Here is a 53103-nt window from a genome sequence, read left to right on the forward strand (position 1 = left end):
ACACTTCCGTGCGATCAACTCTGACGGTTTCAAAACTCTTGATGAAGGCCAAAAAGTGTCTTTCACTGTGACTCAAGGTCAAAAAGGTCCACAAGCTGAAAACGTAACTATCATTGGTTAATTTTCAGTGCTGTTAGCCTGGAGCTGATAGCAATGGATTAAAGGGCTATGGTTAATTCCGTGGCTCTTTTTATTTGTGCGAAAATAAAATTTCATTTAGTTTAGATTGTTGAATCCAGTATAAGCGACGAGATCCACTTAACATGTCGCATTAATTTAATGCTTAAATCTGAAGTTAATCCTCTAATCTTTCTCTGTTAGAATCCAATTCTGATATCTCCAAGATTTTCAATAAAACCATTTGATACACTCTCCTTATTTTTACCCCTGTAACATTCAATTCCATTATATGTTAACTCTTAACTCTTAACGCTTACTCTTATCGAGTTTATTTTTTGCGTAATCTTATATTCAATGTCGAACGCGAATGCGTCTAATCATTCATTTGTTGTAAATCAGTGACTTCAGATATTGCCGAATATGATTGGTGCATTTACATTTCTTGCACTTAGTTATCCTACATATACTAAGCTGCACCTAAGGCTGAAAGCCTTGTAGTAAAGAGTTGAGGTTGGCAAAGCATTTAGTGCTTGATATTAAAGAACACTAGCTTATTTATGATGTAGTTTGGAGCCGACCAAAAAATGAATATTGCTATTGAGATGCCTTGCATTTCGTACATTTAAGTATTTCCGACAGAAGCTTTAGGCTGCTAATCCAACTTAATTATCGGCTACTTTATAGCGGAATAATGCTCTCCCTCGACTAGTTTTCCTAACTTATAAAGGAGGGGTCTACAGTTAGCTCTAAATGGATTAAGAGCCCTTTCTACTGGCGGGTATTGGCCTGATATTTTGTTAGCATGTTTATTGCTTCTAATGTGACGTTAGTGACAATACAAGAATACTTAAAGTTGATAACTATATACTGAGGATCTTTTAATGGGTTATGTTATTCAAGGAGACTACGATTAAGCCGAAAAATGGATTGAGCTAAATTTAAATATTGTGGAGTATTACAGTGTAAATAAAAAAGCCATGCAATTGCATGGCTTTTCTGGTTTAGCTTAAGTGATTATGGACGTGCCATATCCGACTCTGCACCATTAGCGAGTTTGATTTTGGCAGTAGACTCTTCGTTCGCAGTATTCTCATACTCTCGTCCTTTAGGGACAGCCACTTGTTCTCTCACCTCAACGACAGGCTTGGTCATATCCGAAGACACCATAGAGCCAAAGCGGCTGGCGGCTTTCGGCTTGCTGACAATAACTGCATCCGTGATTTGCGGTGTTGTTGGAGCCGTTTGTATCGTGGCTTGAGGCTTAGCTATAGCTGCCGGTCTGGCCATTGGCGCAGAGGCTGTTGCTTTCACGGCTTCTTTTACTTCAGCGCTCGGTGCAACACTTGGCTCGACAAGTGTTTCGGTTTTAGCTGCTTCAGCTTTGGGTACTGCTACTGATTTAGTCACTGAGCTTTCAACTGATGGGACTGCAACGACTACGGCTTCAGCAGTAACGCTGGTCACCTGAGTTTCAACGATTGACGCAAGGTCAACTTTTGCGTCAGCAGCCTTTGGCTCTTCCACTTTCGTTTCAGTGGTTTTAGTCACAACAGGTTTAGTTTCAACTTGCTGAGTTTCAACTGCTGCAACGTCATTTGCTTGAGGCTGAGGCTCAACTTTTGCTTCTACTTTAACAACAGCAGGAGCTTCAACAGTTGGAGTTGCACTTGTTTCAGCTATTTCGACGTCATCAGTTTTAACGGCCGGTTCAGTTACCGCTGTTGTTTGAGTTGCAACAACAGGAGTTTCCACTCGAACACTGACGATTTCGCTTGGGTACTCTTGGTCAGCACCTAATTCGTCATTAGGAACGAATTGCGCTGGCGTTGATGTACCTTGGTCATCTTCGTCGCGACGACGACGTTGACCCGCTGCACGAAGGTGGCGAGGGCTACGACGGCTACGACGTTGACCATCTCTTTGCTCGCGTTTTGATTGATCATCAGCATTAGCATTTTCGTTGTCTGCATCAACTTCGCTATCTTGCGATACAGCATCCGCTGCTACAGTATGAGCTGCTGTGTCAACCAAGGTGTTTTCAGCTACGTTAACAGCATCAACAGCAGGTGTTTCTACTACAGTAGAAATTACAGTTGTCTCTTCTAGCACAATATTTTCTTGCGCTTCTTGAGCAGGTGCAGCTTCCTTACGAGGCTGGCGACGTGTTCTTGGCGCTTTAGTTTCTACTGGCGTTTGGGCAATGACTTCAGCTTTGACATTAACACTGATTGTACTTGCCGCTGCGGCGTTAAGGGCTGCAATTTCCGCTAACACTTCTGCTGCATCTTCAGGTGCAATTGGGATCGCATTATCTGGCGTATTATGGCCATTATCGATACGCACCTTACGACGCATGTTACGGCGCTGACGACGCTCGCGGGCGACTTCTTGCTTAGGGGCATCATCTGCTTCAATGTCGGCAACAACATCTTTTGGCGCTTGTACGCGTGGCTTCGGTTCAGCTTTAGCTGGACGTTTAGCCGTTTCTTCTTTTTCGCGTACTGGACGTTCTTGTGTGCTGACTACTGCATCAGTCGGCTTTTTTGGATTGCGGCTACGCGGCTCACGAGTGCCTTCTTTTGCTTTGTCGGCATCTTGGGCATTGCGTGGGCGGCGAGTGTCATTACGACGGTTACGGCGATTTGCGTTAGCCGCACTGGTATCAGTTGCTTTAGTTTCAACAACTTTTACGGGTTCAGCTTTTTCACTTGGCGCAAACATGGCACTGATTGCACTCACAAGCTTGCTGAAGAAGCCTGGTTGTGGCGCTTCAACTTTCACCGTTGGTGATGGGGCTTGTTCTACTTTTTGTGGCGCTGCAAAACCTTTTAATGCCGGAATAGGCGCCGCAGTACGTTCCAGTTTGCGTGGCTCATACAATTTGGCTTCAGGATGCTCTATACGCTTATAGCTTGATTCACTGATTTCATCATCACTACGGTGACGGATCACGCGGTAATCAGGCGTCATCATGTGTGCGTCAGGTATCACATACACTTCGACATCGTGACGCTGTTCTGTGATGCGAATGGCTTTGCGTTTCTCGTTTAACAAGAAAGCTGCAACATCCACAGGCACAATCGCTTCGATCTGTGAGGTGTTTTCTTTGATGGCTTCTTCTTCCATCAAACGTAAAATTGACAGTGCTAAAGACTCGGTACTGCGAATCGTGCCTTGGCCATGACAGCGAGGGCAGATATGCGCTGCAGATTCTTCTAAAGAGGGGCGTAGACGTTGACGCGACATTTCCATCAAACCGAAACGAGAAATGCGACCTAATTGCACACGGGCGCGGTCGTGGTGAACAGCATCACGTAAGCGGTTTTCAACTTCACGCTGATGGCGCACAGGCGTCATATCAATAAAGTCGATAACCACTAAGCCACCTAAGTCGCGGAGGCGCAATTGGCGGGCAATTTCATCGGCGGCTTCGAGGTTAGTGTTCAGTGCTGTTTCTTCAATATCGCCGCCTTTAGTGGCACGGGCAGAGTTGATATCGATTGAGGTTAAGGCTTCAGTTGGGTCGATAACAATCGAACCGCCAGATGGCAGACGCACTTCGCGTTGGAAGGCGGATTCAATTTGTGATTCGATTTGGAAGTGAGTGAATAATGGCACTTCAGCTTCGTACAGTTTTACGCGCTCAACGAAATCAGGGCGAACTAAGGCGATATGTTGCTTCGCTTCTTCAAAAATACGTGGATGATCGATGAGGATTTCGCCCACGTCACGGCGTAAATAGTCACGAATAGCGCGAACTATCACATTGCTTTCTTGGTGAATTAAGAAAGGTGCGCCTTTAACTTGTGAAGCTTCGGTGATCGCCGCCCAGTGGTGTTGTAGAACTTTTAAGTCCCACTTTAACTCGGCAGATTCTTTGCCTACACCCGCAGTACGCACGATAAGACCCATGCCAGCAGGCACTTCTAAGTCAGCCATCGCTTCTTTTAGCTCAGTGCGCTCATCACCTTCGATACGACGAGAAATCCCGCCTGCACGTGGGTTGTTTGGCATTAATACTAAGTAAGAGCCTGCAAGGCTGATGAAGGTCGTTAAGGCTGCGCCTTTATTGCCGCGTTCTTCTTTGTCAATTTGGACAATAACTTCCTGTCCTTCACTGACCACTTCTTTGATATTGGGGCGACCTTGGAACGAATATCCCTTCGGGAAATATTCTCTAGCGATTTCTTTCAGTGGCAAAAAGCCGTGACGATCGGCACCGTAGTCGACGAAAGCGGCTTCTAAAGACGGTTCTACGCGGGTAATTTTACCTTTGTAAATGTTTGATTTTTTTTGCTCATGACCTGGGCTTTCAATGTCTAGATCATACAGTTGTTGCCCATCAACAAGGGCTACACGCAACTCTTCTGATTGAGTTGCATTGATTAACATACGTTTCATGATGACGTCATTCTTCTTTAAATAGAGGTCATCAAACATCGCGCTTCGCTGCATTACGGGCCTAGCAGTAGGTCAACTGAGCCTCACGGCTGGTGGCTAGGCAAGAGGTGCGCATTACTGTTAGACGCAGTCGCTGCGTGTCGCATCCTATTTATGGCTTATTTTTTAATGATTACAAAAACAAGGAATTCGTTGTAAAACATCAACCAACCCCATAAATTCTTTAGTTTCGTTCCAGTAATGCCCAAGTCGAATCGGTTTGTCTGACAACAAGTTAAAATATCCTTCGAAATCGGGGAGGAAAACCTAGGGTAAACCTTATTAAAGTAAGGTGACTTTCTCGATTTAATCGTAAAAAACGCATTTGTGGTATTTTTACTCTGTATACGATTTGCAAATCAATGATTTGCTATCAAGAAAATCTTTTTTTATCCGTTAAATTTTCCGCTTGGGATCAGGGCGTTGTGAACACTTTATTCACGGCTTATCCCTAATCGCTGGTGAAATATAGCAATAATCAAAAAATTCAGCAATGGAAAGGCACAATTCTTCTCAGTTGTTGTACAATGGCGACCGTTATAATTAGATGGCGCATCATGAATATAGAATCCACCCCACAACAGGTTCAGTTGATCACGATTGATGAAGATCACTTCGAACAGCGTATCGATAACTACTTAATGACCAAGCTGAAGGGCGTGCCGAAAAGCATGATCTATCGCATTGTCCGCAAGGGCGAGGTTCGAGTGAATAAGAAACGCATCAAACCCGAGTACAAGTTGCAGATTGGCGACATAGTACGTATTCCGCCAGTCCGCGTGGCAGAGCCGGATAACCGTACCGCACCATCGGCGAACTTAAGCAAAGTCTCGCAACTCGAAGACCGTATTTTGCATGAAGACAATCATTTGATCGTGCTGAATAAACCTGCTGGCATTGCCGTGCATGGTGGTAGTGGAGTCGATTACGGTGTGATTGAAGCATTGCGTTCACTGCGTCCTCAACAAAAGTTTTTAGAGCTAGTACATCGCCTCGATAAAGACACTTCGGGTGTGTTGTTGGTGGCGAAAAAGCGTAGCGCGCTTAAACATCTGCATGATCAGCTTCGGTATAAAAAAATGCAGAAAGACTATTTGGCCTTAGTTAAAGGTGAATGGTCTGCTCAAGATAAAGCCGTTAAACAGCCTTTATTGAAGATCACCCTCAAATCCGGTGAGCGCATAGTGCGCGTTAATGCGGAAGGTAAACCTTCAGAAACGCGCTTTAAAATTATGCAGCGTTACCAAGGTTGTACTTTAGTGAAGGCAAGCCCTGTCACTGGACGTACTCATCAAATTCGGGTGCATTGCCAATTTGCTGGCCATCCTATCGCCTGTGATGATAAGTACAGCGAGCAAGGGTTTGACGATAGCATGCGTGCATTAGGCTTAACTCGACTCTTTTTACATGCCGCTGAATTGATGTTCATTCATCCAGAAAATGATGAAGTGATGCGGGTTTCTGCGCCTTTAGATGAAAATTTGTCGCAATTACTCGATAAGTTAAAGCGTGCGTAATCGACGGGGATAGGTTTCAAGGATGAAGATAAAGCAATACGATTTAGTGATTTTCGATTGGGATGGCACTCTGATGGATTCCATCGGTAAAATTATCACTTGTATTGAAAATATGGCTAAGGCATTGCAGTTACCTATCCCAACTGAAAGTGACATTCGCGATATTATTGGTCTTTCTATGACAGAAGCGCTGCGAGTCCTGTTCCCTGAGGGGCTTAATTGCAGCGCTTCTTCTGTATATTCTCAGCCTCTACATTCTAATAATGCATTCAGCCAAGGCGAAAATGATCAATATCAGCAGATGCGCGCTGAGTTTAAAGCACAATATTTGCATTTAGACACCACGCCAACGCCCTTGTTTGTGCAAACTCCAGCGTTAATTGATGACTTGCATAGCCAAGGCTATAAGTTAGCCGTCGCAACTGGTAAAGCCCGTGCGGGACTTGATCGCGTCTTTGAGCAAACAGGCTTAGGTCGATACTTTGTTGCGTCACGCTGCGCTGATGAAGTGCACAGCAAACCCCATCCTGAAATGATCTCAAGCTTGCTGAAAGAATTGAATATTGCCCCGAACCGAGCCTTAATGGTGGGTGATTCTCTGCTGGATTTAACCATGGCGGCCAATGCAGGGATTGATAGCGTTGGTGTGACCTATGGCGCTCACAGTGCTGAAAAGTTGCTGCGGGCAAAACCTATCGCCTTGATAGATTCACCAAAGCAATTACTGCAATACCTTTAACACTGCTATTTAATGCTGGAGCGGCAATACATGCCGCTGCGCATGAGACTTCCTTATCACTTTTATTTACGTCTCATCTTCTCGTCGATGAAACGACTCAGTAGCCCAGTATTTTTGATGCGCGTCATCGATTCAATAAACTGAGCAAATAGAGCAAAGCCTTGGCAAACGTTTAAGCGAGAACGTCTACACCTTGGGCTAACAGCATTTCCGTCAGTAATATCAGTGGTAAGCCAACTAAGGTATTGGGATCGCGACCTTCGAGCTCTGTAAATAACGCGATACCTAAACCTTCGCTCTTAAAACTCCCCGCGCAATAATAAGGCTCTTCTTTTTCAATGTAAGCCACAATCTGCGCATGGCTAAGGTGCCTAAAATGAACCGTAAAGGGTTCAACCTCGGCGGCCATGGCTCCCGTTTCGGCGTTGTAAAGTGCAAGACCAGTATAAAAGGTGATGGCCTTGCCTGAGGCTTGAGTGAGCTGCGCGACGGCATTATTAAAATGATGGGGTTTACCGATAATCTTGCCATCAATGACGGCAACTTGATCGGAGCCAATAATCAGACCATCGGGGAATTGTTCTGCTCCCGCGACGGCTTTTGCTTTGGCTAATCGCAGCACTAAAGCATGGGCCGATTCTTCGAGATACGCCGTTTCGTCAATATTAGGATTGCAGCATTCGAAGGGTAACCCGAGTTTTTGCAGTAAAGATTGTCGGTATACAGACGTCGAAGCTAAGATTAATGGGGTTGGCATAATGAGATATCCGCAAAAGAGTGACTCATATTGTGACCAATCAATGCGCGAGAGTGCAAGAGTTTCGTCTTTTACGGTTTCTTTTCAATGAATGCGACTATTTTAGGCGGCTTGCGCTTGTATGCGGCCCCATGCTTGGGTACTATTTCGCTTCCGTCAATTTCAATGTTGGGGCAGGGGAAAGGCTTAAGTCGCAAACTGGGACTTAAGTTAGTATTTTTTCTTTGACTCTAGCGTTTTCAAACTATAATATGCGCGCCTTATGCAAACAGTAAAGATACCGGTTTCAATTGATCCATTTCGCGCCGCCTCGAGTCGCCTAGTTTATCAGGGCGTTGTTCCTGGTGTGCAACTGAAAAGATTAACTGAGTTATGTGCCGGCGACTGTTCCGATGTGGCAGTGTCGCTTGAATGTGGCGTAGATTTACAGGGGATAGTCTACCTGAAAGGGAAGGCTGTGACGGAGCTCACTCTGATATGTCAACGTTGCATGACACTATTTACCACTGAGGTTACGGTCGAGTTTTGTTTTGGTCCATGTCGGACTAAGGCAGAAATCGATGAGCTCCCGGATGCGTATGACCCAATTGAGTGCAATGAAATTGGCGAAGTGCGTCTACATCAATTGATCGAAGATGAATTGATAGTCGCTATGCCGATAATCCCAATGCATCAAGAAATTGATTGCAGTGCAGGATCTAAAGACATGGTTGTAGGCGAGATAGAACCCGCTCAAGAGGAGCGTCCAAATCCGTTTGCAGTGTTAGAAAAACTGAAGAGCAAGTAATCGAGGAGACAGGCCAATGGCTGTACAACAGAACAAAAAATCACGTTCAAAGCGCGGAATGCGCCGTTCACATGACGCACTGAGCACTGCTCAGCTGTCTGTAGACGCTACCAGCGGTGAAATCCATATGCGTCACAATGTGACTGCAGATGGCTTCTATCGCGGTAAAAAGGTAATCAACAAGTAATTTGTTGGTTTCCTAATGACGAATCTGACGCTTGCGTTAGATGCAATGGGTGGTGATCATGGCCCCCACGTCACGGTGCCTGCAGCCTTGCGGGCACTACAATTACATTCTTTTCTTAAAATCATTTTAGTCGGTGACAAGACTGAAATTGATGTCTATCTACGTCAAGCAGAAGCGAGTTTACTTTCGCGCATAGAAATCATTCATACCGATGAAGTCGTTAGTATGTCCGATAGGCCTGTGCATGCCTTGCGTACACGTAAAAACAGTTCCATGCGATTGGCTATTGAGTTAGTGCGCGACGACCGCGCACAAGCGTGTGTGAGTGCCGGTAACACAGGGGCGCTGATGGCAATGGCGAAAGTATTGTTGAAGACCTTGCCTGGTGTTGATCGACCCGCATTAGTCAGTTGTTTACCTGCGGTGACTCAAAAACCGGTTTATTTGTTGGATTTGGGCGCGAATATTTCCTGTGACTCGGAAACCTTATTTCAATTTGCCGTGATGGGCTCAGTCCTGTGCGAAGCGGTAGATAAGAAATCTCGGCCAAAAGTCGCCTTGCTCAATGTGGGCGTTGAAGAAATTAAAGGTAATGACCAAGTTCAGCAAGCCGCGCAGTTGCTGCAACACACAGAACAAATCAATTACACAGGTTTTATCGAAGGGGATGAAATCTATTCCGGTAATGTGGATGTGATTGTTTGTGATGGGTTTGTGGGTAACATCACGCTCAAGACCTCTGAAGGTATTGCCAAGTTATTAGTACATCAGTTAAAACGGGGACTAACCCAAGGTTTATTCGTTCGTTTTCTGGCTAAACTTATCGCCCCTCGTATCCAGGCGGTCCTTAGTCAGATGAACCCCGACCACTATAACGGTGCAAGTCTGATAGGATTGCGCGGAATAGTTGTAAAAAGCCATGGAAACGCGGATGAAACTGCCTATTTACAAGCAATTAGTTTGGCAGTAACGGAAGCTCAACGTCGACTCCCTGAAATGATAAAAGATCGTTTGGAGTCGATTCTTTTAGATATCAATCACTGATACCGCGACAAACAAAGATTTATCACGACATTCGCTAGTATAAAACCCTTTAAAATCCTCGTTATGCGTCAAATCACTGCGACAAACTAAGACATTCAAACTCGACATAAGACAAGCAAAACTTGTACAAATTTGTGTGCAAATTTACACTATGTACACCGATAGCCGCTGAGGCTAAAAAAATTTGTACACAAAGAGGGTTTATGGCGCTGTCAGATTCATGGCTAAAAGCTAACTCCGGTAAGGAGATCGACAAGGCTTATGAGAAGGCCGATCGTGATGGCTTAAGTGTGAGAGTGTCACCCAAAGGCAAACTTACATTTCAATTGCGCTATCGATATATTGGCAAAGCATCACGGCTTGATCTCGGATCTTACCCTGCGACTTCATTAAAGTCCGCTCGGACGGAATGCTTACGTTTAAAAGGTGAGCTAGAGAAAGGTTATGATCCTAAATTAGTTAAAATTAACGATCGGATTGAAATTGAAAATGCACCAACGATCAGCGACTTGTTTTATCGTTGGCATAGTGCGAAAAAAATCAGAAATGAAAAGTGCCACAAGCAGGTATTACGTAGCTTTGAAATTCACTTATTACCTCGAATTGGCATGATGTTAGTGCAGGACACTAAATTACATACATGGCTTACTGTGCTTGATGACATCGCGAAGGGAACGCCAGCAGTGGCCGCAAGTATATTGGCCAATGCCAAAAAAATGCTTGGCTGGGGTGTTAGAATGCGGCTAATCAGCGATAACACTTTATCTGACATTAGTGCGAGAGAAGATCTTCATGTCGTTAAGCGTGTTGGCAAGCGTTCGCTGAGTAATGATGAAATCGTCTTGCTTTGGGATGCGCTTAGACGCTCAAGAGTTGCACCTAAAAACAAAGTCTTTATCAAGCTCCACCTGTTCTTCGCTTGTCGAACAGGTGAACTACGCCTAGCTGAAAAGTCACATTTTGATTTTGATAAAATGGTCTGGACTGTTCCGGCTGAAAACCATAAAACTGGTTATAGTGGCAACCAAATTGTCAGGCCTATCGTGCCTGAAATTGTGCCTCTACTGAAAGAGGCTTTTCTATTAAGCTCTGGTAAATTTTTATTTGGGTCGGCAGATTCTTTCAGCGAAAATCCTGATAGTGAAGTCAAGCCGTTAGCGTCGACATCGCATTTATCTATAGTGAACGTCATCAATAATTGGATAAATAAGCATCATGAATGCGGCATCACGCATTGGTCTATCCATGATTTACGTAAAACCGCGCGCACTAACTTTTCAGATTTGACAGATGAAAGGACTGCAGAGGTGATGCTCGGGCATAAGTTGCCAGGCATTCAAGGCGTGTATGACCACAATTTATATTTAAAAACCCAAGCGGCAGCATATACCGCTTGGCATCATAGATTGTGCGACATTATTGGAAGTGAGTTGTAACGATATACAGAACGATAGGGGGGGGTTAAGCGGCTTGGCTGTTATTTGTTTGGTGGTTTGCTGCTTGAGTCTCCCACGCTTCTACATCATCGATGGCCCACAAGTTTTGACTGCCTGCTGCTAGCATCCGTGGTTTTGGAAATGGATGTTGTGGTTTTTGCATCCAGCGGTAAATGGTGCGGCTAGTGCATCTAAACCGCTCGGTGATGTCTTTTGTACACCAGTAACCTTTAATCATCATGCACCTGCCTTATTTAATATGCATTCGTCTAATGCCATTAGATCGGTTTTCATCCCCATCCTATCTAATCGAGCAATCACGGCTTGTTCACAGCCTTGAACAGTTGATAGATCAAACTCAGGGCGCTTGCTCAGTATTACCACTTGTTTCTCAAGCTCGGTAATTTTGGCTTTAAGCTCGGCGTTCTCTGCGATAGCTAGGTTAAGTCTGTCATTCATCTTCATGCTTCACCTACCTGAAGTTCAACTTGCTCGTCTCTAAACTCCATGCAAACAAATTTTAAAATTTTCTTCTGCAGATCAACTCGTTTAAGCATTGCATCGTTCAGCACTGCTTGGGCAAATGTTTTTTGAAGGTTGCAACAGTATTGATCGAAGTAAGGCTCTGAATTACCATTCATTTTAAATGGTGAGCTATTTTTGTTTTTGAATGACATTTGAACGAAACACATCAGTAATGCCAATTCATTTTCAGTGAATATCATATCGTTAAGTTTTTTAAGTTCATCTGATGTCAGCATCATGCACCGTCCTTATTTTTCCCAACTGGTTTGACTTTGGCATCAGGTTTAACGTCGATGTACCACGCTTCACCTTCTGCGTTAATAACGATAAATCTCCATCCGAAAAGCCACTTCATCGCTATTTTTTTGCCAATCCATGAGAATAAAACCCAGATGATCGGAAGCAGCACAATACATATAAAAAATGTGGTCATTAGCAATCCTCTTCATCTTCAGGTTTTGGTGGATTTAAGCGGTTAGCAAGATTTCTAAGACGCTCGACTTCACGTGTAAGTGCCATTTCAACACTTCCGTAGTGATCATCTTTTCTTCTGTAGTCATCGCTAAAACCCGCAATTTCATTTGCCCTGCGCTTAAGGATTTCTGATATTTGCTTTTGCTCGCTGGCGGTTAATTTTATTGTTGCCATCAATTACCACCTTGTTCAAAACATCTTTTATATCTATTCCTGTACTTTTCATCGCTAAGCTTTGATAAAAAGCTCGATTCTATTAAAGGCCAATCAGCAGAACTGTTAAAAATTGCCGCTTGCCTTTTATCGCATGACCACCCTGTATTACTATCAGTTTCACCTTCAACCCATTCAAGGTGCTTGCATTGATGGCACGACTTACTTAGGTTGCCCATCACTCACCACCCTTATTGCTTATAGCCTCATGTTCAAGCATTAAGGCAATTGCTGAATCAAGTTTCTTGTTTAATTCAATTGCCGCCTTTTTAGTGAACCAAAGCGCTTCACCTTTCAATTCAATTTCTATAGGGAAGTTTTTGTTTTCTTCCACGAAATTAACTTGTGCCGCCATCACTCACCACCTTCATTAGATGCGTCTGCCGCGAGTGCCGCGCTGTTCGTTAATCGCCATTTTATTGGCAATGGTTTTCGCGAGGTCTATACCTTGCCAATGTGCCAGATCAGTAACTCTTAAAATGATGTCGGCTAGTTCAGTCCCAAAACAGTCTGAAGGTGCTTCACCGCGACATTCGTTCACGGCTTCGCCAACTTCTGAGGCTATAAGTGCTAGAGCCTCTAAAACTGTTTTGTTATGCCAGCCCATTCGCTCAACCCAATCAAATTGTTTCGCGGCAATTCTATTAATTGGCATCCCATGATCTAAAATTTCTATATCAACTTTCATCGCGTTTACTTGGTCTTTCAATTGCTGAATCTCGGTACCCAGTTTTTGTTTAACATCGAGTAGATCGGTGGCAGGAACATAAGCACCAAGACCTTCAACATTGATTTGTCTTGAACCGTTGCCGTCTAAAAACACTCTGCGTTTAGTTGTCATCACTTACCTTCCTTTGCCAATTCCTCGGCGAGTCGTTTTAAAAACTGTTGGGAGCGCCAATCTTGTTCGCGTGGCATGGCGTACCACTTCTTAAGCGCTTCGCGAATTGCGGTTGATTGCTTCATGCCGCTTCCTTGGTGCGTTCTACAGCCCACCAAGCAACAGGGCCATCTTCGGTATCGTGAATTGATAAAAGAATGGCATCGGCACTAGGCGCTTCTGGATTCCACTCACCAAAACCAGCATCACCATTTTCAAAATAATGAATCCATGCCGGATGATCTTCAGTGATTTCAGAATCCATGCGGTTAATAACTAACTGAAAATCCATTTCAGCTTGCCACTGCTCAATCGCATCCTTAGAAATGCATTCGGCACCGTCAAAATTTGGAAGTTGTGAGTGCTGATAATCACCATACCCATCACGAACAACTGTTTCTGTATTGAATTTCATACTGACTCCTTAATGGCTTTTTCAGCTTTCTTTTTGAGAGTGACAGCCGTTTTGTGCAGCGTTTTTTTATTACTGAGTGAGGCTGTGGCGGCAATTATTTGATTTGCCATTGAAAGGGCTTCTTGTGGATCGCGCTTGAGTAAATATTGAAGTGACATTTTTGCATCATCAGCGCTGGTATTAAGGTATCCCTGCAGCTTAGACATGATGGTCACCTTTAAGCCGTTTAGTGGACGCCATTTTTATACGCGCTAATAGCAAAACCGTTTCTTTAGCGTCGGCATGAGCGCGGCCTAAACCCATCTTGTTGACAACGGCATGCTCTGCGGTGGTGACAAGCATTAAATTGCTAATATCACAGTTGGTGCGGTCGTTATCGATGAACCAAATTTTATGGCTTTCGGGCACTTTACCGTGGTGTTTTTCCCACTCGATAATGTGTTTTAGTCGCCATGTTCTAGGCTCAGATACTTTTACCATCACAAAGCCGTCTTTATTATCGATACGCTCTGATCCAACAGGTTTGTGGTTCAGTGGCATATCGCCTTTTTTAAACTGGGTTGCTGCAGAATTTCCGCCAGCTTGCCAACCTTTCATCCCAGCATTCCACGTTTTACAACCAGGATTAAATCGGCCAGTACGTCCCGATTTCATTTTATGGTTGCGGGTGAAAGCACGGATCTGATTAATCGTTTTTTCAGTACCAAAGGTATGGTTAAATGCCGTGGTAATTTGCTCGATGGTGAGGCGTTTATATTGCAGCTTTACCCACTCATATTGTTCGTCGGTAAAACTGCGTAATTTGCCTTTCGTTATTTCACCTTGTTTGCGTCCACAGGTGATACCGTGGTTCGAACATGCGGCTTTAATCTGCGATAGCGTCTTGGTGTAACCAAAGGCACAATTGAAAAGTGCTGTGGTTTCAGCAAGTGACTTTTCAGGATACGTTGCACGCAAAAAATCAAGCATGGCAACAGTGAAGAAGAATCTAGCCATTCTTAGCCTCCAACATTTCAGGGAGTTTTCTACCTACGCCCATGTCATTTGCTGCTATTTGCGCATCGAGTGCTAAACGTGCGTTAGCCACAATTTGTGTCGAAATTTGAGTGACTGACTTGGAACGATGGATTTCATCTTGCAGCGCTTCACCTTTTAAGCTTTCGTCAGACAGTCGCTCAAGCTGTGCAAATAGGTGATTATTTAGGTCTATAAGTTTGTTTTTCATGCTGCTTCACCTGCAATATTTTCTTGCTTAAGCGGGATTTCGATTGAGCCTTTTACCTCGTTGCTAAACTCAACTTTGATGGTGCCATGCTCGCCAAACAGTCTCGCAAACTCAGCAGTGTTTTTACTGATGTAAGTGATCACGCTGCCCTTGGTGCAACTATCTGCTTTGCTGCCATCGGCTTTTTTGTAGTGCACTCGACCATGTGGGAAACATTGAGAATATTTAAGCAATGGTAAAAACCAGCCTTCAGATGAATTACAGAATGTGATGATCACCGCCTCTTTTATGTGGCCGCTTTCATACTCGTAGATCACCTTATTTATCCAATCGCTATTACCTGGGATCGGCTTATCAATATGATGGCCGCGTTTAATACAGGCTTTTTTCTTGCATTTAGTTGGGCAGGGTTGCTCACCCCTGTGAAATGGATGGTTCATCCAAACCGTGCCATGCCAAGGCTGAGATAGCCCGTCAATTTCTTTAGTGAAAATTGTCTTGGCATTAATGCTGGCATTAGCAATATCGTTGCTTGCTGGGTCTAAATCTATTCCACCCATTAGCTGGCTTGCTAACTGAGGCCATGGCTGTGGTGTGTAATATTCAAAACCCTGTTCTGCATTAGATTGGTTGATAAGATTGGCGTTATTTACTGTGCTCATGGTTAACCAGCCTTGCTAATTTGATGGATTGAATCAGTTAACTGATAACTGGCTAATTGTTTTTCGAGTTCAACGATCCGCACATTTGCCGCGGCTAACTTGGCAAGATGCTTTTCCCAGTCGATTTCTTTGATGGCTTCGATAGTGGCCGCAACTTCTTCGAGGCGTTCTTGTCCGCGTACAAAGTTCGAGAGTTGAACATCGTGCTTTATTGCTGCTCGCCAAGGCGCGCTTTCCAGATAGGTGACGGTGTAGTGCAACATCAGAGCTTTTATTAGGTTGTCTGAGCTGATTTTGGTCAGTGACAGCATCAGCTCTATGCGCTTTGGTGATTCAAAGCCTGCAATGAGAAGGTTCATGCTGCCACCTCTGGGAAATAGGTTATTTCAACGCTGGCGCGAACTGGGTCGAGCTTTTGCTGCATCGTTTTTAGAATAAGGTTTGATGTCAGCATCACGGCATCGGCGTTGGCGAGTAGCTTGCCTGTTTTGGGGCAAATGCAGCGGCCAGTAAAGTCTTGGCTGTTGCGGGTCCAAATGAGGTTTTGGTAAGCGTAGCGCCAGTGTCTTTGGCCGATTGATTCAGCCACGTTTGCGGCGCTCGCCAGCGCTTTAAGCATTACTGTGGTGGTAAATAAACTGGTTTCGCGCTCTTTACTGCCAAGGGATTGGAGCTCCATTGCTGCGCCCATGGTGTTCCAAAAGTCATAGGCAAGGGTGGCGTGGAATGGCTCAAAGTTTTTCTTGGTACCCAGCATGATGGCCGTGGCGTCTTTAATTTGTTTAAAGGACCAATAGCACTCGCTCTGTGCCGTGGGTTTGTTTGTCGCAAAATCAACACGGCCTTGCATCCAGTCGATTTGGTTCACTATATCCATGGTGAGCTTTGATAACTCATCCCTGTGGTTATAGGTATCTGACAAACCTTGAGGCGGCTTGCTGGCATTTTGGTTTATATCGGTAAACGCTTGCTGGCGTTCTTGCAGCGATAAATTCATGTACAGGGTGATAGAGATTGAGTCTTGCGACAGCTCCGGTGATTTTTCGAGTGCCTTTGCGATACCTGTGGCGCGGTGCTGGCCATCGAACAGTTTGATAATCGAATCAAGGCCGATTTTTAACACGCCAACTACGCCGCTGATTTCGGACGCTTCGAACTTTGGCGCATCGCCGCCTGTTGGCACTTCAACCACGCCGATGATGCCTGGCAGAAAATACCCCGTTGGATTCGTTACCATGTAATTGCCAATGGATTTAGCACGGGCAGGGTTAACTTTGCGTTGGCTGCGGTCGAGCACACTGCCGGCATCGTCAATGCGTAACATACGAACTAGTACACGCATTGACATGATCACGGTGTAAAACACTTTACCGCCTTGTACGCCCACCACAGCGGGCATTGAGTAACACATATCCATCATGCTTCTCCCTGTTCTAGTTCGTTTTCTTTGAGTTCATTCACGCATTTGGGGCACACGCAGACAAAGTATTCATTGTCGTTGATGGCCTTTTGCCAACCTGACTGGCTTAGGCCTTCGGTGATATCTGCCAGTACGTTTAGGCTCTTGCGTGGAATGAAGTGCGTTTTAGTGCAGCTGGTGCAGGTAATTTGGTAGCCTTTCACCACCTCGATTTCTTCAAAATCGGGAGGGGATAGGGTTAACATGTCTTTTCTCCTTTAATCTTGGTTTGCTTTCTCCTTGCCTTGCTCGCTTTCAATTCTTCGCAGGTATCCGACAGAACAAAGCTAAGGCCATTGCGTTCGCTGTATTGCTCTGCGCAGCTATAGTTTTCGTAAGGATTTAAACCCCAAGTGATACAGCCGCAATGTGGGCAGTTACCGCGAGTTTTACCTGTGGTTTGGCGGGTGCGTGGGCGTTTGGGTTTGCGAATGCCTACAGCGGTGATCATTCGGCGTTCGTTGATGTTGGCGGCTTGGAAAGTACGGCGAGCGATGGCGTCTATATCCGGCTTGGCGTAGATGTTTGCATCAATGCCAAGTTCATCGATACGCGCAAGCGCGTTGCGGTAGCTGAATACCACGGCGCCTTTGTAGTTAACACTCAAAAAGTCAAAGGTTAACCAGTAAACGTCATTACCGTCCCATCTGCCTTTTTGAGAGATAACGTATTCATCACAGCCTGACTTTTCGCCAGAATCGCCTAGGTACTGACAATCAACACGCACGGTTGCCAATTCATCCACAAGCTCTTTGCATAGCGGAACGTCAGTGTGACGGATGTTGAATTTGCGCTGTGCTTCTTCAAGCGTAAAAACTTCAGCAAGATCGAGGTTACTGGTGTAGCCGCCTCGGTCTGCCCAAAACATGCAAGTACTGCCAACGTTAGAGCGCGAATCGCGCAGGTAGAATAATTGGCTCATGCTGCCTCCTTGCTGGCCAGTTTTTCATTTGCATGTGGATTAACCCAAATGCACTCGGTACGCAGTCCTGTTCCATTGGCTGCAGAGCAACGCGCTTGCTTTTTGTGTAATGACCAACCAACTAGCATGTCGTTATAAAGCTCTGTCTCGTAACCGCTCAACACGACCATCCCATCAACATTAAGCAGTTGATCAAGTAACGCTTGATGCTCATCAATAGTCATTTCGTGCTGATAAACCCCTTTATTATTTCTTAGCTGCCGAGTCTCTTTGACGTATGGCGGATCAACATAAAACAGGGTGCTATCGGCATCATGTGAGCGAATGCAATCAGGAGCAGGGCGGTTCTCAATGTTTACTGCTTGCAGGCGTTCACACACATAAGCCAGCATTGGAGGATATTTAGCCCATAGATGTGCGCTAGTGTTATGCGCTCGTTTTGCCTCTGAGCGGAAACCTGTAGGGTGGAATGTTGCTGCACCTGATCCAAATCCCATTGTCGAACGCACAATAGTGCGGCGGGCTCGCTCGATAACACATTCAGTTAATTCGTATGACTGCAAAAACTCATCACGCGAATAAGGTGTTAAGTGACAAAATTCAATCAGTTGCATGCATAAATCAGGGTTGCGCAACACTTGAAACAAGTTAAAAATGTCTTGATCAAGGTCGTTATAAACTTCGCCGTGTGAACGTTCTTTTTGTAGCAATACTGATGCGGCTCCGCTGAATGGCTCAACATAACAATGGTGTTCAGGAAAGAAGGAAATAATCCATTTCGCTAAGCGATACTTACCGCCGTGATAGCGTAAAACTGGGTTGGTTAGCTTGCTCATGCTTTCACCTCAACTTTTGCGGCTTGATAAGCACTTTTTACGGCTTCATATTCGCTGCCAAATATCTCAGTCGCATCGATAAGACTAAGGCGGGTATCAAGGTAAATAACATCATCGTGCAGGAACAGCGAAAGCGGGGCGAATAAGCAGTCACCCCAATTTGTACCAATCGCTTCTAGTAAAGGTATGCGTGAAACTTCTTCAGGCATCATGGCATTGTATTTAGCTCTGATAGCTTCTAACGCTTCACGATCCGCGGCTTTCGGCTTGCCGTATTTGGGGGATGAAGCAAAGCAATTAGCAGCTTTAGGCTTGAACCATAAGTGATTATTTTCAAGCTGGTTGAAGTTGTGAAAGTTAATACCAGCAAACGAAATACTTTCAACGCGATTGCTAAAAATAGGTTTGCCACCGAAGTGGTCGGCTAATTTAGTCGCTTGCTCAATCAAGTTTGCTTTAGCCGCATCAAAGGCTTTGAATGCTTGCACTGCGGTTTCATTGGTAATTTTGTAGTAACTCATATCGATTCTCTCTGCTCTGTTTTCACTGCACTTAGGGTTGCGTTACGCGGCTATTTCGCCGTTGTAGACCACCCAACTGACAATCTCTTTCTTGGTCTTGGGGTTAACCTTGCCTGTAGGTTTGCGATAACGAACATGCAGGTCGCGGCATTGGTCCTGTTTTTTTGCTAGCTCAATGTATTGCGCGCAGAGCGAAGGCGTTGAGAGCGAGTGCGACAGCTTTTGTGGCTTCATAGTTTCAAACTTGGCCTTTGCCATTTCATCTAGCTTGGCTTGGTATTCCGCGGGGCTGAGTTCGCGACGCTTCGGCTGTACGCCTTCGTATAGGCTGCACTTTTTAGCCGCTTCTTTTTTAGCTATGGTCATGGACACGCCGTATACGAAGAACATGGTTAACTCCAAACTGGTGATTACTCACTAGGCTGATAGATGGAATAGGGTTGGTTTGAGTTGAACTTGTAAGGATTACTTACACGTTCACATTGGGGGCTTAGCTTGGTGTGCAGGCTAGTCGTGCATATTCAGCGTTGAGCAGGTCTTGCGCGCTGCGCTGGCCGTGTTTTTGCTTTATCTCTTGCCAGCTTTCTATCAGTCGAACCCAAGTGTGTTTTGATTCGGGATAGTCGATGATCAGCTGGTTTAACTCGGCTATCGAGCGGTCGCAGTAAAATGCCATGGCGTTATCGCGCAATCGGCCTTGTGCTTCTTGCTTGAGCTCGTTCGCGAGCATTCCCACTAATTTGTCGCTGGTGGCATGGGCCTGTGCATCAAACATGGGGCACCTGCTTTAGGCTGCGAATGACTTGATGTTGGAAGCAGCGATTAATCCAGCTGCAGGTTCGGTCGCTGATGGTGATTTCGGTCGCGATTGGCAGGGCTACTCGGGTAAGTTTTACGCGGCCGCTGCGAGTTATTTGAATGTTGGCCACTTCGTTTAGTGGCGTTGTTTTTAATGGGCTTTCATCCAACTTGGTGACGTGGAAGCGCTCGCGAAAGGCATAGGTGCAAATGTTGTTTTGCAGGTATTGCTCTAACGCATTTTTGCGTTGAATGACTGTTGGGCAGTGCATGAGGTTGGTCAATTGGGCGAGGCGACAGGCTATGCCAAGGTGCATTAGCAACTGCGCTTCGGTTGTGGCACGTTTATCTTGCGCAATGGCGCATGATTGCGCTGCGATTGGGTGTTGCATAGGTCACCTCGCTGAATCGTGGTTAGGTTTGGCTGGCTTTAAAGGCTAGAAATTAAACGGAAGGTTTCGCGTTATAACAGGTCGAACGGGATCAACTTGGCGAGTAGCATTAGCACTAAGTCGAGAAAGTCGGGTTGCTGAGTCTTCATGGTTTCGCGTCCTGCAGATGAGCATCTTTCAACTATCCGGTAATTCCGGATGGTTCGATTTTATTGATTGCCGGTTACGTCATCCGGCGCCCTAGTGCCGGCGTTCTGTCGCCATCTGGCCGCTAATAACGGGGGCGCAAGCTCTAGGCTCTTACGCTGCTTTACCCGTATCCGTCTTGTTTATTAACCCTCACCAGTAGATAGCACTGGCTCGCCAAACTGCATTAGCAGCGCGACTCGGGGCGCAGTCATAACCTGCGCTCATGGTTGATCTATTGAGTTACTTCATTGGCTTGCCCTCTGGTTGATTGCCTGCTGGCGCCGCAGGCTGGCGTTAATCGCATTGGTGAAGGTGACTGTGTCTCGGCGTTCGACCGTTCACGTTTCGCTTTGTCTATATTGGCTTTGCCTCACGACTACTCTGGCTAATCCGCACGCTGCCTTAAGTCACACATGGATAAATCAGCCACCTTCCCAATGCGCCCTGTTGCCAAGGCGATTGTCCATCTACCACACCGCCGATGGTTGGCGGGGCTATACACATATTTGGGTCATGCTCGCAGTGAAACCATTTAGTACCTGTTCTTATGGGCTCTTCCCGCTCAAACAGTCCGGTCGCCAATAGCGGTGTATAGGTCTGTTTACGCGGATTACTATCCTCCGCCGCGTGATCCTCGGAGTAACCTAGTCCGCTCTAGGCGGGTTTAGTTGTTCATGGGCCAGATTGTTAAAGAGCGTGATTAGTTTTCTGTAAGAACAGTTTCCAATCGATGAACAAATGTTAGTTTGCTAACTTTTTAATGTCAACACAAAAAGTAAGTTTGCTAACATTTAGTTGTTTGGTGTGATATCTTTCCGTTGTGGCACTTAGGTTACTAATCGATTTGGAGGTAGGGATGGGCATAAATAAGATGGGTAAATTTTATTGGCTGGTAAAAATGGCAGATAAAAATTGGACTTATGGAGGTAGTGTTTATGCATAATGATCAATACACCATTATTAAGTTGTCTGGCTCGCTAGCCAAAAAGTTTGGCCGTGAGCACAAGCGCTACTTAGATACTGGAACGACTACAGAGGCATTTAGCGCCATTAAAAATACGGTGAAGGGGTTTGAGCAGTTCATTAAGGAACAGTCCAAGCTTGGGTTACGCTATGCAATTTTTCGCAATGGTAATAATGTTGGAGAAGGTGAATTCGATCTGTCTGGTACGCGTGAAATACGTATTGTTCCTGTCATTGGAGGAAGTAAGCGCGGAGGAGTATTACAGACGATCGTAGGGGCAGCTTTGATCGTTATTGGCTATATTTTCCCTGCTGTTGGTGCATACACTATACCCGCTGGTGTGGGCATGATTGCTGGTGGAGTAGTACAAATGTTGAGCCCGCAAGTTAAAGGGCTTAATGGCAGGGAAGCAGCAGAAAACGCCCCAAGCTATGCTTTTGGCGGCGCAGTGAATACTACTGCTGCTGGTAATCCAGTTGGCATAGGTTATGGTAAGCGACGTATCGGCGGTGCCATTATCAGTGCTGGGATTTATGCAGAGGATATTGCTACCACTAAGCGGCCAATACAAACTGTCGGCGGTAATAGTAATCAAAATATTGATTAAGACTATTTTTATTAGATGATGAAACCACTAATTAAAATTGGTGGTTACTTTTCATTTAATTTCTCTCATACAATTTATGGATATTAATAATATGGCAAGAAATTATTCAACTATTGTATTATTATCCATGCTAGATATTTTTTCATCCAAATAATTCAATATTTTCTCATGTCGAATTAGAGAATTTCTAATTCTTACTAATTCCCCGTATGGGAGAGGGGTTTTAGGTTGAGAGTTATCACTAATAGAATGATTTAATTCATTTAAAATATTAATTTTGTTTTTAATATTTATCATGCAATCTTTTAAGTACTGAATTTTATCATAAATATCTATTCTTTTGATTTTCAAATTTTCATAATTTGATGATGTTATTTTTGAACTTTCTAGTTCATTTATTTTATGGTCTAGATTCATACCTGAAAAAAATATTTCGTTATAGTTATCTTCATCTGACCCCGATTCGTTTTGATAAATTTCAAACATATTTTTTGATGTTTTTGATACTTCATTTTCAGCGGAAAGATTTACTTCTTCAATAGTATCCTCAGAGACATTATTCATTTCATATAGCTTGGCATCACTTAAAAATCCACCTAAAGAATAAGCTTTAAAGTTATCTAATTCAGTTTGACTTATTATTTCATCGATTAGTTCATATCGAAAACCTGTTGTTTTACCTTGTGTTATTTGCCACCAATCTTCTTTGTTATCATCTGTCACAAAAATAACATTTTTAATTTTTTCAGTCTTAATATATTGAATTAACTGTTTCCACACGAATAAATCACCAAACTGTCTCTCGTAAGTTATTCCAGCATAAGAATAAACGTTATCTGGTTCACTTTCTTTCACTGAATCCTTATAGCCGGGGGGGATTTTAGACTTATAGCGCTCTTTACCTTCTTTGATAATTTCATTTATGGATTCAGAATTATTTGGTTTCGGTCCAATTCTTTTATCAAAAATACCTTCTAGCCGGGACAGTAGTGGATCATCAGAATCCACTTTTAAGCAATCTTTTTCTTGAACATTCAAGTTTACTAGGTAGTTTTCCCTAAGATTATGAATGCCGTCAATTAATTCTTTTGGATCTATAATACTATGACGTTTCTCTAGCTGTAGATCAGTTAATTTTTTTTGTAAACTATTTATAGCATTTTCTATAGCTGTACGTGTTTCATCAAATCTTCTATGTTGAGCACTAATAACACTAAGGCGATTACGATGAAACTCTAAAGCTACATGGTAAGGGATCCATACTCTGTCTTGTAATTGTTCCATTAACTTAAGTACATCTTCACACGTACTGGATTTATATCGATAAACACTATGGAGTACATTTGTGTCAAAAACAAAAATGGCATCTTTCCATAATGTTTTTAGCTCATCATCAGTTGTTTTTTTGAAACTTCGGAATAGATTTTTCATTTTAACTTATCTTTTTATTGAATTTAACATGGCTAAAAATGCATCTTCATTAATAACTTTTATATTAACGCCTGACTCTCGCAGAACTTCGACTCTTATTTGCTTGCTTGATAAGCCGCTTTGACCTACAGCAGTCATATCCTGATTACCAACAACAAGGTAGTTTGTTTTTTTTGTTATTGAATTTTTAATCTCAAATCCTATTTCTGAAACTGCAGCAAACGCTTCTGCACGTGTTATAGATAATTCACCCGTAAAGACGATGGTTTGGCCGAACATGGGGCCAAGTTCGTTAGGTGGGTATGCTTTATGGTCTGCGCCTGAAAATTTAGTGTAAGCTTTTTTAGGAGGATTATCGTTTATGTGACCTAGTGTTACTGCGGCGCACATAAACACACGGCCAGCAGCGATAGCATCGGCTTTAGCGCGGTGAGCTTCGATAAGTTGGACATTGCAGTGTGCAGCCACTGTCGCTAATTTGTAGTTTGGTAGGCTAAATGCCAGCTTTGATAGATTCATTGCACAAAGGAATTTATTGCCGAAGAAAACACCTAAGTTGGCAAATTCTTCTTGTATGAATCCTTTATCAAATTTGGCGTTATAGGCCACTATCGGTAGGTCGCCAATAAACTCTTTCAATTCATTTGCTATAGTGCCGAAACTCGGTTTGTCAGTTAGCATGAGATTGGTTATGCCAGTAAGACTGGTGATCTTGGGTGATATTTTTACGTTAGGATTTATTAGCGTATCAAAAACAATATGGTCATTTTTTCGCAGATCGAACTTAATTGCTGCCAACTCAATAACTCTGTCTATTCCTGCATCTAGCCCAGTTGTTTCGACATCTAAAGCAATAAACTTAGTTGGAATATAAGGGTGTCTTACTAAAAAATCTGCAGTTAAATCATCCATATGTTTGCCTATTCCTTTAGCTCTTAGTTATCCCAGATGAAGCAATCTCCACGTTACCATTTTGGTCAGTAATGACGCGGTATATCTTATGCTGACCTTGCTTTATTACAGTTTCTAAATGTTTAACACTGGTATTGAAACATAAGCCTTTACCCGACGTCTGAGCCCCAAGGTATAGCTCGCCAGAATTGACTTTTAATGTCACTTTTTCAGAAACATCAAGTGTTGCTGCCAGTTCATCATAAAGATAGACGTTGATATTGCAGCCACTGCCTAGGATCCCACTATCACGAATGATGGTAACAGTTGCATTGCCGTCATTTAAACCTTTAATGAACTGTCGTTCAGAAGGTACTGGTTTAGCAGCATTAATGGTTACTGCTGAAGTTGCACAACCAGTGAGCATAAAGAGTAAGAAAGTTAAGCGGATTATCTTCATTTATATAGTCCATTATTAAATAAATATTAGTTAGTCCATACGTTTAGCACTGACCACCAAAACACCCAACCAATTATTTTAATCGTACTCATTTGCTCAGGCTGGATAAATTCATCTGGGTATTCATCGTTGTTGTAACTTTTAATGCGAATGCCGCCGCCAGGTATGCGATAGAGTATTTTCACTCGTAGCATGCCATCGTGATCAATGGCATACATTTTACCATCGACTATATTTTTTTTACTGGTGTCGACGCCAACTGTGGTGCCGTGATGTAAAACTGGCAGCATGCTGTCACCAGAAACGGTCACACAGGCCGCATATTGCGGATCCACATTGCTCTTTTTGAGGGTTGATTTAGCAAATCGCAGCTTACAGCCGCCATTCTCTTGTACAAAACTAGAACCATTACCTGCGGCTAATTCTACTTCACGGTAGAAAGGTAAAGCCACTTCATCATCCCTTAATGGGGTATCACCATCCCACAGCTCAAAACCCGGATGCCACTCTGCATTAGATTCTGTATTAGCATTGTTATTTTCAGTTTCAACGCTACCAGAAAGCAGCCACTCAGCTGTGCAATCAAGCGTCTTACTTAGATTGATAAGGTTTTTCCCTTTTGGCGTATTCATACCAAGTTCCCATTGGGTAATGGAACTTGGTGTGATTTGAAGCGCATCCGCAATATTTTTTTGCGTCAATTTAAGTTCTTTTCTGCGCCGTCTAATTCTGTCGCCAATCTGCTCGGCTTGATAACTCATAACAAATATCTCATTAGCAAAATCTTTATCGTTAGTTATCTTACATTCGTTTGACATTAGAATCCTTTTGTTGATAATGTTAGAAAACTAACTTTAAGGGTGAATATGAAAACATCTGACGCTGTAGCTTTCTTTAAAACCAAATCCAATTTGGCTAAGCAACTCGGCATAACTCACTCATCTATCTCGCAGTGGGGCCAAGAAGTTCCTGAGCTTCGAGCCTTTCAGCTTGAGCGCTTAACGGGTGGTGAATTGAAGGTTCATGCTGATAAAACCCTTGAATCCAATTCAGCATCTCAGGTTGCCTAGCTAACGAGTGTCTAAACAGGATAACTAACCCAATGAGTAAACTCACATTAAAGCGCCATAGTCTCTCATGTACCGATCCACTCTATGCCGCCCATGCGCTTGGGCACGATTACGGTGTAGATAAGCTAGCGAAGGATTTATTCCAGCAGCCCGGTGTGATGTACAACAAGCTCAACCCTGATAACGACAGCAATCACTTGTACTTACGTGATGCGATTCATCTTACTGAGTTGGCCGATGACGACCGTATTGTTTCGGCTTGGTGCCATAGCCGTGGTGGCGTGTTCGTTAAGCTGCCTGCCGCGGTTAACTGTGACGAAGAGTTGAGCGATCAGCTGCTATTGATTAGCGAGCAGATGGGTATTGCACTGGCCGAAATTCGCGACTCCCGCGCTGATGGGGTGATCACCCCTGACGAGTTTGAACGTATCGGCCGCGAACTGACCAACACAGTGCGTGAAGTATTGTCACTTAAAGCCGTGGTGAGCAGCCAAGTGCGGGAATTGCCGCAAGTGAATGATTTTAGTATTGAGCTGCAACCTAACAAGACTTTGACTGTGGCTTTTTCGCAAACCTTATCAAAGAGCGCATCCAATGAGTGATATTGCAGATGCCGCCGCTATCGAAAATGAAGTGCATGTGAAGGCTGCGCTTGGCGTTCGCCAGCCGTCATTGCCGTTTACTGGCAGATGCCACTATTGCTTAACCAAGATTACAGGCGCAAGTCACTTTTGTGATGCCGACTGTCGCCATGACCATGAGCGCCTAAAGGCTAATGGGAGAGCGTGATGGCAGGTAGAAACTTAGTCTTTATGCCGCAGCTTAATTTAAATCAGTTAACTGATAACTCCTGCGCAAAATCTTGTACCGATATTCCCTACACACCTGAAGAAGATGAAGCTTTTGCACGGATTCAGCGCAATCAAGATATTGCCTTGCTGGCGAATGTGATCAGGCAGTCACCGACTACGAGTGCTGAAGGTATTGCGGCGCGGGTACTGGATGCGGGGTATCAGTTTTCAGGTAGTGCAGTGCAGTTGAAATAAGAAAGCCCACTAGAGCTGTGGAGGCCGTGGGCTTAATACCGAGCAACGTTACAAGAAGCCGAGGTAAGGCAGATGTTACAAGAACAAGAACTTAGCGTCAATCATGATGCTGGTGGCAGCAATGTGGTGCCGTTACGGCCCGTTGCTGTACACAAACAACAAGTGCGGGGTGGGGTGGTGAAAGCAGACTTGGACGATGGTTATTTACGACTCTCCAATACGCTTGTGGATGCCCTGTGCCGAACGAAATTGAGTGATCGTGAAAGCCGTGTTGTGTTTGCTGTGATCCGTAGAACCTACGGCTATGGCAAGGCCACTGATTGGGTTTGCTTAGAGCAATTAGCCGACATGACGGGCATTACAACGAGCAATATTTGTCATGCGATTAAGTCGCTTACTGCGCGCGATATCATCATAAAAGATGGTCGTAAAGTTGGCGTTAACCCGATTGTTTCGGCGTGGCAAGAAAAGAAATCGCATTCGATTAACGGTAAAAAACACACTGTTAAAACTGACAATATTATTGTCGATTCTGATAATGCCATTGTCGAAACCGACAGCGTAGGTTGTCAGAACCGAGAGATACAAAAGAAAGACACTAATACAAAAGAAATACAAAAGATCTCTTCGTCGAACATTGCTGTCGCAATGACCGACAAGCCATTAAAACTCGATGCTGCTGTTCAAACTCCGAATGGCAAACTTTGGGGCACTCAGGACGATTTAACCTGTGCTGAGTACATCTTCAACAAAGTCCTGATTGTTAACCCCACTGCAAAGCAGCCTAACTGGCCTGACTGGGCAAACCAAGTGCGCTTAATGCGCGTGCAAGACCAACGCACTCACCATGAAATCTGCAAGCTGTTTAAGTTTGCCAATACCGACTTATTTTGGGGAAGCAATGTGTTATGCCCCAAAACCCTACGTAAACAATGGGACAAACTTAACGCCAAACTGCTAGCGAGAACATCACATGAAACCACTGCAAACGATTCTGCCGCACACAATCAACGCTATGAGAACCCCACAGCCAGAGTATTCCGCGAACTGCGGGAAATGGCAGAGCAACTCGAGCAGTCAACAGATCACCACGGTGGTGGCCACACAATTGATGCCGACTATGAACCTGTACAGTCGTGATTTTAGCAATCGGTTTGGTGCTGAGCTTGGCAGTGTAGTGGCGGAGTTTGTTAGCAAAATTGGCGAGGCAGGTTTGAGTGTTAGTGAGGTGATGATCGGTATTGAGGCATTTAAACAACGCGCAGCGACCGCGCCATGGAGCGTTAACCCTGCGGAGTTCGTGGCTATGTGTACGCCTACGCCTGAACAGTTGGGCTTGCCTAGTGCAGAACAAGCTTATCGTGAGTGTTGTTCACATGGTCGATGGCCGAGTGAGCACAATTGGAGCCATGGCGCTGTATTTGCCGCTGGCCGTGAAACAGGTTGGTATGAGTTGCAAAACCGTACTGAACAGCAAACTTGGCCTTTATTTAAACGTAATTACGAGGTGATGTGCCGCCGAGCAGTGAAAGGAGAAAGCTTTGATGCCTGTATTCCTAAGGCACTTGCAGCGCCAGTAAACAAGCCAGTAGAAAATCAAAAGGCATGTTCGATTATTGCTGATCTGCGCCAAAAGTTTGGACTAAGGACTGCCAATGGCTCTGGCAATTAAACCGTTACCTGCAGATGCGCCTGATTTTTATAGCGCGATTGTGGCGCCAAAGGCTTCAGCTAGCGTTGCGAACACAACGGTCCAAGATGCGGTTAACGATGCCGTGTTGTTTGTACCGATTCAGTACTCTGCAGCAGATCTACTGGCACAAGGCTTTCGGTGTGCGCGTGAATACCCGTTGTTTTATCACTGCCGTAGTGGTGATTCAGACGCCAAGCGGATTCAACAGCACATGTCTGTTATTCCTCAGCAGTTTAAGCATTCAGTGTCGATCGAGTACGAACGCTTATTTGCCATTGGTGGGCGCGATGGTCGCTTTCAGGCGAATCGGTTTTTAGTGCAGCAGTCGAAGCATTTTAGAGGGGTATAGCGTGATTCGAATTGGTATTGATCCTGACCTGACTAAAAGCGGTGTGGCGACTGTCGTAAACGGCGAAATAGTGACGCTTAAAAGTATGGGGTTTAGTGAGTTGATTGAGTTTGTTGTTAGCAGTGCTGCTAGCTCGCCTTGCACTGTGTTACTCGAAGATGTGGATAACAAAAAGCCGGTGTTTCCTAAGCGGTTAAGGCAGTCGGCTAAAGGGCAAAACCCATTGCTTGCCTACGTTGGCTATGCACCTAGCCAAAGCGGATCTAACGCCAAGGTGAACATGAGTATCGCTGAGGATTTGGGCAAGGTGAAAGCCACGGCCAGACTGATTAAAGAAGTGCTTGAGGATAAGGGCATCAAAGTCACTTTGGTAAAGCCGCTGCGTGGTCCGATTAAAAAAGCCAAGGATAGCAGTGTTTATTTTAACAAGATCACCGGTTGGACGGGGCGCAGCAATGCCGACACTCGCGATGCTGCACTGATCGCCATGTTTGGGCAGGGGGAATAATGACAACTCTAAAATTATCGTTTGATGAGCGCATTGATAAAGCGATCGCATTCTATGTCACTCAAAAGTTATCGGTCATTGATTCTGCCCAGCGTGCTGACGTTAGCAAAGGCGCACTCACTAGAGCGCTGAAAAAGCGCGGGGTTTTCCGTGATAGATCGGTTTTATGTGCTTCAAATCTTGAAAAGGCCATTGATTTATATGTTGGCGGCTATTCGATTTTAAAGGCGTGTAAAGAGGCTGGCGTTAGTAATTCCACGCTCAGTGATGCTTTATATCTGAGGAAGCTGGTCAGAGAAGATGTGACTCGCAAGCCTGAAAGCTCGGTATCGCGCATTGATCCGCTGGAATCGAAAGAGAGCCGTGTATTTCGCATGGCGCTGGCCATTATTCACAAAAGTGCGGCACCGACTGCGCCATCACCTCAAGGGACTGACAGATGATATCGATAGAGCGCGTATTTGAGTTGTTGTCGCCCCGCGGTGTTGCGATTGGCGCTGCAGTCGGTGGCAAAGGGGTTTTTAGTAAGGAGGATGCTATGGGTGTTGTCGCGCAGGTGCAGGGTAAGTATTTAGTCGGCGTTAAAGTATTAGAGGCCAGTATTTGCGGCGATATTGATGCCGAGAATTTGCTGATCAACGCCTTAGCCAAACAGTATGAAACCGACTTTAGGCCTGTTGCTGCTACTGCGTTGGCAAAGCTGGCAGTGAATGAGGTTTGTGGATCCCGCGTTTGCACTAAGTGCCATGGCACTAAGCTGAATTATCACCGCAATGGTGAGTGTCTACATTGCTGCGGTACCGGAAAGATGTTGAACACGGTTGAGCAGCTGACTAAATCGTTTTGTGATTTAAGCGGTACTAAGATCACTGCAGAACAATTTAGCCAGCATTTTTACGACAAGTACATGACTGGCGTCGACACACTGCACCATCATCAAGCCGATGCCGAACGCCATGCAAAGCGGGTATTGCGCTTAGTCGCTGCTGAAAATGAGCAGGTGAACTAATGAGTACACCAGATAACAGACTTAAATTTAATGACGTCCCTTGGCAGCAAGGTCGCGTTCTTTCCACAAGACACACTCGCCGCTGGAGTAAGCAAGAACTTGAGAAAGTCACAAGGATAGAACGCCGCACCGCCTTTGCTCACTTTTATGCCCATGATGAAGGCCAAGGACGCGAGTTTGTGTATCAATTTGATAGCGCTGAAGAGTGTGCGAAAGCGGTTAATGAGCACAACAAAGCGCTAGCTGAGGCACTATCTAAATGATTGAGACAGTAAACGACTTAGTTAAGCGCCTAGTTAAAGAAGCTGATCAACTCGAGTCTATGGGCTCGGTTGATTTGGCCTGTGGCGTTCAGGCTGCAGTGCGGGTGATCCGTGATGAATTAGATGCTAATGCCGCGATTGGTAATGCTGACAGCCACCGCATCGAGCCGCTAGAACGCCAGAACAAACGCTTGATGGCGGTACTCGCCAAGCAGTCAGTATTGAATGAACGCTTTGATTTGCTCTGTAAAGACAGCGTGTTATCAACGCCTGAATATAAAGCTATGGTGTTTGCCAAAGAGGCGATTAAACGCCAGATCAATGCGCTGCCAAAGTGCAGAACCTGCCGTGGCTTTGGCAAAGTGAGGCCGATGTTTGCGCTGTATTGCTGTGATCAATGCGGCGGTATCGGCGTGAATATTGCGGCTTATAGCGAGCTGGTTAAGCTGCAGCAATCCTTGATCCTGACTGAGTTTGAGTTGATTGAAAAACTGATTGCTGACTTGTTTAAGGTGGGGTTATCACCTGCAGATAAAGAAGCCATTGCCATCGAGTATTTTTACGCGGATTGCAGCACTAACCTGAGGTGTGACTAATGGCCGTGACCTGTATTGCGTTAAGTGACGCCGCCATTAAACGGGCGGTTGCCGATCAGTCTATTACTGAAATTAGGGACCCAAGGTTTCCGCTGCGACTGCGTTTGGCCAGTTCACGCAGCCGTGGTAGCTGGCACTTAATCACTTATAAAGATGGCAAGGCGAATTGGGCTAAGGTTGCCGACTGGCCACTAGTGAGCGCTAAGGCCATGCTGGATGATTTACCGTCGTTAAGCATGCAGCATAGGCAAGATCAGAGTGTGAAGGTTAATACCTGGCTAAGTTGCGGCGGGTTATTAAATTGGTATTTAAGCCGGTCACAAACGGATACCAGTTTATCGTTGAAGCGCAAACGCAATATCAAGTGCGCCATCACCAAGCACTTAATCCCTGTGCTGGGTGATGTGATGCTAAGTGAGCTTAATCATCATAAGGTTGATGAACTATTGATTTGGCCCCTGCAGGCTCGCTACGCATTGGGCAGCGTTCGCCAGTATTACGCTATTTTACGTAAGGCCTTCAAACAGGCGACAGTGCTTAAGTTGATTAGTGATGATCCGCTGGCATCATTGAGTTTTACCGATTTTATCTCGACACCCATTGCGACTAAGCCGCCAAAACTACAATCCACTGATCTGCTGCAGCTGCTGACGAATATAGGTAATGCTAACGATGGCGCCGCCATGCTGATATTTATCATGCTGGCTTACGGTACCCGTATCGGTGAAACCCGTTTACTGCGCTGGACCTATTACGACGAGGCCAATGCTAAGTTGGTTATCCCTGCCGACATTACTAAGACGCATGCCCAACTGACTATCCCGATCACCCTATTAATGGCTGATGTATTACGTTGGCATAAATCCACGCAGGAAGCAGCAGGGTATCGCGGCGGGTATTTATTTCCGCATCCTTGTCGCAATGGTGGATTAGATGAACGGTCGGCGAATAGTTTGGTTAAGCAAGTGAGTAACAGTGAATGGACTGCCCATGATTTACGCAAGCTAGCAAGGTCGTGTTGGGCTGACTTAGGCATTGATTACATGGTGGCCGAGCAGATGTTAAACCACTCGATGACCAAGCTCGATCAAGCGTATATCCATACCTATTTAGCAGACCAAAAGAGGGCTGCAATTGAGTTGTGGCACAGTCATTTAATGGCAATTTATAACCCATTTATTGGTCGTGTAAATCAAGACAGTGCCAAGACAGGAATTAATTGTAAATCAGCCTAAACCGTTGGTGTAATTGGTTTGCGGGTGAGTTTATGCATCTTCACAAAGGGAAGATATTTAATATCATATAAAGGTAATGGTGGCTGTTAATAATTTACAGTTAGTAAGTTATGGAAAAATTCCAAAGCATTTTACTTGTTTTTATTCGCTAGTGACTGATTTTCTGATAGATTCAAAGCCAATGATATCTTCTGATTAGCAGGGAACTCCGTGTCGCTATTGCCTCTACTTCGCCCATACTTACTGTGTATGGTAATTGCCTTAAGCACTATCCATACCGCAAAAGTACTTGCCTCTACACAAAGTGTTAAAGTTCCTAGCCAGGAGCAATCTTGGGTCATTCAGCAAATTATGCAACTGCAAGAACGCAGCATTCGGCTAGAGGTTTTGCTTCAGCAACAAACTCAGACCAATAGTAATGTAAAAGAGACAGAAAAGGAGTTCCGGCAACTGCAATTACAACTGATGGAGCTGAAAGAGAAGTTGGCTGCACAGGCAGACAATCAGTTAAGGGAGACAAAAAGCTATGACAATCGGATTTCAGATATAAATTCATTTGTAAATATCTGGGGCGGGATCCTCTCAACATTTGGCTTAATAATAACTGTTGGTGCTATTTGGTTAGGTTATTCAGCAAAAAATAAAGCAGTAGCGGAAGCAAAATTAGAAGCGAGAGAATTTTTTTCATCAGCAGGGGCGCTTCTTTTACAGGATGAACGAACCCGATTCGACCAATTAAGAGACAGTTTTGAACAGCAAATTATTGAATTGCAATCTAAGTTTAAATCACATAATAATCAGCTGGTTGCGCTCTCATACTTAAATAAAGCTCACGAGTATGAAAAAGATGGTAAATCTGAGGTTGCATTCTCAATATATAATGAGATTTTTGATAAATTTTTTGATGACAAATCTCCTGAAATTCAAGAGATAGTTGCAAAAGCGCTTTTGAATAAAGCGAATTTGCACAGAAGAATGGGTGCTATGGAAGCCGCAATAGCAGTTTTTGATGACTTAATCACCCGGTTCGAAAATGTGTCTTCAGTGGGAGTTCAAGAGCAAGTTGCTAATTCATTGCTGAATAAAGGATATATCCAAGGAGAGCTTGGACTGATTGAGGCTTCAATTAATACATATAATGAAATTGAACATAGGTTTGCTGATTCGTCAGAATTGGTCATCTCTCAGACAGTCAATGGCGCACGAATTAACAAAGCAAACAGGTTGGCAGAATCTGGAAGGAAACCCGAAGCCATTGCTATCTATGATGAAATTCTTAAGCAGTGTGCTATTGTTTCCGAGCCTGAGTTTGAAAGGCTTGCTGTGATTACCAAGATCAATAGATCTAGTATTTTTTTGGAACAAGAGAAATATGATGAAGCAAATCTAGGTTATGACGAAATTCTGAGTAAAAAAGGAACTGAATTTGTTTTTGCAGAGGATATCGCCAAAGCCCAGTTTGGGAAAGGAGTAGTCCTTTTAAAACTTGATATAGCTGAACAAGCTTTGGAGCACTTTAAATCAGCTTATATGTTTTTTAAGGATTTAACGAACACAGATGCTCAAGAGTTTGTGGCCTTAAATTTATTTTACCAAATCAATGCGCTTAAGATTCTTGATAGAATGGATGAATCAAGCGTGCTAGTAGATGAGATTGTTAAGCGATTTGGAAAATCTCCTGTTCCAAAGTTAAAAGGTCAAGTTGCTTGTACATATAACACTTTAGGTTTTGATTTATTATGTAAAGGTAAGGCTGAATTAATTAATCAAAATACTGAATCTGCTCAGTTAATAATTAAAAAATCACTTGACAACTTCAATAATGCATTGAGTTATCTTCAAGATGGCAAGTCAAATGGAATGATTGCTGGTAATCGAGCTTATGCACTTGCATTGTTAGGAGATCATCAGTTGGCTGAGTCGTTGTTTGCTGAAGCTTTGCGCGCAGATGATTTTGGTGGGAAGAAATTATATGAAGCAACTCTCAAGGATTTTGATATTTCCCCGGTGGACGAGGACAAGCTAATGCGTGAGATTGTTGAACGCCAGTGGCAACTTTGGTCAACAGAACAAACTGTTCTAGCTGATGGGACACCCGTAAAATAGAAAGGTCAGTAAATTGACCTAATTGGTTATACTTTGTAGCCTTAACGTCATGGTTATTGAGTAGGAACCTGGCTATGTGCGGTGATTAAGTATTGACGGAATGATATTGGGAGACTCGGTGCTGAGTCATCTTGGGATTCCATTTAAGCCACAGACTAATTTAGATTTGCGCCCGACTGAAAGGGTTTCTGTGATTACAACTGATGAGCGTCGGCTTTACCAGCAAGACTGTTCTTGGGGAATTAAACCTAATTGGTCTAAGTCTCTGCTAATCAATGCTCAAGCTGAAACCGTAAGAGAAAAGAAAACCTTCGCTAATGCGTTTGCGCACCATCGCTGTGTTGTTCCATGTTCTGGATGGTATCGAACAAAAGTGGGCAATGCGGCGTGAGCTACTGACGCCACAGTACACTACTAAGTGGGATTGTTTGCCAAGGATAAAGTGCTAAGTTAGTTGTTTAAAATTCACATAGTAATTGAGTGTGACTGAAACTATTTAATTAATCTGTAGCAATCCTTTGGCGGATATTTAATCTATTTTAATTGGTGAGAAAATTTATGAGTCATGCTGATAGTGGAAAAGCATTTTCAACATGTGTTTACCAAAATGTACGGATAAAACAGGCTGATGCTTTTACTCGTTTCATAGATAGTAGAAGTTCTACAAAAGCATATGTTGTTAATCTAAATGGAGCTTGGGGCACAGGAAAGTCATTTTTTGTAAACAATTGGTGTCATAGACTTAAAGAAAATAGTTATGCATCAATAAAGATAGACGTATGGGAATCTGATTACCTGAATGATCCTCTTGCTATATTGACATCCGAGTTGCTAACTGAGCTTGAAAAATATGACATTGTAGACTTTTATGAATCTGAAAAGAGAATTTTTAATGTTGGTTGGAAATTGGCTAAGAATTTTTTGCCAGTTATCATGATGGCAATTGGGCAACACTATTTGGGTAAGGATTTTAATGAGATTCTTAAAGAAATTGGTGTTTCAACTAAAGATTTAGCAAATGACCGTAACTCTCCGGTAAATAGAATGGGAGATTTTGGTGAACATATCTTTTCTACGCATAAAATGCATAAAGAGTTTGTTCATGATTTTAAACGTGAACTAACTAATCTTATCTCTATAGTTTGCGAAAAATCTGGGAAGGATAGGGTTTATATTTTTATTGATGAACTAGATCGATGCAGGCCGACATATGCAATTGAAATGCTTGAGGTTGTGAAGCATTTGTTTGATATACCTAGACTGGTATTTGTTATGTCAACAGATACAAAACAACTAGAGAGTTCAATAAAGTCTTTATATGGTGAACAATTTGATGCTGAAGAATATTTAAGTAGATTTTTTCAGAGGAGATTAACTTTGTCAAAACCTAAATATTTTGACTTTGTTAAGTCAATGGATGCTTTTTCTCTGGTGAACTTTGAAAATTGCTTAATTTATCCTCCGATGGACAAAGAGTCTGCTCAAAGTGTTTTTGCGCTGTTTTGTGAATATAACGATGTTTCACTTAGAAGAGCAGAGCAACTATGTGCAAGAGTTGATGCTGCGTTAGTTAATTTACCAAGTAATGCTGCAGTTTTTTTCTTAGAGTTAGTGGGCAGCATTTTTAGTTATGAGTTATATCCAAAGTATAACATTAAGTATAACAATATGTTTGAACATGGTCCGCATGAACAAAATGGATTTAAATATAATATTAAGATTATAGGGAATGTCAATGACATTAATCCAAATACTGTTTTAAATTTTCATAGAGTTGTATGGGATTTGATTTTGAGTTTTAAAAATTCCTATGGTAATAAACATGGGTTGTCTTCGATAATAGAAAAAGATATTTTTCAGAATTTTACAGGAGGTATAGAACGATGTTATGTACAGAAGCGTGTTGGAGGTTTACCTTATTTTATTGGTCACCTCCCAACTTCTGATGTTAAAGCCGTTGATATGTTGGTTGAACTATTAAATAAAATTAATAGCGACAAGGCAATTATTCTTTCAGGAGATGATTTAGAAGAATTCTTACATATATTTGAAAGTATTTCGTAACGATATAAAATGAAATCTTTGTCGCTTACTCGAAAGTGGATACTACTAGTAATTTGGTGGCAACAATTGATAAGTTGTGTTTTTCTAACTAAAAAATTACTTCTTAGTGTTGGAAGTCAATGCGAGTTGCTTACCTTTACAGACAGATAATGGCAAAATGATTTATGATTTATGATTATATAGGTAGATAAACACGCATTGACCCAGTAAACACTATTTACTATCCTATTATAACAATGCGGGTTATAGCACCTAAAGCCACCTAACAGGTGGCTTTTCGCTGTCTAGACCTTCTGGATTATTCAAGCCTCAGCACCTGCTGGGGCTTTTTGTTTTGGGGCTAATTCAATGCGCAATAAGATGATAGTCACAGGTCTTAGCCTATCAGCTGCAGCATTCATTACCTTGATCACCTCAGAAGGGTTTGCGCCAGTCGCAACAGTGCCGGTGCAAGGAGATAGACCAACAGGTGGCTTTGGTTCCACGTATCACGCAGATGGACGGCCCGTAAAGCTTGGCGAGAAATTCACCCCTATTAATGCGCTTACAACAGCTAAAGCTCACATCTCAAAGGATGAAGAACGCTTCCGTAATAGCTTACCGAATGCCGAGCTTAACCAAGCATCTTACGATCTCTATATCGATTGGGTTTACCAGTACGGCATTGGCCGATGGTCAGACTCACCCATGCGTGATCATGTAATCAAAGGCGAATATCAAGATGCATGTGATGCGCTGCTACTGCCGCAGTATCGTACTGTCGCTGGCTATGACTGTTCAACACCTGGCAACAAAAGCTGCTATGGCGTATGGGTTCGAGTGCAAGAGCGGCATAAGCGCTGCCTCGATTCACTGCAGTAGATTCACTCTAAATAATATCCAACACAACGCGATTAGAAGCGATTACAGAAGGGTTTTAATTCATGATGTCAGCGGTCAAATCATTCGGTAAAGGCTTTGAAATCAACGACTATGAATCGGTTGAGGCGTTGTCAGTGGGGGTGGGGCGGGTCGAAACCTTGGGGCTTTTGCCTAACTGACCGTGCGCTCCCATCTTTATACAAAACCGCGAAATGAAACCTTTTTTTCTGGCGCAGGAAGGTCTTGAAAATGTTCAGTACATTAAAGAATAAAATCATTGCGTTAGTTATCGGTTTATTGGTCGTTTCCATTTTTGCTTTAGGTGTGTTTTTGATGATAAATCAGGGTCAAATAGCACAGTTAAAGAGTGATTTGGCTATATCTGAGCAATCAAGGGAAAACTTGCAAAAGGATTTGACCTCTGTTTCAGACTCGCTTGAAGTTGCTGAAAAAGATAAAGAAAACCTGTTATCTAGCCTTAGCTTATTAGCGAAAGCATTAAGCGATCGAGAACGTGACCGGAATGAAATTAAGCAGGAATTTGCCGCAAGTAATAAAGAATTGAAGCAAATTTTTAACGGGGCCAGTGATGAAAAAACGAAATCTTGGGGCACTGCTGATATCCCTGCAGATCTTAATAGGGTGCTCGAGCGTTCAGCCAGATGTGCGAACCGTTACCGTCACCAAGATAAAGTATGTTTTTCCACCACAGGAACTGATCAGCCAGTGCCTAGCGCCACGATATTCCAGCAAGAAAAACCAAGAACTTTCTGAATACACCAATTCGTTGATTGAAGTGATTTCATTGTGTGACCGAGATTGGCTAGCACTAGAAAACTGGATTAACGAGCAAAAATCAAAACTGTCTACCGAGTGATCGGAGGCTAACAATGAATATCAAACCATTGGCGCCAATTATGGATAAAGCTACGACAACCGGAAGCTATATTGCTTCGATCTCAACAGCAATAGGCGGCTTTTTGTCACTCAACAATATTGCGTTATTGCTTGGTATCGCATCAACAATCGCTTTATTCGTAGTTCAATTTCGCCTCTCGCGAGAAAAGAAAAAGCAAAACCGAGAATTTCACGAAGCGAGAATGGCAGCGATTAAGCAAGGCAACTTAAAAGTAATCAATATGGATGATGGCAATGAATAAAGTCGTAGTAATCTTCAATGGCGCTATCGTTTCAGTTCCAGCTGTCGAATCTGATATTGGTAATGGCGGCAATGGCGCAAAATCATTAGTGCCATTGGTACCCGCTGATTGGGTTGATGTTACTGCATTAAATGCGGCATACCCAACATTTCAGGGCAGTACCAAGCCGCCAGTTATCAATCAAAGTACTCACGACGATTTAATTGAGCAAATGAAAGCCTTGACCGCTGCCATTAACGCCCAAACCACAGCGATCAGTCAGCTGGTAAATAGTAACCTTGAAATCGTTGATCAGATGATGGCCGCAGAGCCAGAAGAAGAAAAACAATCAGGCTATTTAGATGGCTCCGATGAGCTATGAGTCAAAAACCTAGCTGGCGTGATGACAAGCGTAAAACCGCTGAACGTGGTTATGGTGGGCGCTGGCAAAAAGCCAGAGAAACATTCTTAAGTCGCCACCCGCTTTGTTGCTTCTGCGAACAAAAAGGCAAGATCACAGCCGCGACAGTCGTGGACCACAAAATCCCGCACCAAGGGGATCAAAAATTATTCTGGGACACCAACAACTGGCAACCGCTTTGTAAGCTTTGCCACGATAGCACTAAAAAAATAATGGAGAATAGAGGGGTAAAGCCTGGCGCTGATGAAAGCGGCAAGCCTACAGACCCTAACCACCATTGGAACAAGTATTGAGGTGAAAAGTGGCAGTAGGAAGAAAATCCATCCCCACTGCGCTCAAGCTAGTTACAGGGAACCCAGGCAAGCGGCCACTCAATAAAAAAGAGCCGAAATTGCAAGCTGGTATTCCTCGCATGCCAGCTCACTTAAGCCCAAGAGCCAAAGCCGCATGGAAGAAGCTCACCCTACTATTAAAAGACATGGGAGTTCTTACCCTTGCCGATGGTATGGCCCTTGAGCGTTTATGTGATGTTTACTCCGAAATCCTTGAGCTCAGAGACGAAATTAAGCAAAACGGCAGAACCTACCAAAGTATCAAAATCATCGGCGAAAACATCGATGAAGAAACCAAAGAACTTACGCAAGTCGAGCAAATGCTAATGAAGGCTAACCCAGCCGTGCAAATGCTGGCTGATGCCGATCGGCGCTTTAGAGCCTATCTCGTTGAATTTGGGCTAACCCCATCAGCCCGTAGCAAAGTACAGGTAACTGATGGCGCCAAGAAAAAAGACGAAGTCGACGAATTCTTCGGATGATATAGAAGATCGCGTCACTCGTTGGGCTAAGCAAGTTGCATCAGGTGAATTCTTAGCGGGACCAGACATCCGCAACGCCTGTAAACGGCACTTAAAAGACTTAGAAACAGGCCACGAACGTGGCATTTATTTTGACTTAGCCGCAGCAAACCGTGCGATCAGCTTTTTCCCAAAAGTATTGTGCTTAAGTGGCGGAGATCACGAAGGTAAGCCGTTCCATCTTCTAGATTGGCAAGCCTTTATCGTGGGCTCCTTGTTTGGTTGGAAAGATGCCGACCATACCCGCCGATTCCGCATGTGTTATGTCGAAAGTGGCAAGGGCTCCGGTAAATCACCGCTTGCAGGGGGAATCGGGCTTTACGGTTTAGTGGCTGATGGCGAGGCTAGCGCCGAAATTTATGCCGCGGCGACCAAAAAAGATCAGGCCATGGTGTTGTTCCGCGACGCAGTTTCAATGTTTAGGCAGTCGCCGCAACTTAGTGCAAGGCTAAAACCGTCTGGTACCGCGCAAAACGTGTGGAACCTAGCCTATCTCGAAAAGAACTCATTTTTTAGGCCAATCAGTTCGGACAACGGCCAATCAGGCCCACGTCCACACATGGCGCTGATTGACGAAGTTCACGAACACAAGAATAACAACGTCGTTGAAATGATGCGCGCCGGCACCAAAGGCCGCAAGCAAGCGCTGATCTTCATGATCACCAACTCAGGCCACGACCGCACCAGCGTTTGTTACTCATACCACGAATATGGCAAGGCCATTTGTGCGGGTACCAAAGAAGATGATTCATTCTTCGCCTTTATCTGTTCTCTCGATGAAGGTGACGACCCAATCAATGATGAAAGCTGCTGGCCGAAAGCAAACCCGTCACTCGGGTATACCTTCACGCACAAATACCTGCGTGAACAGGTTACACAAGCCAAGGGCATGCCAGCCAAAGAGAGCATTGTTCGGCGCTTAAACTTCTGTCAGTGGGTAGATTCTGCCTCACCTTGGCTATCAGCCGACACATGGACAGATTGTGAAGATGATTTTGATATCAGCGAACTCGTCGGCGAAGAATGCTACGGCGGACTCGACTTATCAGGTACCCGAGATTTAACGGCATTAGCGCTTTACTTCCCTCGAGTAAAAACTTTATTAGTCGAGTTTTGGACGCCAAAAGACACCTTGCTTGACCGAGAACGCACCGATAACGTGCCGTATTCATCGTGGTTAAGGAATGGTTTTATCCATGCGCCACCCGGACACGCAGTCGATTACAGCTTTGTGGCCGAACGCATCGCCGAGCTATCAGCCCAGTTCGAGATAAAAGGCATCGGCTTTGACCAATACCGGATCCACTACCTTGAGCCGGAACTGGCCGAAGCAAACGTGTTTATCCCGCTGGTTAAGCATGGGCAAGGTTACTACAAGGCGTCAGAGTCAAACCTCTGGATGCCGCGATCAATTGAAGAGTTCGAAAAGCTGATCACCAGCAAGCAGATCAGAATCAAAACCAACCCATGCCTAAGGTGGAACGCAGCAAGCGCAGTGCTTGAGGCCGACGCCAAAGACAACCGTATTTTTACCAAGAAAAAATCCACAGGCCGCATCGATGGCGTAGTCGCCGCCGCAATGGCAGTGGGAACGGCATTAGAGTCAGATGGCATAGATGATACCGAAGATTGGTTAGCGGCGATAAAGGACCCAATTTACTAATGAACACACCACTTGCTCTATTCATTGTCCTAGCGCTCACAGGTTCATTACTGGCTGTCGCAGGCGTTTACATCCTTTTTGGGCTTGGCTGGTCATTGCTAGCGGGTTCATTGTTTGCATTCGCTGGCGCTTCATTTTTACGTAAAGGAATGACCGCGTGAAACCAACCAACTCACTAGGTTCTGTCATTGCGAAAGCCGCTAGCCAGCCATTTGCATCGTTAGATAGTTTTATGGGTAAAACCTTAAGACTCACAGACGGTGATTTTTGGTCGCAATTAATGGCAACCTCAAAAAGCGGCAAAACGGTTAATGTTAATACCGCTATGCAGCTTGCAGCTGTTTGGGCCTGTGTTCGCCGCATTGCTGAAACCGTTGCAATGCTGCCATTGGGGTTATACGAGCGCCAAAGTGACGGCGGCAGCATAAAGCTTCAAAGTAGTCTATCGAATGTGTTAAGCCTTAAGCCAAATGCAGATATGACTGCAATGCAGTTTTGGGAGGCTGTCATTGCCTCATTACTGCTAAAGGGTAATGCATTCATTGAGATCCACCGTTCAGGTTCAGACATTATCGCACTCGATTTCCTTATGCCGCACCGCATGGATATCGATCTCGCCGACAACGGCAGCCTAGTGTATTGGTACACACCTAGAAAGGGTAAAAAGCGTCAAATCGAAAAGCAAAACATGATGCACATTCCCGCATTCTCGCTCGATGGTTTGATTGGCTTATCGACAATTTCCTATGGTGCCAATGTATTTGGTGGTGCTATGTCAGCCGAAGATGTTAGCGCCAATACCTTTAAAAATGGGATGACAAAAACAGTCGCCTTCAAGGTAGATCGCATATTAAAACCTGAGCAGCGCGCAGAATTTCGTGAATATGTAAAAACTATCACTGGCGCAATGAACGCTGGCAAATCCCCCGTACTTGAGCAAGGTGTTACCCCTGAGTTGATCGGCATCAACCCGATTGATGCCCAGTTACTCGAGTCGCGAAACTACAGCGTAGAAGAAATATGCCGCTGGTTTTTAGTGGACCCTTCATTAATTGGTTTTGGTGGTAAAGATAGCAACTGGGGTACAGGGTTAGAGCAGAAGATGATCGGCTTTGTCACCTTAACCTTATCGACTTGGATTTGCCGTATTGAGCAGTCAATTAATATCAATTTACTGACTCCAGAACAACGTCAAAAGCAATACGCAAAATATAACCTTGAAGCCCTACTTCGTGGCGATAGCGCATCACGGGCAGAGTTCTACAGCAAAATGACTCAAAACGGCATTTATACCCGTGACGACTGCCGCGTTAAAGAAAACTTACCGCGCCGTGGCGGCAACGCCGATGTGTTAACTGTTCAAACCAACTTAGCCCCCATTGATCAGTTGGGTGCTCAATCTGAATCTGCAAAAGTACAAGCCGCATTAAATAGCTGGCTTAATCAAGACAATTAGGGGTAAACCATGCCATTTCCAAAAAGCTTCTCGCAGAGCGGAGTGCGCTGCGATATTTCTCCGCGCGCGCAAGAGCTGTGGAACCCAGCGATTCAGGCCGCGGTTGAAAACACTGAATCTACCATTACGGTTTACGGCATCATTGGCGAGGACTGGTATGGCGAAGGCGTCACACTGAAGCGTATCGATGCTGCGCTACGCAGTATCGGCGCAGATAAAGATGTGACCGTCTACATCAATTCTCCTGGTGGCGATATGTTCGAAGGTATCGCCATTTATAACCGCTTGCTTGAGCACAAAGGTAAAGTGACCACCAAAGTGCTTGGCCTTGCTGCTTCTGCTGCATCCGTCATTTACATGGCTGGTGCTGATGATGCGCGCTTTGTCGCCAGCTCTGCCTTTCTGATGATCCACAACTGCTGGGTATTTGCCATCGGTAACCGCCATGCATTGCGAAACATTGCTGATGACATGGAAGAATTCGATGCTGCCATGGTCGATTTGTATGTTGAAGGCAGTGGGCAGAGTGAAAAAGCCATAGCAACCATGATGGATGAAGAAACCTTTATCCGCGGAAAAAAGGCCGTAGAACTTGGCTTTGCGGCTGGCACCTTATCCGCTGCTGAAATTGGCGAATCAACCGACAACACCAGCGCGAACTCACTACGAAAAGTCGATGCCGCTATGGCAAAAGCAGGCGTTCCGCGCAGTGAACGCCGTCAACTATTGCAAGATTTAAAGTCCAGTACGCCGAGCGCTGCTGGCGGCATCACGCTAAATGCTGATGTGTCCGATACGCAAAACGCTGTCGCCCCCGATCTAACTGCGTTAATCAACGCATCAAACACCATTTTATCTAAATAACTGGAGGCGATTATGCCAAACCCAAATTTTGAAAAACAAGTAGAAGAATTAGGTGCCAATCTAACCAAGATTGGTGATCAAATTAAATCGGCGGCAGAAGAAACCAATAAGCAGATCAAGGCTTCTGGTGAAATGCATGCCGAAACCCGCGATAAGGTCGATAAGCTGCTGTTAGAACAGGGTGCCTTGCAAGCTCGCTTGCAAGAAGCTGAACAAAAGCTGCTTAAAGGTCCACAAAGTCAGCAAGAAGAATATGAGCCGTCGATCGGTGAGCGTGTGGCAAAACTTAAGGATGATGAAAGTTTTAATAGCTCATTCCGTGGTAGTCGCCGTGTGCAAATGCCGCGGTCAGCCATTACCTCTGCAACAGGTTCAGGTGCCGCCTTAGTTCGCCCTGATCGTATGGCAGGTATTATTGGCGGGCCTCAGCGCCGATTAACCATTCGAGATTTAGTCGCGCCAGGACAAACAGAAAGCAATAGTATCGAATATGTGAAGGAGTCTGGCTTTACCAATAATGCCGCTCCAACGGCTGAAAATACTCAAAAACCCTACTCAGAAATTACTTTCAGTTTAGTGAGTGCTGCAGTTCGTACCATTCCTCACTTGTTTAAAGCTAGCCGTCAGATATTGGATGATGCTAAACAATTACAAAGCTATATCGATGCTCGTGCGCGTTACGGTTTAATGCTTGCTGAAGAGACACAACTGCTGTACGGCAACAATACTGGCGCTAACCTGCACGGCATTATCACACAGGCAAGCGCTTACGTTAAACCAACGGGTGCAACGGTTGATACCGAGCAGCATATTGACCGAATCCGCTTAGCCTTGCTACAAGCTGCTTTAGCGGAATACGCTGCCGATGGTATCGTGCTGAACCCAATTGATTGGGCGGTGATCGAAATGCTCAAAGACAGCAACAAAAACTACTTAATCGGTAAGCCGCAAGGGCAAACTAGCCCAACCTTGTGGAACCGCCCGGTCGTAGAAACTCAATCGATTGTGCAAAACGAGTTCTTAGTCGGTGCCTTCCAAATGGGCGCGCAGATCTACGACCGTAGCGAAATTGAAGTCTTAATCTCTACCGAGAACGACAAAGACTTTGAGTTAAACATGGTGACTATCCGTGCTGAAGAACGTTTAGCACTTGCGGTTTATCGTCCTGAAGCGTTTGTCACTGGCGATTTCACTTTCGCCTAACAGCGCAAAATCACTTAACTGATAACTAAAAGCAAAAAGGCCGAATATCTTCGGCCTTTGTCGTTTTTATCAATACCAATTTATAGGAGCAATACCATGGCTAAAGTTCTCGCCATTGCACTTAAGTCCTTTTACTTTGAAAAGGAAGTAAAAACCCGCGCATCAAAACCATTTAAAGTTGATGAACATCATTTTAATGAGTTAAAGCACAACAAATTAGTCGATCACGCACCGGAAGAAAAAACAGAAGAAGCAGATGCTAAGGCCGTTGCAGAAGCTGAAGCCAAGGCAAAAGAAGAAGCAGATGCTAAGGCCGCTGCAGAAGCTGAAGCCAAGGCAAAAGAAGCAGATGCTAAGGCCGCTGCAGAAGCTGAAGCCAAGGCAAAAGAAGAAGCAGATGCTAAGGCCGCTGCCGCTGCTGCAAAAAAAGCTAAAGCTTAATCAGTTATTCAGGAGTCCTCAGTGAGCACCATTTCCCTAGAGCAAGCCAAGCAATTTCTTGACGTTATCCACGATGAGGATGATGCCAAACTGCAATTATTGCTCAATGCCGCCGAGGATGAAGCCTGTCAATTTATGGGAAGGGAATCCCTTACTATTCTGCTTGATGAAACGACTGCAGAGCTGCCAGCAAGTATCACTATGGGCGTAATGATTTTACTGCAAGCAAACTATCAAGCAACACCAGAAGATGCGGCAAAACTGCGCAAAGCAGCAGAAATAAAATTAACGCCATATCGAATAGGTTGGGGCATCTAATGCTAGCTCATCGTTTACGTCATCGGGTGCATATTCAACAACCGATAATAACTCAGGATCCCCAATCAGGTGGTGATCTCATCGAATGGCAAACCCTCATGTTAGGGGTAAAACCTCTCGATAAGCTCGCTGCAGAAGTATTAACAGGGGCTGGTCGCGAGTTTTATGCCGCAGATGCCAAGCAAGCTGAAACCAGCGCAAGAATTAATTTTCGTTGGTTCCCCATTGATTTAAGCCTCTTATACCAATGCCGCATTTTATGGGATGGCAGAACCTACAATATCCAATCGGTAGAAACCGACATAACAGGGCGTCAAGAGTGGCGGTTACGCTGCAAAGATGGCGTTAATCAGGGGCTTTAAGATGGCCGCAAAATTCGATTTCAGTCTCATTGGCTTAAAAGAAGTTAAAGCCAAAATGAACAAGGTTAGCCAAACCGTGCTTGATACGGGGACACGTACCGCGCTGCGCAAAGCCGCTGGCATAGTTAAAAAAGCGGCTCAAGAAAATTCGCTCAATGTGGACGATCCTAAAACAGGTAGGCGCATTCGCGACAACGTCACACTGCAGTTTGCTAGCCGGCTATTTCAACGCGAAGGCGTGATCATGTATCGAGTGGGTATCGCCACTAATCGCGGACGTATTCCAACCCCGAACGCCGACGAGGGTGCGCGCGGTAATACTCCACACTGGCATTTAGTCGAGTTCGGTACCGAACACGCTCAAGCACAGCCATTTATGCGCCCAGCACTGGCCAATAACATCAATCAAGTGATCGGCCGTTTTACGGTTGAATTTGATAAAGAACTCGATAAGGCACTTTCATGAGTATGGCGCCCATTTTTGTCGTGTGCCGAGCAAGCACTGCGGTAACTGATTTACTCGGTACCAATCCCACAAGGCTTTATCCATTTGGCCAAGCACCGCAAAACGTAGCCAAACCTTATGCGGTTTGGCAGGTGATCGGGGGTAGCCCTGAAAACTATATCTCAGGCCGACCCGATACCGACACTTTTGCACTGCAAGTTGATGTGTATGCCGATTCAGGAAATTCGGCTAATGATGTGGGTGATGCAATTCGCTTCGCCACTGAATTAGAGGCGCATACCACCAATTACAACGGTGACAGTCGCGACAAAGAAACAGGCAATTATCGTCACAGCTTTGACATCGATTGGATAGTCACACGCTAGCCCACTAAAACCATTTCATAAAACCAAAAGCCTCTGCAACCGCAGGGGCTTTTTTGTATCTGCCGCAAGGCTATTGTTAGGAGCACACACATGAGTATGAAAACACAGGGCACCCAGCTCTATGCAATCGATCCGGCAGATGATTCCATTTTAGGCGTCATCGCGGTGACCAGTATTGATGGCATTGACAGCCCAGTTGATCCAATCGAAACCACCCCATTAGAAGCCATGGCCCGTGAGTTTGTGGCAGGTTTGAAATCACCTGGCGCGGCCACGTTTGGTATCAACATCGACCCACGAATTCCAAGCCACCTACGCCTGCACCAAATTAAAACCGCAGGTACAACCATTAAGTGGGCGATTGGTTTTAGTGATGCTGTTGGTACTCCGCCAACTGTCACCACTAAAGAATTCACCTTACCCACAACCCGTACTTGGATCACCTTCGAAGGTTTCATGACGGCCTATCCATTTACGTTTGCACAAAACGATGTGGTTAAGTCCACTATCGGCATTCAGGTATCAGGCGATCCGATTCTAGTGCCTGCCGCCGTAACGCCTTAATCATAGGCACGCCTGATTAACTTAAATTAAGCCCACTAAATCGTGGGCTTTTGCTCAACCGTCTTAACTTAATCCTAAAGGAAAAATCATGGAATTAAGTGTTGCTAGCCTTATTCAGTCTGGTTCCTATTCTCCCGCAAAGCCAGAACTCCGCGAAATTTCGTGGATCAACCAAAAGGGCGAAACCTGTACCGCAGCAGTATTCATCCGTAAAAAGTCATTCGCCACGGCCAACATAGAAGCCAATAACTACCACAGTGGTATTGATTCACTCACCTCGCGCATTGTGTCCAGTATTGTAGATGAAAGCGGTAAACCATTGTTTGAAATAGACGACATTCTAGGCAATGACGCCCATGGACCAATCTGCGACTCACTCGGTATGGCACTTATTGGTGCAATTAGCGAAGTGAACGGTTTAGGACTTAAACCTGACCCAAAAGCCTTACCGCCGACGACGAATTCTGGCACGAACTCGTCCTCGCAGGCGTTGGCGGACGAACCATCGAAGAAGCCCAGCAAAACCTCACGCACCGAGAAGTCATCAACTGGATCGCCTACCGAGCAAAGTTCGGCCCCTTAAGCCTTCAAGCACGGCAAGAACGCATTGCCGCAGCGCAAATGCACCACCTCAATATCATTCACGGCGGCAAGGCAGATCTTGAACACTTCATGTTGTTCAGCCAGTTGGATGAAGCGCCGCAGCAAGAAGCCACCGTTGACGATGTTCTTATGATGCTCAAAGCCAGCGCCATCAAAAAGTAATTCAAATTAGTAGCAATAAGGCCAAGGACGGCCAACCCAATACAGTAAAACCAAAGTCCTTAAACCAAGCAGGAATACCCATGGCAAATAAGTCACTCGGCACACTAACGCTAAACATGGTTGCCGAAACGGGCAGCTTTGTTGAAGGTATGAGTAAAGCTGAGCGTGCATCATTAAAGGCTGAAAATGCGACAGCCAGAATGGTGAAACAGATTGATCCGCTGATATCACAGCTATCTAGCATAGAAGTTCAGCAGCGCCGTCTTGCAGAGTTAAATGATAAGGGAATATTTAATGGTCGTGAGTTCGAGATCTTATCGGAACGCTTAGAACAAACTAAAAATGCCACGTATGAGGCAAACTCGGCTTTTGCAGATCAATACAAGCAGATCAACCGAGTCGTCAGCCAGCTAGACCCTGCAATCGCTAAATATGCCGAATTAGACAACATGCAAGCGCGGTTATCTGAAGGCGTAAAAGTGGGCGTTATCAGTGGAGAAGATTTCACAAAATATAATGCTCAGCTATCAACAATGCGTGAAGAGTATGACCGGGCATATACCGCATCAGGTCGGCTGCAATCTGCTCAGCAAAAAGAACAAGCTGAACTGCAAGGGCTATTGCGTCAGTTAGATCCAGTAACAGCAAAACTGGCAGAGTTAGAATCTCAAAATACTAAACTATCAGCGGCCTTCGCTGCAGGTAATATAGATAAGGGACAATACGATAGCGCAATAGTAAAACTTAACCAAATGCGCTCGGCCATTGATGGCACAACAGAAGCGCAAATGAAGGCTGAGGCGGCAACCAAGCAACAGCAGTCTGAACTGCAACGACTGCAGCAAAGACTTGATCCTGTCATCTTTGAAATTCGCGAGCTCGATAAAGCGCAAGAGTTATTAAGATCTAGCTCAGCCAAAGGCTTAATAAATTCATCTGAATATGACCTTTACTCTAAACGTTTAGCAAAAATGCGGAGTGAAGTTGGAAATACAAGCATTGAGTTTGATAAAAATGGTTTGTCAGCTAAGCAAATGTCATTCGCTTTGCGCGGTATCCCTGCTCAGTTTACCGATATCGCCGTATCGCTCCAAGGTGGTCAAAACCCATTAACAGTATTCTTGCAGCAAGGCGGTCAGCTAAAGGATATGTTTGGCGGTGTTGGCCCTGCAGCTAAAGCCATGGGCGGCTACATACTGGGATTAATTAACCCATTCACCATTGCAGCCTCTGCGGCTGGCGTAATGTCGCTGGCGTATTATCAAGGCAGTGTTGAGTCAGATAGGCTACGTAATGCATTAATACTGACGGGCAATTCTGCAGGTACCACTTCAAGCGAATTGATGGAATCCGCCAAGCGTATTGATGCCATTAGCGGCACTCAGCGCCAAGCAGCCGCAGCGCTCGCAGAAGTTGCTAATACAGGGAAATTCTTCGGTGACCAGATTGAGCTGGTAGGTCTTGCAGCAATAAAAATGGAAAATGTCACCGGCAAAGCCGTCGCCGATACGGTAGCCGAGTTTGCTAAACTTGCTGATGATCCAGTTAAAGCCGCCGAAGAACTCAACAAAAAATACAACTTCCTCACTGCATCTGTGTATGAGCAAATTGTGGCGCTTAAGGAAGCGGGTAAAAGCACCGAGGCATCAAACTTAGCATTTAAGGCTTATAGCGACGCTATTGGTGACCGTACTAGCGATATTACTTCCAACCTTGGTTATATCGAGCGCGGTTGGAAAGGTCTTAAAAGTGCTGCCGCAGAGGCTTGGGATGCCGCTGCAGGTGTTGGTCGCCCTGAAACGCTTAATGATAAGTTAGCCGAAAATGCACAAAAAATTCTTGAACTAGGTGCAATGGGCAAAGGTTCTGGTGGTGAAGCTGATCGCCGTGCTGCTCTAATGAAAGTCTTGCAAGATGAAAATAAACAAATCAGAGATCAAATTGATCTTGAATCTAAAAGAGCAAAGCAAGAGGCTGAACGCGCTAAGATCAATCAGCAATCAATCGAGGCCCAGCGTGCCATTGCCAAGGTGACCGATGAAACCCTTACCAATGAGCAAAAGCGCACCAAGGCAATAAAAGAATATAACGACAATATCGAAAAGGTGCGGAAGGGCGACGCTAATAGTGCTTTGCTGGATCCTGAAAAAATTAAACGTGATCTCGCCTCGATAGAGGAAAAGTTTAAAGACACCGCTAAAAAGACCAAAGCCTTTGCTGACGATGCAGCAACCACATACCTCATGCGTTTGCGCGAAACTCAAGCAGGCTTACAAAGTCAGCTAGAGTCAAATATCAAGCTTACTCAGTCGCAAAAAGAGTTAGTGCAGTTTGAGCAGCAAATCGCCGATATCAAAAACAAAGATGTACTTACCGTACAACAAAAAAGTTTGTTAGCGGAACAATCAGTGATCCGCGCTCAACTCGAAAAGAACGTTGCACTCGATGAAGAACTTAAAAAGCGTAATGAATTTATCCGACTGCAAAGCTACAGTGCCAATCTCACTGCCAACCTAGCCGCAGAACAACAGCGCAACGCCGATAAACTTGCCACCTTTGGCCTTGGTGACAAAGCACAACAACGCTTAGGTGATCGCCAAGGGATTGAGCGAGATATCGAGCGCGCTCAGGGTAAAGCGTTATCAGATAACCTCGCTGGCCGAACTACCGACGAAGAGTATCAGCAACAGCTTGCTATGTTGAAAGACAACCTCACCGCACGCTTGGCCGTTCAGGATGAATACTATTTAGCCCTCGATGCTAAGCAAGCCGATTGGACTAACGGTGCCCGTTCATCAATGCAAAACTACATTGATGCCGCAGCTGACATGGCAGGCCAAACCAAAACCCTCATGGATGGGGCTTTTGGTGGCATGACCGACGCGCTTACCGATTTTGTAATGACGGGTAAGGCTGACTTTGCCGGGCTCGCTAAATCCATCATTGCGGATATTGCCAAAATTGCCATGCAAAAAGCCATTGCAGGTATGGCGAGTAGTATTTTTGGTGGATTCTCTGAAGGTGTTGCTGTCGGTGATAGCGGATTCTCATCCGGCGGTTTTACTGGCTTTGGTGGGAAATACGAGCCTGCAGGTATTGTTCACAAAGGCGAGGTCGTTTGGTCGCAGCGTGATGTTGCAGCAGCTGGCGGCGTGGCCACAGTGGAAGCCATGCGCAAAGGCAATAAAGGCTACGCCAATGGCGGCATAGTTGGCGGCGCAGCCTATAACGGCGTGCCAGCCTCGGCAACGGCTGGCGCTGGCGTGGTGCATGTTGAGGTCAACATTGATCAAAGTGGCAATGCCACAACCAAAGCCGATACCCCTGCCTTAAGTCAGTTCGGCAGCGAGCTGGGTAAATTTGTCGAGCAAAAATATCGAGAGCTATTGGCGAAGGATTTACGCCCTAATGGTCAAATTGGCCGCACTATGGCTGGAGGTTATCGCTAATGACGCAGACATTCACTTGGGTACCCGATAATGGCGCTACTGGCGATACCCAATATCGCACCCGCACCGCACAGTTTGGCGATGGTTATAGTCAGGCAGTTGGCGATGGTATCAACAGTAAAGTTCAAAGCTGGCCACTAACGTTTACAAAAAATAAAGCCATGGCTGAAGCGATCACCGCATTCCTTGATGATCACCAAGGCTTTAAGGCTTTTGAGTGGACGCCACCCCTCGGTACCGCCTCACTGTGGAAAGTGACTCAGCAAACAAACACCCCGCTAGGTGGCGGCATGTACCGCATCACCGCTACTTTTGAACAATCATTTCATCCTTAACACTTCGCTATCGGACGTAAACACATGGCATTTGAAACTATCAGTCTTGGCACCCAGCCAGCAGGCACAGGTGGAGATACCGCCCGTACCGCTTTTGAAAAGGTTAACCGCAACTTTATAGCCGCCGATGTACTCGCCGCAGCCATGTCACAAGCGCAGTTTGAAGCAATACGGGCTCAAAACAATGAGCAATTCGCAGCAAGTGGATTTGTGCATTTTGGTCAGCAAGTAATAGCTAATGCAGTTAACGAAGGATTAACTACTAGCGTCACAGTACCCAATAATCTTTGGATGGGTATTCACGATGCTGCGTCAGGACGTGGTGGTAAATCTAAAACTAAAAATCCTTTATTAAATTTCGCTGGCGTTACTTTTTATATTGATAGGTTAGCTCAAACATATGAGTATTTAAATACCATTAAATTTCCTCAAGCTCCAGATGGCAAAACTGTTTATAACAAAACTACTGGTGTAGTAACGAATTATGCTACTGCGGCCCTCGCTTTTGCTGCTGCCGCTGCTGATACGGTTAATTTAGAAGTAGTTACTGACCGTGTGGATATGTGGGGTTTTGAAGCATTCTTAGAAGAAGTAAATACAACTAATCCGTATGTTTATCCAAATGGCTTGATTCAATCCCAAGCTACAACTATGGATGGCATTGCTACTTCGGCCAGTGCTCGCCCAGTAACTTATTATGCTGTGTTTGATGGTGATACTGGTTCAAAAGGCAAAGGTTTAAATTACT

At 44.7% G+C, this 53103-nt stretch carries 75 protein-coding genes and 1 pseudogene (2 of these 76 cut by a window edge); 48 read left to right on the top strand and 28 right to left on the bottom strand.

Annotation, left to right across the window (positions count from 1 at the left end):
- Window positions 1-121, top strand: partial view of a cold-shock protein gene (locus HGO26_RS05320; protein WP_011789734.1) — the 3' portion only. The gene continues 89 nt to the left of window position 1, outside the view; 121 of the gene's 210 nt are visible here — the last part of the coding sequence; its start codon lies off the left edge, out of view; it ends in the stop codon at window positions 119-121.
- 1013 nt (window positions 122-1134) lie between these two features.
- Here the strand turns inward: HGO26_RS05320 and rne are convergent.
- Window positions 1135-4575, bottom strand: a complete 3441-nt coding sequence (gene rne / locus HGO26_RS05325; protein ID WP_168823745.1) for a ribonuclease E — start codon at window positions 4573-4575, stop codon at window positions 1135-1137.
- Between the two features lie 542 nt (window positions 4576-5117).
- On the opposite strand from rne, the gene rluC reads away from it, so the two are divergent.
- Complete coding sequence (gene rluC / locus HGO26_RS05330) at window positions 5118-6077, top strand: 23S rRNA pseudouridine(955/2504/2580) synthase RluC (protein ID WP_105252860.1); 960 nt, start codon at window positions 5118-5120, stop codon at window positions 6075-6077.
- A 22-nt stretch (window positions 6078-6099) separates the two neighbouring features.
- Window positions 6100-6816, top strand: a complete 717-nt coding sequence (locus HGO26_RS05335) for an HAD family hydrolase (protein WP_168823747.1) — start codon at window positions 6100-6102, stop codon at window positions 6814-6816.
- Window positions 6817-6988: 172 nt separating this feature from the next.
- Here the strand turns inward: HGO26_RS05335 and HGO26_RS05340 are convergent, their stop codons facing one another.
- The gene (locus HGO26_RS05340; protein ID WP_131523926.1) at window positions 6989-7573 is read right to left on the bottom strand and encodes a Maf family protein; all 585 of its coding nucleotides are present in this window, start codon (window positions 7571-7573) and stop codon (window positions 6989-6991) included.
- A gap of 262 nt (window positions 7574-7835) precedes the next feature.
- On the opposite strand from HGO26_RS05340, the gene yceD reads away from it, so the two are divergent.
- From yceD to HGO26_RS05360, 4 genes are all read left to right on the top strand, one after another.
- Window positions 7836-8360 (top strand): 23S rRNA accumulation protein YceD, encoded by a 525-nt coding sequence (gene yceD, locus HGO26_RS05345; RefSeq protein WP_028760371.1) that lies wholly within the window; start codon window positions 7836-7838, stop codon window positions 8358-8360.
- A gap of 16 nt (window positions 8361-8376) precedes the next feature.
- Window positions 8377-8547 carry a 50S ribosomal protein L32 gene (gene rpmF / locus HGO26_RS05350; protein WP_006081226.1) on the top strand — a complete coding sequence of 57 codons (171 nt, stop codon included), beginning with the start codon at window positions 8377-8379 and terminating at the stop codon, window positions 8545-8547.
- 15 nt (window positions 8548-8562) lie between these two features.
- Window positions 8563-9591, top strand: a complete 1029-nt coding sequence (gene plsX, locus HGO26_RS05355; protein ID WP_168823750.1) for a phosphate acyltransferase PlsX — start codon at window positions 8563-8565, stop codon at window positions 9589-9591.
- A gap of 122 nt (window positions 9592-9713) precedes the next feature.
- Window positions 9714-11027 carry a tyrosine-type recombinase/integrase gene (locus HGO26_RS05360; protein ID WP_247651476.1) on the top strand — a complete coding sequence of 438 codons (1314 nt, stop codon included), beginning with the start codon at window positions 9714-9716 and terminating at the stop codon, window positions 11025-11027.
- Window positions 11028-11052: 25 nt separating this feature from the next.
- On the opposite strand, the gene HGO26_RS05365 is transcribed toward HGO26_RS05360, so the two are convergent.
- The 22 genes from HGO26_RS05365 to HGO26_RS05465 all read right to left on the bottom strand — a co-directional run bounded on the left by HGO26_RS05365 (window position 11053) and on the right by HGO26_RS05465 (window position 20349).
- On the bottom strand, window positions 11053-11268 hold the full coding sequence (locus HGO26_RS05365) for a helix-turn-helix transcriptional regulator (protein ID WP_115334968.1): 216 nt from the start codon (window positions 11266-11268) through the stop codon (window positions 11053-11055).
- Window positions 11265-11486 carry a hypothetical protein gene (locus HGO26_RS05370; protein WP_168823751.1) on the bottom strand — a complete coding sequence of 74 codons (222 nt, stop codon included), beginning with the start codon at window positions 11484-11486 and terminating at the stop codon, window positions 11265-11267. Before HGO26_RS05370 ends, HGO26_RS05365 begins: the two co-directional genes overlap by 4 nt.
- A gap of 2 nt (window positions 11487-11488) precedes the next feature.
- Window positions 11489-11791, bottom strand: a complete 303-nt coding sequence (locus HGO26_RS05375; protein WP_168823753.1) for a hypothetical protein — start codon at window positions 11789-11791, stop codon at window positions 11489-11491.
- On the bottom strand, window positions 11788-11985 hold the full coding sequence (locus HGO26_RS05380; protein WP_168823755.1) for a hypothetical protein: 198 nt from the start codon (window positions 11983-11985) through the stop codon (window positions 11788-11790). Before HGO26_RS05380 ends, HGO26_RS05375 begins: the two co-directional genes overlap by 4 nt.
- Window positions 11985-12200 carry a hypothetical protein gene (locus HGO26_RS05385; RefSeq protein WP_168823757.1) on the bottom strand — a complete coding sequence of 72 codons (216 nt, stop codon included), beginning with the start codon at window positions 12198-12200 and terminating at the stop codon, window positions 11985-11987. Before HGO26_RS05385 ends, HGO26_RS05380 begins: the two co-directional genes overlap by 1 nt.
- A gap of 217 nt (window positions 12201-12417) precedes the next feature.
- A complete protein-coding gene (locus HGO26_RS05390) occupies window positions 12418-12594 on the bottom strand; it encodes a hypothetical protein (RefSeq protein ID WP_168823759.1) in 177 nt (58 codons plus the stop codon).
- A 15-nt stretch (window positions 12595-12609) separates the two neighbouring features.
- Entirely contained in the window at window positions 12610-13080 is a 471-nt protein-coding gene (locus tag HGO26_RS05395; RefSeq protein ID WP_168823761.1) for a nucleoside triphosphate pyrophosphohydrolase family protein, read from the bottom strand.
- Window positions 13080-13205 (bottom strand): hypothetical protein, encoded by a 126-nt coding sequence (locus HGO26_RS22445; RefSeq protein WP_282097977.1) that lies wholly within the window; start codon window positions 13203-13205, stop codon window positions 13080-13082. The genes HGO26_RS05395 and HGO26_RS22445 overlap by 1 nt, the downstream gene beginning before the upstream one ends.
- Window positions 13202-13534 (bottom strand): hypothetical protein, encoded by a 333-nt coding sequence (locus HGO26_RS05400; RefSeq protein ID WP_168823763.1) that lies wholly within the window; start codon window positions 13532-13534, stop codon window positions 13202-13204. Before HGO26_RS05400 ends, HGO26_RS22445 begins: the two co-directional genes overlap by 4 nt.
- Entirely contained in the window at window positions 13531-13740 is a 210-nt protein-coding gene (locus HGO26_RS05405; protein ID WP_168823765.1) for a hypothetical protein, read from the bottom strand. The genes HGO26_RS05400 and HGO26_RS05405 overlap by 4 nt, the downstream gene beginning before the upstream one ends.
- The gene (locus HGO26_RS05410) at window positions 13733-14530 is read right to left on the bottom strand and encodes an HNH endonuclease signature motif containing protein (RefSeq protein WP_168823767.1); all 798 of its coding nucleotides are present in this window, start codon (window positions 14528-14530) and stop codon (window positions 13733-13735) included. Before HGO26_RS05410 ends, HGO26_RS05405 begins: the two co-directional genes overlap by 8 nt.
- Window positions 14523-14759, bottom strand: a complete 237-nt coding sequence (locus HGO26_RS05415; protein WP_168823769.1) for a hypothetical protein — start codon at window positions 14757-14759, stop codon at window positions 14523-14525. The genes HGO26_RS05410 and HGO26_RS05415 overlap by 8 nt, the downstream gene beginning before the upstream one ends.
- Window positions 14756-15421, bottom strand: a complete 666-nt coding sequence (locus tag HGO26_RS05420) for a hypothetical protein (RefSeq protein WP_211085835.1) — start codon at window positions 15419-15421, stop codon at window positions 14756-14758. Before HGO26_RS05420 ends, HGO26_RS05415 begins: the two co-directional genes overlap by 4 nt.
- 2 nt (window positions 15422-15423) lie before the next feature.
- Window positions 15424-15780: a hypothetical protein gene (locus HGO26_RS05425; RefSeq protein ID WP_168823771.1), complete on the bottom strand. Its 357-nt coding sequence runs from the start codon at window positions 15778-15780 to the stop codon at window positions 15424-15426.
- Window positions 15777-16841, bottom strand: a complete 1065-nt coding sequence (locus HGO26_RS05430; RefSeq protein WP_168823774.1) for a DGQHR domain-containing protein — start codon at window positions 16839-16841, stop codon at window positions 15777-15779. The genes HGO26_RS05425 and HGO26_RS05430 overlap by 4 nt, the downstream gene beginning before the upstream one ends.
- A complete protein-coding gene (locus HGO26_RS05435; RefSeq protein WP_168823776.1) occupies window positions 16838-17086 on the bottom strand; it encodes a hypothetical protein in 249 nt (82 codons plus the stop codon). Before HGO26_RS05435 ends, HGO26_RS05430 begins: the two co-directional genes overlap by 4 nt.
- Window positions 17080-17802 (bottom strand): hypothetical protein, encoded by a 723-nt coding sequence (locus HGO26_RS05440; RefSeq protein WP_168823778.1) that lies wholly within the window; start codon window positions 17800-17802, stop codon window positions 17080-17082. Before HGO26_RS05440 ends, HGO26_RS05435 begins: the two co-directional genes overlap by 7 nt.
- On the bottom strand, window positions 17799-18638 hold the full coding sequence (locus HGO26_RS05445; protein WP_168823780.1) for a DNA adenine methylase: 840 nt from the start codon (window positions 18636-18638) through the stop codon (window positions 17799-17801). The genes HGO26_RS05440 and HGO26_RS05445 overlap by 4 nt, the downstream gene beginning before the upstream one ends.
- Window positions 18635-19159, bottom strand: a complete 525-nt coding sequence (locus tag HGO26_RS05450) for a hypothetical protein (protein WP_168823782.1) — start codon at window positions 19157-19159, stop codon at window positions 18635-18637. The genes HGO26_RS05445 and HGO26_RS05450 overlap by 4 nt, the downstream gene beginning before the upstream one ends.
- Before the next feature lie 42 nt (window positions 19160-19201).
- A complete protein-coding gene (locus HGO26_RS05455) occupies window positions 19202-19549 on the bottom strand; it encodes a hypothetical protein (RefSeq protein ID WP_168823784.1) in 348 nt (115 codons plus the stop codon).
- Between the two features lie 100 nt (window positions 19550-19649).
- Window positions 19650-19934 carry a hypothetical protein gene (locus HGO26_RS05460; protein WP_168823786.1) on the bottom strand — a complete coding sequence of 95 codons (285 nt, stop codon included), beginning with the start codon at window positions 19932-19934 and terminating at the stop codon, window positions 19650-19652.
- Window positions 19927-20349 (bottom strand): hypothetical protein, encoded by a 423-nt coding sequence (locus HGO26_RS05465; protein ID WP_168823788.1) that lies wholly within the window; start codon window positions 20347-20349, stop codon window positions 19927-19929. The genes HGO26_RS05460 and HGO26_RS05465 overlap by 8 nt, the downstream gene beginning before the upstream one ends.
- Before the next feature lie 1124 nt (window positions 20350-21473).
- On the opposite strand from HGO26_RS05465, the gene HGO26_RS05470 reads away from it, so the two are divergent.
- Entirely contained in the window at window positions 21474-22109 is a 636-nt protein-coding gene (locus HGO26_RS05470; protein WP_168823790.1) for a tail assembly protein, read from the top strand.
- 102 nt (window positions 22110-22211) lie between these two features.
- Here HGO26_RS05470 and HGO26_RS05475 read toward each other — a convergent pair whose 3' ends face one another.
- The 4 genes from HGO26_RS05475 to HGO26_RS05490 are packed head-to-tail and all read right to left on the bottom strand — an operon-like array spanning window position 22212 to window position 25652.
- Complete coding sequence (locus HGO26_RS05475; protein ID WP_168823792.1) at window positions 22212-23540, bottom strand: PIN-like domain-containing protein; 1329 nt, start codon at window positions 23538-23540, stop codon at window positions 22212-22214.
- A gap of 6 nt (window positions 23541-23546) precedes the next feature.
- Window positions 23547-24452 (bottom strand): exonuclease domain-containing protein, encoded by a 906-nt coding sequence (locus tag HGO26_RS05480; RefSeq protein ID WP_168823794.1) that lies wholly within the window; start codon window positions 24450-24452, stop codon window positions 23547-23549.
- Window positions 24453-24468: 16 nt separating this feature from the next.
- Entirely contained in the window at window positions 24469-24891 is a 423-nt protein-coding gene (locus HGO26_RS05485; protein WP_168823796.1) for a hypothetical protein, read from the bottom strand.
- A 26-nt stretch (window positions 24892-24917) separates the two neighbouring features.
- Window positions 24918-25652, bottom strand: a complete 735-nt coding sequence (locus tag HGO26_RS05490; protein ID WP_247651489.1) for a S24 family peptidase — start codon at window positions 25650-25652, stop codon at window positions 24918-24920.
- Window positions 25653-25757: 105 nt separating this feature from the next.
- On the opposite strand from HGO26_RS05490, the gene HGO26_RS05495 reads away from it, so the two are divergent.
- From HGO26_RS05495 to HGO26_RS05685, 40 genes and pseudogenes are all read left to right on the top strand, one after another.
- The gene (locus HGO26_RS05495) at window positions 25758-25961 is read left to right on the top strand and encodes a Cro/CI family transcriptional regulator (RefSeq protein WP_168823800.1); all 204 of its coding nucleotides are present in this window, start codon (window positions 25758-25760) and stop codon (window positions 25959-25961) included.
- Between the two features lie 32 nt (window positions 25962-25993).
- Window positions 25994-26563 carry a phage regulatory CII family protein gene (locus HGO26_RS05500; protein ID WP_247651478.1) on the top strand — a complete coding sequence of 190 codons (570 nt, stop codon included), beginning with the start codon at window positions 25994-25996 and terminating at the stop codon, window positions 26561-26563.
- Entirely contained in the window at window positions 26556-26750 is a 195-nt protein-coding gene (locus HGO26_RS05505) for a hypothetical protein (RefSeq protein ID WP_168823802.1), read from the top strand. Before HGO26_RS05500 ends, HGO26_RS05505 begins: the two co-directional genes overlap by 8 nt.
- A complete protein-coding gene (locus HGO26_RS05510; protein ID WP_012587946.1) occupies window positions 26750-27007 on the top strand; it encodes a hypothetical protein in 258 nt (85 codons plus the stop codon). The genes HGO26_RS05505 and HGO26_RS05510 overlap by 1 nt, the downstream gene beginning before the upstream one ends.
- Window positions 27008-27079: 72 nt before the next feature.
- Entirely contained in the window at window positions 27080-28147 is a 1068-nt protein-coding gene (locus HGO26_RS05515; RefSeq protein WP_168823804.1) for a replication protein, read from the top strand.
- Complete coding sequence (locus HGO26_RS05520) at window positions 28128-28679, top strand: replication protein P (RefSeq protein ID WP_247651483.1); 552 nt, start codon at window positions 28128-28130, stop codon at window positions 28677-28679. Before HGO26_RS05515 ends, HGO26_RS05520 begins: the two co-directional genes overlap by 20 nt.
- Entirely contained in the window at window positions 28663-29049 is a 387-nt protein-coding gene (locus HGO26_RS05525; RefSeq protein WP_168823806.1) for a hypothetical protein, read from the top strand. Before HGO26_RS05520 ends, HGO26_RS05525 begins: the two co-directional genes overlap by 17 nt.
- Window position 29050: 1 nt before the next feature.
- Entirely contained in the window at window positions 29051-29557 is a 507-nt protein-coding gene (locus HGO26_RS05530; RefSeq protein ID WP_168823808.1) for a hypothetical protein, read from the top strand.
- On the top strand, window positions 29557-30000 hold the full coding sequence (locus HGO26_RS05535) for a hypothetical protein (protein WP_168823810.1): 444 nt from the start codon (window positions 29557-29559) through the stop codon (window positions 29998-30000). The genes HGO26_RS05530 and HGO26_RS05535 overlap by 1 nt, the downstream gene beginning before the upstream one ends.
- The gene (locus tag HGO26_RS05540) at window positions 29997-30566 is read left to right on the top strand and encodes a TIGR02642 family protein (protein WP_168823812.1); all 570 of its coding nucleotides are present in this window, start codon (window positions 29997-29999) and stop codon (window positions 30564-30566) included. Before HGO26_RS05535 ends, HGO26_RS05540 begins: the two co-directional genes overlap by 4 nt.
- Window positions 30566-30829 carry a hypothetical protein gene (locus tag HGO26_RS05545; protein WP_168823814.1) on the top strand — a complete coding sequence of 88 codons (264 nt, stop codon included), beginning with the start codon at window positions 30566-30568 and terminating at the stop codon, window positions 30827-30829. The genes HGO26_RS05540 and HGO26_RS05545 overlap by 1 nt, the downstream gene beginning before the upstream one ends.
- Window positions 30826-31425: a hypothetical protein gene (locus tag HGO26_RS05550; protein ID WP_168823816.1), complete on the top strand. Its 600-nt coding sequence runs from the start codon at window positions 30826-30828 to the stop codon at window positions 31423-31425. Before HGO26_RS05545 ends, HGO26_RS05550 begins: the two co-directional genes overlap by 4 nt.
- Complete coding sequence (locus HGO26_RS05555; protein WP_168823819.1) at window positions 31425-32660, top strand: tyrosine-type recombinase/integrase; 1236 nt, start codon at window positions 31425-31427, stop codon at window positions 32658-32660. The genes HGO26_RS05550 and HGO26_RS05555 overlap by 1 nt, the downstream gene beginning before the upstream one ends.
- 210 nt (window positions 32661-32870) lie before the next feature.
- Window positions 32871-34766, top strand: a complete 1896-nt coding sequence (locus tag HGO26_RS05560) for a tetratricopeptide repeat protein (protein WP_168823821.1) — start codon at window positions 32871-32873, stop codon at window positions 34764-34766.
- 100 nt (window positions 34767-34866) lie between these two features.
- Window positions 34867-35157, top strand: a complete 291-nt coding sequence (locus tag HGO26_RS05565; RefSeq protein ID WP_168823823.1) for an SOS response-associated peptidase family protein — start codon at window positions 34867-34869, stop codon at window positions 35155-35157.
- Window positions 35108-35215: pseudogene (locus HGO26_RS05570) on the top strand (DUF4113 domain-containing protein); the annotation flags it as partial. The gene HGO26_RS05565 and the pseudogene HGO26_RS05570, both read left to right, overlap by 50 nt.
- Before the next feature lie 109 nt (window positions 35216-35324).
- Window positions 35325-36830 (top strand): KAP family P-loop NTPase fold protein, encoded by a 1506-nt coding sequence (locus tag HGO26_RS05575; protein WP_168823825.1) that lies wholly within the window; start codon window positions 35325-35327, stop codon window positions 36828-36830.
- Window positions 36831-37178: 348 nt separating this feature from the next.
- Complete coding sequence (locus tag HGO26_RS05580) at window positions 37179-37691, top strand: lysozyme (RefSeq protein ID WP_168823827.1); 513 nt, start codon at window positions 37179-37181, stop codon at window positions 37689-37691.
- A 249-nt stretch (window positions 37692-37940) separates the two neighbouring features.
- On the top strand, window positions 37941-38465 hold the full coding sequence (locus HGO26_RS05585) for a hypothetical protein (RefSeq protein WP_168823829.1): 525 nt from the start codon (window positions 37941-37943) through the stop codon (window positions 38463-38465).
- Window positions 38380-38568 carry a hypothetical protein gene (locus HGO26_RS22545; protein ID WP_425596651.1) on the top strand — a complete coding sequence of 63 codons (189 nt, stop codon included), beginning with the start codon at window positions 38380-38382 and terminating at the stop codon, window positions 38566-38568. Before HGO26_RS05585 ends, HGO26_RS22545 begins: the two co-directional genes overlap by 86 nt.
- Window positions 38569-38581: 13 nt before the next feature.
- Complete coding sequence (locus HGO26_RS05590; RefSeq protein ID WP_012587930.1) at window positions 38582-38851, top strand: HP1 family phage holin; 270 nt, start codon at window positions 38582-38584, stop codon at window positions 38849-38851.
- The gene (locus tag HGO26_RS05595) at window positions 38844-39212 is read left to right on the top strand and encodes a hypothetical protein (protein ID WP_168823831.1); all 369 of its coding nucleotides are present in this window, start codon (window positions 38844-38846) and stop codon (window positions 39210-39212) included. Before HGO26_RS05590 ends, HGO26_RS05595 begins: the two co-directional genes overlap by 8 nt.
- Window positions 39209-39544, top strand: coding sequence for an HNH endonuclease (locus HGO26_RS05600; RefSeq protein ID WP_168823834.1), 336 nt, complete (start codon window positions 39209-39211; stop codon window positions 39542-39544). The genes HGO26_RS05595 and HGO26_RS05600 overlap by 4 nt, the downstream gene beginning before the upstream one ends.
- Window positions 39545-39552: 8 nt before the next feature.
- Window positions 39553-40065: a phage terminase small subunit P27 family gene (locus tag HGO26_RS05605; RefSeq protein ID WP_168823836.1), complete on the top strand. Its 513-nt coding sequence runs from the start codon at window positions 39553-39555 to the stop codon at window positions 40063-40065.
- On the top strand, window positions 40022-41767 hold the full coding sequence (locus HGO26_RS05610) for a terminase large subunit (protein WP_211085836.1): 1746 nt from the start codon (window positions 40022-40024) through the stop codon (window positions 41765-41767). The genes HGO26_RS05605 and HGO26_RS05610 overlap by 44 nt, the downstream gene beginning before the upstream one ends.
- Window positions 41767-41928, top strand: a complete 162-nt coding sequence (locus HGO26_RS05615; protein ID WP_168823838.1) for a hypothetical protein — start codon at window positions 41767-41769, stop codon at window positions 41926-41928. The genes HGO26_RS05610 and HGO26_RS05615 overlap by 1 nt, the downstream gene beginning before the upstream one ends.
- Window positions 41925-43223 carry a phage portal protein gene (locus HGO26_RS05620; protein WP_168823840.1) on the top strand — a complete coding sequence of 433 codons (1299 nt, stop codon included), beginning with the start codon at window positions 41925-41927 and terminating at the stop codon, window positions 43221-43223. The genes HGO26_RS05615 and HGO26_RS05620 overlap by 4 nt, the downstream gene beginning before the upstream one ends.
- Window positions 43224-43232: 9 nt before the next feature.
- Complete coding sequence (locus HGO26_RS05625; RefSeq protein WP_012587923.1) at window positions 43233-44087, top strand: head maturation protease, ClpP-related; 855 nt, start codon at window positions 43233-43235, stop codon at window positions 44085-44087.
- Between the two features lie 12 nt (window positions 44088-44099).
- Window positions 44100-45290, top strand: coding sequence for a phage major capsid protein (locus HGO26_RS05630; RefSeq protein WP_168823842.1), 1191 nt, complete (start codon window positions 44100-44102; stop codon window positions 45288-45290).
- 96 nt (window positions 45291-45386) lie between these two features.
- Window positions 45387-45731, top strand: coding sequence for a hypothetical protein (locus tag HGO26_RS05635; protein WP_168823844.1), 345 nt, complete (start codon window positions 45387-45389; stop codon window positions 45729-45731).
- 21 nt (window positions 45732-45752) lie between these two features.
- Window positions 45753-46049 carry a head-tail connector protein gene (locus HGO26_RS05640; protein WP_071938897.1) on the top strand — a complete coding sequence of 99 codons (297 nt, stop codon included), beginning with the start codon at window positions 45753-45755 and terminating at the stop codon, window positions 46047-46049.
- A complete protein-coding gene (locus tag HGO26_RS05645; RefSeq protein WP_168823846.1) occupies window positions 46049-46411 on the top strand; it encodes a phage head closure protein in 363 nt (120 codons plus the stop codon). The genes HGO26_RS05640 and HGO26_RS05645 overlap by 1 nt, the downstream gene beginning before the upstream one ends.
- Before the next feature lies 1 nt (window position 46412).
- The gene (locus HGO26_RS05650; RefSeq protein WP_168823848.1) at window positions 46413-46877 is read left to right on the top strand and encodes an HK97-gp10 family putative phage morphogenesis protein; all 465 of its coding nucleotides are present in this window, start codon (window positions 46413-46415) and stop codon (window positions 46875-46877) included.
- On the top strand, window positions 46874-47242 hold the full coding sequence (locus tag HGO26_RS05655; RefSeq protein ID WP_168823850.1) for a DUF3168 domain-containing protein: 369 nt from the start codon (window positions 46874-46876) through the stop codon (window positions 47240-47242). The genes HGO26_RS05650 and HGO26_RS05655 overlap by 4 nt, the downstream gene beginning before the upstream one ends.
- Window positions 47243-47332: 90 nt before the next feature.
- Window positions 47333-47806: a phage tail tube protein gene (locus tag HGO26_RS05660; RefSeq protein WP_168823852.1), complete on the top strand. Its 474-nt coding sequence runs from the start codon at window positions 47333-47335 to the stop codon at window positions 47804-47806.
- An 88-nt stretch (window positions 47807-47894) separates the two neighbouring features.
- Window positions 47895-48389, top strand: a complete 495-nt coding sequence (locus HGO26_RS05665) for a phage tail assembly chaperone family protein, TAC (RefSeq protein ID WP_168823855.1) — start codon at window positions 47895-47897, stop codon at window positions 48387-48389.
- A gap of 38 nt (window positions 48390-48427) precedes the next feature.
- Window positions 48428-48571 carry a hypothetical protein gene (locus HGO26_RS05670; protein ID WP_087486469.1) on the top strand — a complete coding sequence of 48 codons (144 nt, stop codon included), beginning with the start codon at window positions 48428-48430 and terminating at the stop codon, window positions 48569-48571.
- Window positions 48572-48651: 80 nt separating this feature from the next.
- Window positions 48652-52020, top strand: a complete 3369-nt coding sequence (locus tag HGO26_RS05675; protein ID WP_168823857.1) for a phage tail tape measure protein — start codon at window positions 48652-48654, stop codon at window positions 52018-52020.
- Window positions 52020-52355 carry a phage tail protein gene (locus HGO26_RS05680; protein ID WP_168823859.1) on the top strand — a complete coding sequence of 112 codons (336 nt, stop codon included), beginning with the start codon at window positions 52020-52022 and terminating at the stop codon, window positions 52353-52355. Before HGO26_RS05675 ends, HGO26_RS05680 begins: the two co-directional genes overlap by 1 nt.
- 24 nt (window positions 52356-52379) lie before the next feature.
- Window positions 52380-53103, top strand: partial view of a hypothetical protein gene (locus tag HGO26_RS05685; RefSeq protein WP_168823861.1) — the 5' end (the start) only. The gene runs 1880 nt beyond the window's last position; the window shows 724 of its 2604 coding nt (coding positions 1-724); the start codon lies at window positions 52380-52382; the stop codon falls past the right edge of the window.

The sequence above is a fragment of the Shewanella oncorhynchi genome (assembly GCF_012584455.1).
Lineage (GTDB): Bacteria > Pseudomonadota > Gammaproteobacteria > Enterobacterales > Shewanellaceae > Shewanella > Shewanella oncorhynchi.

Excerpts from the sequence above, each read along its gene's own strand:
- rne (WP_168823745.1), bottom strand. The coding sequence starts at position 4,575 with ATGCAGCGAAGCGCGATGTTTGATGACCTCTATTTAAAGAAGAATGAC.
- rluC (WP_105252860.1), top strand. The coding sequence starts at position 5,118 with ATGAATATAGAATCCACCCCACAACAGGTTCAGTTGATCACGATTGAT.
- HGO26_RS05335 (WP_168823747.1), top strand. The coding sequence starts at position 6,100 with ATGAAGATAAAGCAATACGATTTAGTGATTTTCGATTGGGATGGCACT.
- HGO26_RS05340 (WP_131523926.1), bottom strand. The coding sequence starts at position 7,573 with ATGCCAACCCCATTAATCTTAGCTTCGACGTCTGTATACCGACAATCT.
- yceD (WP_028760371.1), top strand. The coding sequence starts at position 7,836 with ATGCAAACAGTAAAGATACCGGTTTCAATTGATCCATTTCGCGCCGCC.
- rpmF (WP_006081226.1), top strand. The coding sequence starts at position 8,377 with ATGGCTGTACAACAGAACAAAAAATCACGTTCAAAGCGCGGAATGCGC.
- plsX (WP_168823750.1), top strand. The coding sequence starts at position 8,563 with ATGACGAATCTGACGCTTGCGTTAGATGCAATGGGTGGTGATCATGGC.
- HGO26_RS05365 (WP_115334968.1), bottom strand. The coding sequence starts at position 11,268 with ATGATGATTAAAGGTTACTGGTGTACAAAAGACATCACCGAGCGGTTT.
- HGO26_RS05370 (WP_168823751.1), bottom strand. The coding sequence starts at position 11,486 with ATGAATGACAGACTTAACCTAGCTATCGCAGAGAACGCCGAGCTTAAA.
- HGO26_RS05375 (WP_168823753.1), bottom strand. The coding sequence starts at position 11,791 with ATGATGCTGACATCAGATGAACTTAAAAAACTTAACGATATGATATTC.
- HGO26_RS05380 (WP_168823755.1), bottom strand. The coding sequence starts at position 11,985 with ATGACCACATTTTTTATATGTATTGTGCTGCTTCCGATCATCTGGGTT.
- HGO26_RS05385 (WP_168823757.1), bottom strand. The coding sequence starts at position 12,200 with ATGGCAACAATAAAATTAACCGCCAGCGAGCAAAAGCAAATATCAGAA.
- HGO26_RS05390 (WP_168823759.1), bottom strand. The coding sequence starts at position 12,594 with ATGGCGGCACAAGTTAATTTCGTGGAAGAAAACAAAAACTTCCCTATA.
- HGO26_RS05395 (WP_168823761.1), bottom strand. The coding sequence starts at position 13,080 with ATGACAACTAAACGCAGAGTGTTTTTAGACGGCAACGGTTCAAGACAA.
- HGO26_RS22445 (WP_282097977.1), bottom strand. The coding sequence starts at position 13,205 with ATGAAGCAATCAACCGCAATTCGCGAAGCGCTTAAGAAGTGGTACGCC.
- HGO26_RS05400 (WP_168823763.1), bottom strand. The coding sequence starts at position 13,534 with ATGAAATTCAATACAGAAACAGTTGTTCGTGATGGGTATGGTGATTAT.
- HGO26_RS05405 (WP_168823765.1), bottom strand. The coding sequence starts at position 13,740 with ATGTCTAAGCTGCAGGGATACCTTAATACCAGCGCTGATGATGCAAAA.
- HGO26_RS05410 (WP_168823767.1), bottom strand. The coding sequence starts at position 14,530 with ATGGCTAGATTCTTCTTCACTGTTGCCATGCTTGATTTTTTGCGTGCA.
- HGO26_RS05415 (WP_168823769.1), bottom strand. The coding sequence starts at position 14,759 with ATGAAAAACAAACTTATAGACCTAAATAATCACCTATTTGCACAGCTT.
- HGO26_RS05420 (WP_211085835.1), bottom strand. The coding sequence starts at position 15,421 with ATGAGCACAGTAAATAACGCCAATCTTATCAACCAATCTAATGCAGAA.
- HGO26_RS05425 (WP_168823771.1), bottom strand. The coding sequence starts at position 15,780 with ATGAACCTTCTCATTGCAGGCTTTGAATCACCAAAGCGCATAGAGCTG.
- HGO26_RS05430 (WP_168823774.1), bottom strand. The coding sequence starts at position 16,841 with ATGATGGATATGTGTTACTCAATGCCCGCTGTGGTGGGCGTACAAGGC.
- HGO26_RS05435 (WP_168823776.1), bottom strand. The coding sequence starts at position 17,086 with ATGTTAACCCTATCCCCTCCCGATTTTGAAGAAATCGAGGTGGTGAAA.
- HGO26_RS05440 (WP_168823778.1), bottom strand. The coding sequence starts at position 17,802 with ATGAGCCAATTATTCTACCTGCGCGATTCGCGCTCTAACGTTGGCAGT.
- HGO26_RS05445 (WP_168823780.1), bottom strand. The coding sequence starts at position 18,638 with ATGAGCAAGCTAACCAACCCAGTTTTACGCTATCACGGCGGTAAGTAT.
- HGO26_RS05450 (WP_168823782.1), bottom strand. The coding sequence starts at position 19,159 with ATGAGTTACTACAAAATTACCAATGAAACCGCAGTGCAAGCATTCAAA.
- HGO26_RS05455 (WP_168823784.1), bottom strand. The coding sequence starts at position 19,549 with ATGTTCTTCGTATACGGCGTGTCCATGACCATAGCTAAAAAAGAAGCG.
- HGO26_RS05460 (WP_168823786.1), bottom strand. The coding sequence starts at position 19,934 with ATGTTTGATGCACAGGCCCATGCCACCAGCGACAAATTAGTGGGAATG.
- HGO26_RS05465 (WP_168823788.1), bottom strand. The coding sequence starts at position 20,349 with ATGCAACACCCAATCGCAGCGCAATCATGCGCCATTGCGCAAGATAAA.
- HGO26_RS05470 (WP_168823790.1), top strand. The coding sequence starts at position 21,474 with ATGCATAATGATCAATACACCATTATTAAGTTGTCTGGCTCGCTAGCC.
- HGO26_RS05475 (WP_168823792.1), bottom strand. The coding sequence starts at position 23,540 with ATGAAAAATCTATTCCGAAGTTTCAAAAAAACAACTGATGATGAGCTA.
- HGO26_RS05480 (WP_168823794.1), bottom strand. The coding sequence starts at position 24,452 with ATGGATGATTTAACTGCAGATTTTTTAGTAAGACACCCTTATATTCCA.
- HGO26_RS05485 (WP_168823796.1), bottom strand. The coding sequence starts at position 24,891 with ATGAAGATAATCCGCTTAACTTTCTTACTCTTTATGCTCACTGGTTGT.
- HGO26_RS05490 (WP_247651489.1), bottom strand. The coding sequence starts at position 25,652 with ATGAGTTATCAAGCCGAGCAGATTGGCGACAGAATTAGACGGCGCAGA.
- HGO26_RS05495 (WP_168823800.1), top strand. The coding sequence starts at position 25,758 with ATGAAAACATCTGACGCTGTAGCTTTCTTTAAAACCAAATCCAATTTG.
- HGO26_RS05500 (WP_247651478.1), top strand. The coding sequence starts at position 25,994 with ATGAGTAAACTCACATTAAAGCGCCATAGTCTCTCATGTACCGATCCA.
- HGO26_RS05505 (WP_168823802.1), top strand. The coding sequence starts at position 26,556 with ATGAGTGATATTGCAGATGCCGCCGCTATCGAAAATGAAGTGCATGTG.
- HGO26_RS05510 (WP_012587946.1), top strand. The coding sequence starts at position 26,750 with ATGGCAGGTAGAAACTTAGTCTTTATGCCGCAGCTTAATTTAAATCAG.
- HGO26_RS05515 (WP_168823804.1), top strand. The coding sequence starts at position 27,080 with ATGTTACAAGAACAAGAACTTAGCGTCAATCATGATGCTGGTGGCAGC.
- HGO26_RS05520 (WP_247651483.1), top strand. The coding sequence starts at position 28,128 with ATGAACCTGTACAGTCGTGATTTTAGCAATCGGTTTGGTGCTGAGCTT.
- HGO26_RS05525 (WP_168823806.1), top strand. The coding sequence starts at position 28,663 with ATGGCTCTGGCAATTAAACCGTTACCTGCAGATGCGCCTGATTTTTAT.
- HGO26_RS05535 (WP_168823810.1), top strand. The coding sequence starts at position 29,557 with ATGACAACTCTAAAATTATCGTTTGATGAGCGCATTGATAAAGCGATC.
- HGO26_RS05540 (WP_168823812.1), top strand. The coding sequence starts at position 29,997 with ATGATATCGATAGAGCGCGTATTTGAGTTGTTGTCGCCCCGCGGTGTT.
- HGO26_RS05545 (WP_168823814.1), top strand. The coding sequence starts at position 30,566 with ATGAGTACACCAGATAACAGACTTAAATTTAATGACGTCCCTTGGCAG.
- HGO26_RS05550 (WP_168823816.1), top strand. The coding sequence starts at position 30,826 with ATGATTGAGACAGTAAACGACTTAGTTAAGCGCCTAGTTAAAGAAGCT.
- HGO26_RS05555 (WP_168823819.1), top strand. The coding sequence starts at position 31,425 with ATGGCCGTGACCTGTATTGCGTTAAGTGACGCCGCCATTAAACGGGCG.
- HGO26_RS05565 (WP_168823823.1), top strand. The coding sequence starts at position 34,867 with ATGATATTGGGAGACTCGGTGCTGAGTCATCTTGGGATTCCATTTAAG.
- HGO26_RS05575 (WP_168823825.1), top strand. The coding sequence starts at position 35,325 with ATGAGTCATGCTGATAGTGGAAAAGCATTTTCAACATGTGTTTACCAA.
- HGO26_RS05580 (WP_168823827.1), top strand. The coding sequence starts at position 37,179 with ATGCGCAATAAGATGATAGTCACAGGTCTTAGCCTATCAGCTGCAGCA.
- HGO26_RS05585 (WP_168823829.1), top strand. The coding sequence starts at position 37,941 with ATGTTCAGTACATTAAAGAATAAAATCATTGCGTTAGTTATCGGTTTA.
- HGO26_RS05590 (WP_012587930.1), top strand. The coding sequence starts at position 38,582 with ATGAATATCAAACCATTGGCGCCAATTATGGATAAAGCTACGACAACC.
- HGO26_RS05595 (WP_168823831.1), top strand. The coding sequence starts at position 38,844 with ATGAATAAAGTCGTAGTAATCTTCAATGGCGCTATCGTTTCAGTTCCA.
- HGO26_RS05600 (WP_168823834.1), top strand. The coding sequence starts at position 39,209 with ATGAGTCAAAAACCTAGCTGGCGTGATGACAAGCGTAAAACCGCTGAA.
- HGO26_RS05610 (WP_211085836.1), top strand. The coding sequence starts at position 40,022 with ATGGCGCCAAGAAAAAAGACGAAGTCGACGAATTCTTCGGATGATATA.
- HGO26_RS05615 (WP_168823838.1), top strand. The coding sequence starts at position 41,767 with ATGAACACACCACTTGCTCTATTCATTGTCCTAGCGCTCACAGGTTCA.
- HGO26_RS05625 (WP_012587923.1), top strand. The coding sequence starts at position 43,233 with ATGCCATTTCCAAAAAGCTTCTCGCAGAGCGGAGTGCGCTGCGATATT.
- HGO26_RS05630 (WP_168823842.1), top strand. The coding sequence starts at position 44,100 with ATGCCAAACCCAAATTTTGAAAAACAAGTAGAAGAATTAGGTGCCAAT.
- HGO26_RS05635 (WP_168823844.1), top strand. The coding sequence starts at position 45,387 with ATGGCTAAAGTTCTCGCCATTGCACTTAAGTCCTTTTACTTTGAAAAG.
- HGO26_RS05645 (WP_168823846.1), top strand. The coding sequence starts at position 46,049 with ATGCTAGCTCATCGTTTACGTCATCGGGTGCATATTCAACAACCGATA.
- HGO26_RS05650 (WP_168823848.1), top strand. The coding sequence starts at position 46,413 with ATGGCCGCAAAATTCGATTTCAGTCTCATTGGCTTAAAAGAAGTTAAA.
- HGO26_RS05655 (WP_168823850.1), top strand. The coding sequence starts at position 46,874 with ATGAGTATGGCGCCCATTTTTGTCGTGTGCCGAGCAAGCACTGCGGTA.
- HGO26_RS05660 (WP_168823852.1), top strand. The coding sequence starts at position 47,333 with ATGAGTATGAAAACACAGGGCACCCAGCTCTATGCAATCGATCCGGCA.
- HGO26_RS05665 (WP_168823855.1), top strand. The coding sequence starts at position 47,895 with ATGGAATTAAGTGTTGCTAGCCTTATTCAGTCTGGTTCCTATTCTCCC.
- HGO26_RS05670 (WP_087486469.1), top strand. The coding sequence starts at position 48,428 with ATGCACCACCTCAATATCATTCACGGCGGCAAGGCAGATCTTGAACAC.
- HGO26_RS05675 (WP_168823857.1), top strand. The coding sequence starts at position 48,652 with ATGGCAAATAAGTCACTCGGCACACTAACGCTAAACATGGTTGCCGAA.
- HGO26_RS05680 (WP_168823859.1), top strand. The coding sequence starts at position 52,020 with ATGACGCAGACATTCACTTGGGTACCCGATAATGGCGCTACTGGCGAT.